General features: G+C 71.7%; 54 protein-coding genes and 2 pseudogenes. 36 read left to right on the top strand and 20 right to left on the bottom strand.

From position 1 onward, the window contains the following. Positions 1-348: 348 nt before the first annotated feature. The 3 genes from ACWCP2_RS29545 to ACWCP2_RS29535 all read left to right on the top strand — a co-directional run bounded on the left by ACWCP2_RS29545 (position 349) and on the right by ACWCP2_RS29535 (position 2,777). A complete protein-coding gene (locus ACWCP2_RS29545) occupies positions 349-1,269 on the top strand; it encodes an NAD-dependent epimerase/dehydratase family protein (RefSeq protein WP_450911610.1) in 921 nt (306 codons plus the stop codon). 6 nt (positions 1,270-1,275) lie between these two features. After that, complete coding sequence (sigJ, locus tag ACWCP2_RS29540; protein ID WP_450911609.1) at positions 1,276-2,208, top strand: RNA polymerase sigma factor SigJ; 933 nt, start codon at positions 1,276-1,278, stop codon at positions 2,206-2,208. A gap of 62 nt (positions 2,209-2,270) precedes the next feature. After that, positions 2,271-2,777, top strand: coding sequence for a DinB family protein (locus tag ACWCP2_RS29535; protein WP_450911608.1), 507 nt, complete (start codon positions 2,271-2,273; stop codon positions 2,775-2,777). 16 nt (positions 2,778-2,793) lie between these two features. On the opposite strand, the gene ACWCP2_RS29530 is transcribed toward ACWCP2_RS29535, so the two are convergent. The 3 genes from ACWCP2_RS29530 to ACWCP2_RS29520 form a co-directional block, all read right to left on the bottom strand. Next, complete coding sequence (locus ACWCP2_RS29530; RefSeq protein ID WP_450911607.1) at positions 2,794-3,345, bottom strand: flavoprotein; 552 nt, start codon at positions 3,343-3,345, stop codon at positions 2,794-2,796. A gap of 165 nt (positions 3,346-3,510) precedes the next feature. Continuing rightward, positions 3,511-3,750: a hypothetical protein gene (locus ACWCP2_RS29525; protein ID WP_450911606.1), complete on the bottom strand. Its 240-nt coding sequence runs from the start codon at positions 3,748-3,750 to the stop codon at positions 3,511-3,513. Then, positions 3,747-4,622, bottom strand: coding sequence for an alpha/beta fold hydrolase (locus tag ACWCP2_RS29520; protein ID WP_450911605.1), 876 nt, complete (start codon positions 4,620-4,622; stop codon positions 3,747-3,749). Before ACWCP2_RS29520 ends, ACWCP2_RS29525 begins: the two co-directional genes overlap by 4 nt. Positions 4,623-4,741: 119 nt before the next feature. Here ACWCP2_RS29520 and ACWCP2_RS29515 point away from each other — a divergent pair, with 119 nt between their 5' ends. The 3 genes from ACWCP2_RS29515 to ACWCP2_RS29505 all read left to right on the top strand — a co-directional run bounded on the left by ACWCP2_RS29515 (position 4,742) and on the right by ACWCP2_RS29505 (position 6,873). Continuing rightward, positions 4,742-4,945 carry a DUF4287 domain-containing protein gene (locus ACWCP2_RS29515; protein WP_450911604.1) on the top strand — a complete coding sequence of 68 codons (204 nt, stop codon included), beginning with the start codon at positions 4,742-4,744 and terminating at the stop codon, positions 4,943-4,945. A 106-nt stretch (positions 4,946-5,051) separates the two neighbouring features. Further along, positions 5,052-5,915, top strand: coding sequence for an NmrA family NAD(P)-binding protein (locus tag ACWCP2_RS29510; RefSeq protein ID WP_450911603.1), 864 nt, complete (start codon positions 5,052-5,054; stop codon positions 5,913-5,915). Between the two features lie 13 nt (positions 5,916-5,928). Further along, positions 5,929-6,873, top strand: coding sequence for an AraC family transcriptional regulator (locus ACWCP2_RS29505; RefSeq protein WP_450911602.1), 945 nt, complete (start codon positions 5,929-5,931; stop codon positions 6,871-6,873). A 40-nt stretch (positions 6,874-6,913) separates the two neighbouring features. Here the strand turns inward: ACWCP2_RS29505 and ACWCP2_RS29500 are convergent. Beyond that, positions 6,914-7,406: pseudogene (locus tag ACWCP2_RS29500) on the bottom strand (GNAT family N-acetyltransferase). Positions 7,407-7,593: 187 nt separating this feature from the next. Between ACWCP2_RS29500 and ACWCP2_RS29495 the strand changes: the two are divergent. Beyond that, positions 7,594-8,166 (top strand): anthrone oxygenase family protein, encoded by a 573-nt coding sequence (locus ACWCP2_RS29495; RefSeq protein WP_450911601.1) that lies wholly within the window; start codon positions 7,594-7,596, stop codon positions 8,164-8,166. Positions 8,167-8,212: 46 nt separating this feature from the next. Here the strand turns inward: ACWCP2_RS29495 and ACWCP2_RS29490 are convergent, their stop codons facing one another. Next, positions 8,213-8,698: an anthrone oxygenase family protein gene (locus ACWCP2_RS29490; protein ID WP_450911600.1), complete on the bottom strand. Its 486-nt coding sequence runs from the start codon at positions 8,696-8,698 to the stop codon at positions 8,213-8,215. 242 nt (positions 8,699-8,940) lie between these two features. Here ACWCP2_RS29490 and gdhA point away from each other — a divergent pair, with 242 nt between their 5' ends. After that, entirely contained in the window at positions 8,941-10,305 is a 1,365-nt protein-coding gene (gdhA, locus tag ACWCP2_RS29485) for an NADP-specific glutamate dehydrogenase (RefSeq protein ID WP_450911599.1), read from the top strand. 238 nt (positions 10,306-10,543) lie between these two features. Beyond that, on the top strand, positions 10,544-11,899 hold the full coding sequence (locus ACWCP2_RS29480; protein ID WP_450911598.1) for an AMP-binding protein: 1,356 nt from the start codon (positions 10,544-10,546) through the stop codon (positions 11,897-11,899). Positions 11,900-11,950: 51 nt separating this feature from the next. Here the strand turns inward: ACWCP2_RS29480 and ACWCP2_RS29475 are convergent, their stop codons facing one another. After that, on the bottom strand, positions 11,951-12,367 hold the full coding sequence (locus tag ACWCP2_RS29475) for a MarR family transcriptional regulator (protein ID WP_450911619.1): 417 nt from the start codon (positions 12,365-12,367) through the stop codon (positions 11,951-11,953). A 189-nt stretch (positions 12,368-12,556) separates the two neighbouring features. Between ACWCP2_RS29475 and ACWCP2_RS29470 the strand changes: the two genes are divergently transcribed. Next, positions 12,557-13,363, top strand: a complete 807-nt coding sequence (locus ACWCP2_RS29470; protein ID WP_450911597.1) for an alpha/beta fold hydrolase — start codon at positions 12,557-12,559, stop codon at positions 13,361-13,363. Between the two features lie 53 nt (positions 13,364-13,416). Further along, positions 13,417-14,313 (top strand): DMT family transporter, encoded by an 897-nt coding sequence (locus ACWCP2_RS29465; protein ID WP_450911596.1) that lies wholly within the window; start codon positions 13,417-13,419, stop codon positions 14,311-14,313. A gap of 68 nt (positions 14,314-14,381) precedes the next feature. Here the strand turns inward: ACWCP2_RS29465 and ACWCP2_RS29460 are convergent, their stop codons facing one another. From ACWCP2_RS29460 to ACWCP2_RS29445, 4 genes and pseudogenes are all read right to left on the bottom strand, one after another. After that, the gene (locus ACWCP2_RS29460) at positions 14,382-14,921 is read right to left on the bottom strand and encodes a GNAT family N-acetyltransferase (protein WP_450911595.1); all 540 of its coding nucleotides are present in this window, start codon (positions 14,919-14,921) and stop codon (positions 14,382-14,384) included. Continuing rightward, positions 14,918-15,355, bottom strand: coding sequence for a GNAT family N-acetyltransferase (locus tag ACWCP2_RS29455; RefSeq protein ID WP_450911618.1), 438 nt, complete (start codon positions 15,353-15,355; stop codon positions 14,918-14,920). Before ACWCP2_RS29455 ends, ACWCP2_RS29460 begins: the two co-directional genes overlap by 4 nt. Positions 15,356-15,379: 24 nt before the next feature. Next, a pseudogene (locus tag ACWCP2_RS29450) lies at positions 15,380-16,093 on the bottom strand (alpha/beta fold hydrolase); the annotation flags it as partial. Positions 16,094-16,102: 9 nt separating this feature from the next. Further along, the gene (locus ACWCP2_RS29445; protein WP_450911617.1) at positions 16,103-17,242 is read right to left on the bottom strand and encodes an endonuclease/exonuclease/phosphatase family protein; all 1,140 of its coding nucleotides are present in this window, start codon (positions 17,240-17,242) and stop codon (positions 16,103-16,105) included. Positions 17,243-18,280: 1,038 nt separating this feature from the next. Between ACWCP2_RS29445 and ACWCP2_RS29440 the strand changes: the two genes are divergently transcribed. After that, positions 18,281-19,399 carry an ABC transporter substrate-binding protein gene (locus tag ACWCP2_RS29440; RefSeq protein WP_450911594.1) on the top strand — a complete coding sequence of 373 codons (1,119 nt, stop codon included), beginning with the start codon at positions 18,281-18,283 and terminating at the stop codon, positions 19,397-19,399. 18 nt (positions 19,400-19,417) lie between these two features. Here the strand turns inward: ACWCP2_RS29440 and ACWCP2_RS29435 are convergent, their stop codons facing one another. The 4 genes from ACWCP2_RS29435 to ACWCP2_RS29420 form a co-directional block, all read right to left on the bottom strand. Beyond that, positions 19,418-20,365: an NAD-dependent epimerase/dehydratase family protein gene (locus ACWCP2_RS29435; protein ID WP_450911593.1), complete on the bottom strand. Its 948-nt coding sequence runs from the start codon at positions 20,363-20,365 to the stop codon at positions 19,418-19,420. 130 nt (positions 20,366-20,495) lie between these two features. After that, positions 20,496-21,260: an SDR family NAD(P)-dependent oxidoreductase gene (locus ACWCP2_RS29430; protein WP_450911592.1), complete on the bottom strand. Its 765-nt coding sequence runs from the start codon at positions 21,258-21,260 to the stop codon at positions 20,496-20,498. Positions 21,261-21,317: 57 nt separating this feature from the next. Continuing rightward, on the bottom strand, positions 21,318-22,580 hold the full coding sequence (locus ACWCP2_RS29425; RefSeq protein ID WP_450911591.1) for a cytochrome P450 family protein: 1,263 nt from the start codon (positions 22,578-22,580) through the stop codon (positions 21,318-21,320). Between the two features lie 149 nt (positions 22,581-22,729). Continuing rightward, positions 22,730-23,674: a ScbA/BarX family gamma-butyrolactone biosynthesis protein gene (locus ACWCP2_RS29420; RefSeq protein ID WP_450911590.1), complete on the bottom strand. Its 945-nt coding sequence runs from the start codon at positions 23,672-23,674 to the stop codon at positions 22,730-22,732. A gap of 167 nt (positions 23,675-23,841) precedes the next feature. Here ACWCP2_RS29420 and ACWCP2_RS29415 point away from each other — a divergent pair, with 167 nt between their 5' ends. The 18 genes from ACWCP2_RS29415 (at position 23,842) to aroA (ending at position 44,585) form a co-directional block, all read left to right on the top strand. After that, positions 23,842-24,537: a ScbR family autoregulator-binding transcription factor gene (locus ACWCP2_RS29415; protein WP_450911589.1), complete on the top strand. Its 696-nt coding sequence runs from the start codon at positions 23,842-23,844 to the stop codon at positions 24,535-24,537. A 222-nt stretch (positions 24,538-24,759) separates the two neighbouring features. Continuing rightward, entirely contained in the window at positions 24,760-26,373 is a 1,614-nt protein-coding gene (locus ACWCP2_RS29410; protein ID WP_450911588.1) for a class I adenylate-forming enzyme family protein, read from the top strand. Beyond that, the gene (locus ACWCP2_RS29405; RefSeq protein WP_450911587.1) at positions 26,370-26,753 is read left to right on the top strand and encodes a hypothetical protein; all 384 of its coding nucleotides are present in this window, start codon (positions 26,370-26,372) and stop codon (positions 26,751-26,753) included. Before ACWCP2_RS29410 ends, ACWCP2_RS29405 begins: the two co-directional genes overlap by 4 nt. Before the next feature lie 196 nt (positions 26,754-26,949). Beyond that, complete coding sequence (locus ACWCP2_RS29400) at positions 26,950-27,228, top strand: LysR family transcriptional regulator (protein WP_327309990.1); 279 nt, start codon at positions 26,950-26,952, stop codon at positions 27,226-27,228. 341 nt (positions 27,229-27,569) lie between these two features. Continuing rightward, positions 27,570-29,108, top strand: coding sequence for a 4-hydroxyphenylacetate 3-hydroxylase family protein (locus tag ACWCP2_RS29395; protein ID WP_450911586.1), 1,539 nt, complete (start codon positions 27,570-27,572; stop codon positions 29,106-29,108). An 80-nt stretch (positions 29,109-29,188) separates the two neighbouring features. Continuing rightward, entirely contained in the window at positions 29,189-29,686 is a 498-nt protein-coding gene (locus ACWCP2_RS29390; protein ID WP_266914258.1) for a flavin reductase family protein, read from the top strand. 1 nt (position 29,687) lies between these two features. Continuing rightward, positions 29,688-30,731: a hypothetical protein gene (locus tag ACWCP2_RS29385; protein WP_450911585.1), complete on the top strand. Its 1,044-nt coding sequence runs from the start codon at positions 29,688-29,690 to the stop codon at positions 30,729-30,731. 173 nt (positions 30,732-30,904) lie between these two features. Next, positions 30,905-32,449 (top strand): FAD/NAD(P)-binding protein, encoded by a 1,545-nt coding sequence (locus ACWCP2_RS29380; RefSeq protein ID WP_389694234.1) that lies wholly within the window; start codon positions 30,905-30,907, stop codon positions 32,447-32,449. A 106-nt stretch (positions 32,450-32,555) separates the two neighbouring features. Continuing rightward, positions 32,556-33,368 carry a class II aldolase/adducin family protein gene (locus tag ACWCP2_RS29375; RefSeq protein WP_214948962.1) on the top strand — a complete coding sequence of 271 codons (813 nt, stop codon included), beginning with the start codon at positions 32,556-32,558 and terminating at the stop codon, positions 33,366-33,368. 65 nt (positions 33,369-33,433) lie between these two features. Next, complete coding sequence (locus tag ACWCP2_RS29370; RefSeq protein ID WP_450911584.1) at positions 33,434-34,081, top strand: NAD(P)-dependent oxidoreductase; 648 nt, start codon at positions 33,434-33,436, stop codon at positions 34,079-34,081. A gap of 29 nt (positions 34,082-34,110) precedes the next feature. Beyond that, positions 34,111-35,388, top strand: coding sequence for a multidrug effflux MFS transporter (locus tag ACWCP2_RS29365; protein WP_450911583.1), 1,278 nt, complete (start codon positions 34,111-34,113; stop codon positions 35,386-35,388). 157 nt (positions 35,389-35,545) lie between these two features. Beyond that, positions 35,546-36,937, top strand: a complete 1,392-nt coding sequence (locus tag ACWCP2_RS29360) for a class II 3-deoxy-7-phosphoheptulonate synthase (protein WP_450911582.1) — start codon at positions 35,546-35,548, stop codon at positions 36,935-36,937. A gap of 102 nt (positions 36,938-37,039) precedes the next feature. Then, positions 37,040-37,417 carry a chorismate mutase gene (aroH, locus tag ACWCP2_RS29355; protein WP_389694244.1) on the top strand — a complete coding sequence of 126 codons (378 nt, stop codon included), beginning with the start codon at positions 37,040-37,042 and terminating at the stop codon, positions 37,415-37,417. After that, positions 37,417-38,541: a prephenate dehydrogenase gene (locus ACWCP2_RS29350; protein ID WP_450911616.1), complete on the top strand. Its 1,125-nt coding sequence runs from the start codon at positions 37,417-37,419 to the stop codon at positions 38,539-38,541. Before aroH ends, ACWCP2_RS29350 begins: the two co-directional genes overlap by 1 nt. A gap of 129 nt (positions 38,542-38,670) precedes the next feature. Continuing rightward, the gene (gene aroC, locus ACWCP2_RS29345; protein ID WP_450911581.1) at positions 38,671-39,858 is read left to right on the top strand and encodes a chorismate synthase; all 1,188 of its coding nucleotides are present in this window, start codon (positions 38,671-38,673) and stop codon (positions 39,856-39,858) included. Then, positions 39,855-40,949 carry a 3-dehydroquinate synthase gene (aroB, locus tag ACWCP2_RS29340; RefSeq protein WP_450911580.1) on the top strand — a complete coding sequence of 365 codons (1,095 nt, stop codon included), beginning with the start codon at positions 39,855-39,857 and terminating at the stop codon, positions 40,947-40,949. Before aroC ends, aroB begins: the two co-directional genes overlap by 4 nt. Positions 40,950-41,154: 205 nt before the next feature. Continuing rightward, entirely contained in the window at positions 41,155-43,308 is a 2,154-nt protein-coding gene (gene tkt, locus ACWCP2_RS29335) for a transketolase (protein WP_450911579.1), read from the top strand. Further along, a complete protein-coding gene (aroA, locus tag ACWCP2_RS29330) occupies positions 43,305-44,585 on the top strand; it encodes a 3-phosphoshikimate 1-carboxyvinyltransferase (protein WP_450911578.1) in 1,281 nt (426 codons plus the stop codon). The genes tkt and aroA overlap by 4 nt, the downstream gene beginning before the upstream one ends. Before the next feature lie 57 nt (positions 44,586-44,642). Here aroA and ACWCP2_RS29325 read toward each other — a convergent pair whose 3' ends face one another. Beyond that, a complete protein-coding gene (locus tag ACWCP2_RS29325) occupies positions 44,643-45,215 on the bottom strand; it encodes a dihydrofolate reductase family protein (RefSeq protein WP_450911577.1) in 573 nt (190 codons plus the stop codon). A 137-nt stretch (positions 45,216-45,352) separates the two neighbouring features. On the opposite strand from ACWCP2_RS29325, the gene ACWCP2_RS29320 reads away from it, so the two are divergent. The 3 genes from ACWCP2_RS29320 (at position 45,353) to ACWCP2_RS29310 (ending at position 46,776) form a co-directional block, all read left to right on the top strand. Continuing rightward, positions 45,353-45,763 (top strand): VOC family protein, encoded by a 411-nt coding sequence (locus tag ACWCP2_RS29320; RefSeq protein ID WP_450911576.1) that lies wholly within the window; start codon positions 45,353-45,355, stop codon positions 45,761-45,763. A gap of 113 nt (positions 45,764-45,876) precedes the next feature. Further along, positions 45,877-46,290: a VOC family protein gene (locus ACWCP2_RS29315; protein ID WP_450911575.1), complete on the top strand. Its 414-nt coding sequence runs from the start codon at positions 45,877-45,879 to the stop codon at positions 46,288-46,290. Positions 46,291-46,341: 51 nt separating this feature from the next. Then, positions 46,342-46,776 carry a YdeI/OmpD-associated family protein gene (locus tag ACWCP2_RS29310; RefSeq protein WP_450911574.1) on the top strand — a complete coding sequence of 145 codons (435 nt, stop codon included), beginning with the start codon at positions 46,342-46,344 and terminating at the stop codon, positions 46,774-46,776. A gap of 90 nt (positions 46,777-46,866) precedes the next feature. Here ACWCP2_RS29310 and ACWCP2_RS29305 read toward each other — a convergent pair whose 3' ends face one another. The 5 genes from ACWCP2_RS29305 to gap form a co-directional block, all read right to left on the bottom strand. After that, positions 46,867-47,277, bottom strand: coding sequence for a hypothetical protein (locus ACWCP2_RS29305; RefSeq protein ID WP_450911573.1), 411 nt, complete (start codon positions 47,275-47,277; stop codon positions 46,867-46,869). After that, on the bottom strand, positions 47,271-47,846 hold the full coding sequence (locus ACWCP2_RS29300; RefSeq protein ID WP_450911572.1) for a replication/maintenance protein RepL: 576 nt from the start codon (positions 47,844-47,846) through the stop codon (positions 47,271-47,273). Before ACWCP2_RS29300 ends, ACWCP2_RS29305 begins: the two co-directional genes overlap by 7 nt. An 868-nt stretch (positions 47,847-48,714) precedes the next feature. Beyond that, positions 48,715-49,797 carry a histidinol-phosphate transaminase gene (hisC, locus tag ACWCP2_RS29295; RefSeq protein ID WP_450911571.1) on the bottom strand — a complete coding sequence of 361 codons (1,083 nt, stop codon included), beginning with the start codon at positions 49,795-49,797 and terminating at the stop codon, positions 48,715-48,717. A gap of 159 nt (positions 49,798-49,956) precedes the next feature. Continuing rightward, positions 49,957-50,871: a pyridoxamine 5'-phosphate oxidase family protein gene (locus tag ACWCP2_RS29290; protein ID WP_450911570.1), complete on the bottom strand. Its 915-nt coding sequence runs from the start codon at positions 50,869-50,871 to the stop codon at positions 49,957-49,959. 81 nt (positions 50,872-50,952) lie between these two features. Next, positions 50,953-51,960 (bottom strand): type I glyceraldehyde-3-phosphate dehydrogenase, encoded by a 1,008-nt coding sequence (gene gap / locus ACWCP2_RS29285; RefSeq protein ID WP_450911569.1) that lies wholly within the window; start codon positions 51,958-51,960, stop codon positions 50,953-50,955. A 266-nt stretch (positions 51,961-52,226) separates the two neighbouring features. On the opposite strand from gap, the gene ACWCP2_RS29280 reads away from it, so the two are divergent. From ACWCP2_RS29280 to ACWCP2_RS29270, 3 genes are all read left to right on the top strand, one after another. Beyond that, a complete protein-coding gene (locus ACWCP2_RS29280; protein ID WP_450911568.1) occupies positions 52,227-53,195 on the top strand; it encodes a helix-turn-helix domain-containing protein in 969 nt (322 codons plus the stop codon). A 92-nt stretch (positions 53,196-53,287) separates the two neighbouring features. Next, positions 53,288-54,118: a class I SAM-dependent methyltransferase gene (locus tag ACWCP2_RS29275; protein WP_450911567.1), complete on the top strand. Its 831-nt coding sequence runs from the start codon at positions 53,288-53,290 to the stop codon at positions 54,116-54,118. Then, positions 54,115-55,770: an AMP-binding protein gene (locus tag ACWCP2_RS29270; RefSeq protein WP_450911566.1), complete on the top strand. Its 1,656-nt coding sequence runs from the start codon at positions 54,115-54,117 to the stop codon at positions 55,768-55,770. The genes ACWCP2_RS29275 and ACWCP2_RS29270 overlap by 4 nt, the downstream gene beginning before the upstream one ends. Positions 55,771-55,878 lie beyond the last annotated feature (108 nt).

The raw sequence follows: 55,878 nt of genomic DNA, 5'->3' as shown, positions 1-55,878 counted from the left end.
GGGGGTTGGTGGAGGGGCAGGGCATTAACGGCGTTAACGCCTGGGCTGTGCCGAGGGTTGGTGGAGGGGTGGGGTATTAACGGCGTTAACGCCTGGGCTGTGCCGAGGGTTGGTGGAGGGGTGGGGTATTAACGGCGTTAACGCCTGGGCTGTGTCGGGGTGGTGGTGAGGCCGGGGATTGGCGGCGTTGACGTCTGGGCTGTGCTGGGCTTGGCGGTGGCGTGGGGGGTATTAACGGCGTTAACGCCGGGGTGTGTGGCTCAGGTCACTTTGGGTCGTGTCACGTTCCGGGGCGCTCGTCTGTCCCATGGACGACACCGCGTGGAGCGAGCGACGAGGGAGACGGCCATGAAGGTTCTGCTGGCGGGTGCGAGTGGGGTTCTGGGGCAGCGGGCGGTACGGGCGCTGCGTGCTGCCGGGCATGAGGTGGCCGGGCTCGGGCGGGGTGCCGGGATGGATGTCAGGGCCGATCTGCTCGATCGTGAGGGGCTGCTGCGCGCCGTGGACGGGCTCGGCTTCGACGTGGTGGTGCACGCGGCCACGGCGCTGTCGGGGAAGGCCATGGCCCGGCACCAAGACATGGCGGGGACGAACGCGCTGCGCACCGAGGGGACCGCCAACCTGCTGGCCGCCGCGCGGGAGACCGGGGCGCGGCGGTTCGTCGTGGAGTCGATGATGTTCGGCTACGGGTACGGGGACCACGGCGGGGCCGTGCTCGGCGAGGACGACGGGTTCGGGCCGCAGGGGGCGAACGTCTGGCTGGAGCGGCACGTGGGCGCGATGCGGACCAAGGAGGAACTGGCCTTCACCGCCGACGGGATCGAGGGGGTGAGCCTGCGCTTCGGGCTGTTCTACGGGGCCGGTGTGACGGACGTCCACGTGGTGCCGATGCTGCGCAAGCGCGCCCTGCCCGTGGTGGCGGCCAAGGGCAGGGCGTTGAGCTGGGTCGACGTGGCCGACGCGGCGAACGCCGTCGTTGCCGGCGTGGAGTCGGGGCGGCCCGGGCACGCCTACAACATCGTCGACGACGAGCCGCTGGGATGGGACGCGCACATGCGGGCGGTCGCCGCGGCCTTCGGGGCGCCCGCGCCGATGACCGTACCGCTGTGGGTGCTGAAGCCGGCGCCGCTCGCGCACACCATCATGGGGACGGATCTGCGACTGTCGAACATCAAGGCGAAGCGCGAGTTGGGCTGGGCGCCCGCGTACGGGAGCGGCGATGCTGGGGTGCGGGCGCTTGCGGGAGCGCGGGGCGCGGCGGCAGCATGATCGTTCGTGAGCACTGCTGCGTACCTTCCGGAAGCCTCCGCCGATGCCCTCGGTCCCTTCGCCGCCCATCGGCGGCTGCTGTTCGACGTCGCCTACCGGATGCTCGGGAGTGTCGTCGACGCCGAGGACGTGGTCCAGGACACTTGGCTGGGCTGGGAGCGCGCGGACCGGTCTGCCGTCCTCAACCCGAAGGCCTATCTGGTGCGCACGGTCACCAACCTGTCCTTGAACCGGCTCACTTCCGCCCGCGCCACCCGTGAGACCTACATCGGGCCGTGGCTGCCCGAGCCGCTGCTGACCGGGACCCTGCCGACCGTGCCCGACGGCGCGGAGGGGGTGGAGACGGCCGAGACGGTATCGACCGCGCTGCTGGTGGTGCTGGAGAGCCTGAGTCCGCTGGAGCGCGCCGTGTTCGTGCTCCGGGAGGTGTTCGGGTACTCGTACGCGGAGTTGGCGACGGTACTGGACCGGGCGGAAGGGACCGTACGGCAGACCGGGCACCGGGCACGGGCCCATGTGCAGGCCCGGCGGACGCGGTTCGCCAGCGAGCCGGCGCAACGGGGCGAGGTGACCCGGCGGTTCCTGGAAGCCTGTGCGGGCGGGGACCTGAACGCGGTCATGGAACTGCTCGCCCCCGAGGTGACGGCCTGGTCGGACGGCGGCGGGAAGGTCACGGCGGCCCGGCGGCCGCTGCACGGGGCCGACCACGTGGCGCGCTGGCTGCTGGGGATGCTCGCCAAGCCTGCGCTGCGGGCGGTGACCCTTGAGTCCGCGCGGGTGAACGGGGAGGAGTCGGTGGTGTTCGTGTACGGGGGATCCGCGCGTGCGGCGCTGACCTACGACCTGGACGCGGTGCACGGGCGGGTCGTGAACCTGCGGTTGCAGGTGAACCCGGAGAAGGTGGCGGGGCTGGCCGGTTGGGGGCGGGCGGGGGAGTGAGGGCCAGTCCGGGATGTGAAATCGCCGTGCGGGGAGCGCCGTAGGGCTGTGATCATCATCCGATGATCGATGAGCAGCGGACCCGGCCCGTGCTGGTGGGCGACGAACGAGCCACCCTCACCAGCGTTCTCCAGTGGCAGCGGGACACCCTGATGCTGAAGTGCGCGGGCCTGTCGGACGAGCAGCTGCGGCGCAGGGCGGTGGCTCCGTCGGGGCTGAGCCTGCTCGGGCTGGTACGGCATCTCGCGGAGGTCGAGCGGGGCTGGTTCCGCAACGTCGTGGGCGGCGAGGACGTGCGCGGGTACTTCCCGAAGAACGAGGCGGGGGAGTGGACCGAGTTCCACGTGGACGAAGCCGATGTCGCAGGGTCGTTCAAGATCTGGGAGGACACCTGTGCGCGCTCCCGGGCGATCGTGGACGCGGCCGGGTCCCTGGACGTGACCGGTTCCCACGAAGGGCAGACGTACTCCCTGCACTACGTACTGACCCACATGATCGAGGAGTACGCCCGGCACAACGGGCACGCGGACCTGCTGCGCGAGGCGATCGACGGGACCACCGGGGAGTAGCGGAGCCCGGGCCGGGCTACGCGGCGGATGCCGTGGCGCGGTCCACCTCGGCCAGGGCCGCCGCCCAGGGGAAGTGCGCCGGGGCGTCCGGGCCCGCGGGGCCGGGGGTGAAACCGCCCTCGCCGAAGAGGACCGCGGCGCCGGCGCCGCGCAGGACGGCAAGGGACTGGTCGAACTGCGGGTGGGCGGCAAGGGCGGCGTTCGCGCAGGGCATGGTGACGACGGGGGTCCCCTTGCCGATGGCCTCGGCGGCGACCCCGACGACGAACCGGTCGGTCAGGCCGAGGGCCCAGGCGTTGACGGAGTTGAACGTGGCCGGGGCGAAGAGCAGGGCATCGGCCGTCGGCCAGACGTCGGGTTCGCCGGGCAGTTTGTACTGCCAGCGCACGGGGTGGCCGGTGAGCGCGGCGAGACCGTCGAGGCTGTTGGACAGCCAGTGGGCGGCGGTTGGGGTGAGGCCGAGGCAGACGTCCCAGCCCCGGGACTGGGCGTCCTCGATGACATGGGCCACGTCGAAGACGGGCGGGGCGGCGGAGCAGAGCAGGTAGAGGGTCTTCGTCGTGGTCATACCGCAATGTGATCATATTGCTCGACCTGCGGTTGACCCAGGTCGCGGCGGCTCGTGGGCCGTGTGACCGGAGTCGTGTCCGGCCCCCCCCGGATCTCCCGGACCCCCGGCCCCGGACCCCGGGACCGGGTTCGGGGACGCGAGGGCCCGGGGTGAGCGTGCGGGTCAGCCGTTGGAGACGGTCTGCCGGGCGTCGCCCGAGGTGAACGCGTTGAACGCGCCGGAGAAGTCGGTCAGGTCGTCGCCGGCCTGGCCGGGCACCAGGCCGGCGATGTCCTGGGGGGCGTCCGCGACGGTGCTGGTGACGGCGTCGGCGAGCGGGGGCTCGGCGGCCATGGCGGGGGCGGTGACGGCGAGGGCGGCGGTACCGGCGAGCAGGGCCGTGGTGACGATGCGCTTGATCATGTCCTGGTGAACGACGTGGCCGGACGGGGGTCACCCGGGCCACCCGGTTGCCGGAACTCCGTGAGGAACGCGGACAGCAGGGCGTGCACGACGGCGGGGCGGTCCAGGTGGACGTCGTGGCCGGAGCCCGGGACCGAGACCGCCGTCGTCGGGGTGGACGGGTCGGCGGAGTCGAGCATCCGGACGGACTCCTCCGGCGGCACGATGCCCTTCTCCCCGATGACCACCAGGGTGGGACACCGGACCGCCTGCCACTGCGGCCACCAGGCGCGGGTGCTGTTCTCGGCGATGGCCCCGACCATCACCGAGCGCTCGAAGCGCGGGTACCAGCCGTCCTCGCGCTGCTCCAGACCGGCTGCCCAGGCCTCGCCGTTCAGCCCCTGACCGGTGAGGAAGGTGCGCGCCTCGGCGAGGGTGGGGAACGGGACCGGCCAGGAGTCCAGCCAGTCGCCCATCTCCTGCGGGGTGCCCGGGTCCGCCCGGGCGGGGCCGGCATCGACCAGCACGAGGCCCCGTACGAGGTCCGGGTGGGCGGCGGCGGTGAGCATCGCGGTGTGGCCGCCGAGCGACTGGCCCACCAGCACCGGGCGGTGCACGCCGAGCTGCTCGCAGACGGCCAGCACGTCGGCCACGTACGCGGCGCGGGAGACGTCGGCGGGGCGGCGCTCGCTGGCTCCGTGACCGCGCTGGTCCACCACCACCACGCGGTGGTGCGGGGCCAGGTGCGCGGCGACGGCGTCCCATTCGCCCGCGTGGCCCGCGAGGCCGTGGAGGAGGACGACGGGGGGAGCGGAGGCGGGCTGGTGGGTGTTCCAGTCACGGCACGTCAGACGGACGCCGGCTCGGGTGACGGTGCGCTCGGTCCACATCATGCGAAGATCATCCGACATTTTTTCGCGGTGGTCCGATGAGTTTTCGCGGGGGATCCGGTCCCTCTTTCGTACGCCGCACCGTGCCCCCAGAAGGCACCGGAAGAAAAGGATCGATCGTCATGAGCGAGCCGGTGAAGGGTCCCGCCAGCTACTTCCCGTCCATCGAGAAGAAGTACGGCCGTCCGGTCGCGGAGTGGCAGGAGCTCATCCGCGCCTCGCCGCTGACCAAGCACATGGAACTCGTCGGCTGGCTCAAGACCGAGCACGGGCTCGGGCACGGGCACGCCAACGCGCTCGTGAAGCACACGCTCAGCGAGCAGTAGCGGGAGCCGCCCGGAGGGGGCAACCGGCCCGGCCGTGGACGCAGGCGTATGTGGTTGAGCTTCTCGGCGATGTTCCGTCTCAGGTCCAGGGAGTTGACTGGTCCCCATGACGAAGACGACGCAGCACACGCAGCACACGCAGCACACGCAGAACGACACCGGCCTCCGCACGCTGGTCATCGGCGGCACGGGCAAGACGGGCCGGCGCGTGGCCGAGAAGCTCACCGCCCTGGGCCGTCCGGTCCGCATCGGCTCGCGCTCCGGTGAGCCGGCTTTCGACTGGAACGAGCCCGGAAGCTGGGGACCCGCCCTGGAGGGCGTCGACCGGGCCTACGTCGCGTACTACCCGGACCTCGGCTTCCCCGGCGCCACCGAGCAGGTCGGAGCCTTCGCCCGGGCGGCGGTCGCCGCCGGGGTGCGCCGGCTGGTGCTGCTCTCGGGGCGCGGCGAGGAATCGGCGCAGCGGAGCGAGGACGCGCTGAAGGAGTCCGGGGCCGACTGGACGGTGGTGCGCGCCGCCTGGTTCAACCAGAACTTCGACGAGAGCTTCTTCCTGGAGCCGGTGCTCGCAGGCGAGATCGCCCTGCCGACGGCCGACGCCGTCGAGCCGTTCGTCGACGTGGAGGACATCGCCGACGTGGTCGTCGCCGCGCTGACCGAGGACGGCCGGCACGTGGGGCGCACGTACGAGCTCTCCGGCCCGCGGCTGCTCAGCTTCTCCGATGTCGCGGCCGAGCTGTCGAAGGCGACCGGGCGCGAGATCGCGTACGTCCCGGTCTCGGACGGGGCCTACCGGGCGGTGCTGCGCGAGAACGGGCTGCCGGATGAGTTCGCGGACCTGTTCACGCTGATCCTGGACGGGCGCAACGCGCACCTCGTGGACGGGGTCGAGGAAGTGCTGGGCCGCAAGCCGCGGGACTTCTCGGACTTCGCGCGGGAGGCGGCGGCCCGCGGGGTCTGGGACGTGTAGGGAGAATGGGCCGATGGATACGCTGACGGCTCTGCTCGAAGGCCCCAAGGCCAAATCGGCCTTCCTCATCAAGTGCGTGTTCAACCCGCCCTGGTCGGTCCGGATCGAGGACCGGGCCCCGCTGTCGGTGATGACGATGGTGCACGGATCGGCGTGGCTGCTGCCCGACGACGCTGATCCGGTGCTCGTCGCGCCGGGTCAGGCGGCGCTGGTGCGGGGGCCGGTTCCGTACACCATCGCCGACAGCGCGGACACGCCCCTGCAGATCAGGGTGGGTCCGGACCAGCGGTGCACCAGGATCGACGGCGGGGAGGATGTGTCCGACTCGATGGCCCTCGGGGTACGGACGTGGGGTGCGGCGGAGGGGTCGGTGGTGATGCTGAGCGGCACCTACCAGGACCCGGGCGAGGTCGGCAGCCGGCTGCTCACCGCTCTTCCGCGGGTACTGGTCGGCCCGGTGGACCCCTCGCTGGTCGGGCTGCTGGGTGGGGAGATCTCCCGGTCGGAGCCGGCCCAGGAGGTCGTTCTGAACCGGCTCCTGGACCTGCTGCTGATCGGCATCGTACGCGGCTGGCTCGCGGAGCGCGGCGGCGCCGAGAACGACCCGGTCACCGGGCCGGCGCTGCGGCTGCTGCACGAAAACCCCGCCCACGGCTGGACCGTGGAGTCGCTGGCCCGCGAAGTCGGCGTCTCGCGGGCCGCGCTCGCCCGCCGTTTCACGGAGCTGGTCGGCGAGCCGCCGATGGCCTATCTGACGGGCTGGCGGCTGGCGCTGGCGGCGGACCTGCTGTGCGACCCGTCCACGACGCTCGCCTCGGCCGCCCATCAGGTGGGCTACAGCTCGGCGTTCGCGCTCTCGACCGCCTTCAAGCGGGTACGGGGGGTCAGCCCGCGGGAGTACCGGGCGGGGGCCGGGGGCGGGGTGGGGTTCGGGGTGGCGGCCGCGGCCGCGGGTTAGGGGGCCCGGCGCCAGCACCGGGGCAGGGTCAGGGTCAGGGTCAGGGGCAGGGGGTCCCGAGGTCCAGGACGGCCACTGTTTCGCCGTCGCTCCGTTCGCCCGTCGGGCGGAACCCGAGGGAGAGGTAGAAGGGTTCGGGGGTGCCGGGGCCCAGGTGCCAGGTGACGTACGCCTGGGAGGCGCCCCGGCGGCGGAGTTCGTCGGCGACCGCCTCGACCGCGAAGCGGCCGTAGCCCTTGGAACTGGTGGGCTGCGGAGATGTTGAGGCGCCAGAGACCGGAGCGGATGTCGCCGGGGTCCTCGGCCGGGTTCCAGGCGATGCCGAGGAAGGCCATCACGAAGCCGACGACCTCGTCACCGTCGACGATCGCCCGGGGCCAGGCCGTCTCACCGTGGACGTAGGCCTCCGCCAGTGACTTCACGACCGGTGAGACGAGGTGCTCCTGGTCGGGACGGACCGACAGCGCGCAGACGGCGGCGAGGTTCTCGGGGGTGACCGGGGCGAGACGGAGGGCCGTGGCGCGTGTACTCATCCGTGCAGCTTACGTGTGCGTTACATGTGAGTAGGCGGGGGCTGTGCGGCACTGAGGATTCACTGGCCGGATGGCGCGGGCGGATGGCACGATCGGCACGGTCAACAACCGTTGGGGGGCGGTGGGATCCCCCGCGTTCTGCAGATTTCGACGTACACCGACATCGACACCGACACGGATACAACGGATGCATACGGGGGCACAGCTGATGGGATCCAACGGCACCAGACTCTCCACCGCACTGCTCGGCCTGTCGACCGTACTGGTCGGCCTGATGGCGGGGCTCTTCTTCGCCTTCGACGTCTCGGTGATGCCGGGACTGGCGAAGACCGACGACCGTACGTACGTGACGGCGATGCAGAGCTTCAACGCCGTCATCGACGGGAATCCGCTCTTCGGGACGGTCTTCGTCGTCGCGCTGCTCGCCGCCTTCGCCGCGGCGTTCGTCGAGGCGCGGGCCGGGCGCCGTACGGTCGCGCTGTGGGCCTCGCTGGCCGCGGCGGCGTACCTCGTCGTGCTCGTCGTCACCTTCGTGGTCAACATCCCGCTCAACAATGAACTCGCCGACTTGGGTGACGCCGCGAAGTTGACCGACTTCTCGGTCGTCGCGAAGTTCAAGGGCACCTGGGAGACGGCGAACATCGTGCGGACCCTGCTCTGCACGGCGGCGCTGACCGCCCTGGGGCGGGCGCTCGTCCTGTACGGGCGGGCGACGGGGGCGGCTGGGGCGACGGGGCGGGGGGCCGGCGCCGGGATCTGAGGCCGGGCAGCCGAGGGGCCGGGAGCCGAGGGGCGGGGCCGCTTCTTCAGGCCGCCAGGAGGGCCCAGGACTGGCAGGTCAGGGCGGCCGTGCACAGGGCGGTACGCCAGCGGTTGGCGGGTACCCACTTCTTCTCGAAGGCCGCGCGTACGGAGGCCGGGTCCGCGATCCGCTCGGCGGGGCCGGCCGCCTCCAGGGCGTTGTTGAGCGGGATGTTCACCCGGCCGGTGACCGCGACGGCGAGCACGTAGAGAACGAGGGCGCCCGCCAGTGCGGGGACCGCTGCGTGCTCGCCACCGGGCAGGTGCAGGGCCAGTGCGAGGGCGGTGAACAGGAGCGCGCCCAGGAACGCCAGCATGAACCAGCCGTTGATGATCGAGGTGTTCACGCGCTGCATCACCGAGATGAGGGTCCGGTCGTCGGAGCGCTTCAGAGCCGGCATCACCGAGACGTCGAAGGCGAAGAACAGGCCCGCCATCAGGCCCGTGGTGAGCGTCGCGGCGACGAGGGCGGCGACCCGTGCGATGTCCATATGGCCTGTCTATGTCCTGCGCCTTGTTTCTGTCCATGGTGGAGCGAAGATCGAGTCCGCCATGGTGGAGTGGGCGCTGAGAAGAGCAGGCCGGAAAGGCTCGTGGCCCTGGTCGGCGGGCGGGGTACCCTCCCGCTGGAGACTGTTTTCGGATAATGATTTCCGCCATGTGGAAATTCGGTCCGGAGCTTCGAGCCGCATCTCGGGGCCGGTCCCCACATCGAGACCTGGAGGAACAGACCGTGACGGACCCCAAGGACCCGCAGGGCCGGCTGGACGCTCTGCGCGCCGACATCGAGCGCCGCAACCCCGCTCAGCCCGAGTTCCACCAGGCCGTACGGGAGGTCCTGGACAGCCTGGCCCCCGTGTTCGCGGCGCGTCCCGAGTACGCGGAGCCGGCCGTGGCCCTGCTGGAGCGGATCGTCGAGCCGGAGCGGCAGATCATCTTCCGGGTGCCGTGGACCGATGACCGCGGTCGCGTCCACGTCAACCGTGGCTACCGCGTCGAATTCAACAGCGCGCTCGGCCCGTACAAGGGCGGCCTGCGCTTTCACCCGTCGGTGGACATCGGCGTGGTGAAGTTCCTCGGCTTCGAGCAGATCTTCAAGAACGCGCTGACGGGCCTCGGCATCGGCGGCGGCAAGGGCGGCAGCGACTTCGACCCCCACGGGCGGTCGGACGCGGAGGTCATGCGCTTCTGTCAGTCGTTCATGACCGAGCTCTACCGGCACATCGGCGAGCACACCGATGTGCCGGCCGGTGACATCGGTGTGGGCGGGCGTGAGATCGGCTACCTGTTCGGGCAGTACCGGCGCATCACCAACCGCTGGGAGGCCGGCGTCCTGACCGGCAAGGGCCAGGGCTGGGGCGGCTCGCTGATCCGTCCGGAGGCCACGGGCTACGGCAGCGTGCTGTTCGCCGCCGAGATGCTGGCGGTCAAGGGACTGTCGCTCGACGGGCTGACGGCCGTCGTCTCCGGCTCGGGCAACGTGGCGCTGTACACGATCGAGAAGCTGCAGCAGCTGGGTGCGAACCCGCTGACGGCGTCCGACTCGCAGGGCTACGTGGTGGACGAGAAGGGCATCGACCTCGCGCTGCTGAAGCAGATCAAGGAGGTCGAGCGCGGGCGCGTGAGCGAGTACGCGCAGCGGCGCGGGCCGTCGGCGCGGTTCGTACCGGGCGGCCGCGTGTGGGACGTGGCGGCGGAGGTCGCCTTCCCGTCGGCCACGCAGAACGAGCTGACCGCCGATGACGCGAGGACGCTGATCGCGAACGGCGTCAAGGCGGTGTCGGAGGGCGCGAACATGCCGACCACGCCGGAGGCCGTGCACCTGCTGCAGGCGGCCGGGGTGTCCTTCGGGCCCGGCAAGGCGGCGAACGCGGGCGGGGTCGCGGTCAGTGCGCTGGAGATGGCGCAGAACGCGGGGCGCACGGCGTGGAGCGCGGAGCGGGTCGAGTCGGAACTGGCGGGGATCATGCGGGACATCCACGCGGTGTCGTACGCGACCGCCGAGCGGTACGGCTCCGCCGGGGACTATGTGGTCGGGGCGAACATCGCCGGGTTCGAGCGGGTGGCGGACGCGATGCTGGCGCAGGGGCTGATCTGACGCGCTGAGGCAGGGGTGGGGCGGGTACGGGTACGGGGCGCCGGTCGTGGGTGGTGCTGCGTGAGGTCTTCCCCGGCCCGCCCCTTCCTCCGTTCCCCGGGCTCCGCCCGGGACCCGTCGGGGGACCGGGCAGAGCCCGGGGAACGGTGCCCGGACCCTGGGCCCCGCGCCCCGATGGGGGTCGGGGGCGGTCGTAGGGTGGGGCGGTTGGATGTGATCGGACTCCGTAGGGGGATCAGTGCTGACCGCGCTCACCGGGGTGTATGGAGACCGGCCCGATGCCCTGCGGGTGGCCGGGCGTGAGGCCTCCTACGAGGACCTGCTCGGCGCGGCCCGGGCCGTGGCTGCCGATGTCGCCGGGGCGCCCGCCCTCGCCGTGACCGCGACGGCCTCGCTGGAGACCGTCGCCGCCGTCGTCGGCGGGCTGCTGGCCGGGGTGCCCTTCGTACCGCTGCCGCCCGATGCGGGGCCCGCCGAGCGGGAGCACATCCTGCGGGATTCCGGTGCCGTGCTCGTCGACGTGGACTTCGCACGGCGTGGCGGGGGTGGTGCCGGGGCCGCCGGGGCCGGGGGTGCGGTCGAGCCCGGGCGGGCGGCGCTGGTTCTCTACACCTCAGGGACCACCGGTCCGCCCAAGGGGGTCGTTCTCACCGCCGAGGCGGTGGCCGCCGATCTCGATGCCCTCGCCGAGGCATGGCAGTGGAGCGCCGAGGACACCCTCGTGCACGGGCTGCCGCTGTTCCACGTGCACGGCCTCGTGCTCGGGGTGCTCGGGGCCCTGCGCACCGGCAGCCGTCTCGTGCACACCGGGCGGCCCACACCCGAGGCCTACGCGGAGGCCGGAGGCAGCCTGTACTTCGGGGTGCCGACCGTGTGGTCCCGTATCGCGGGGTCGCCGGCGGCGGCCGCCGCGCTGGGCGGGGCCCGGTTGCTGGTCTCCGGCAGTGCCGCGCTGCCCGCGCCGGTCTTCCGGGACCTGGAACGGCTGACCGGGCTGCGGCCCGTGGAGCGGTACGGGATGACCGAGACGCTAATCACCGTGAGCGGGCGCGCGGGCGGGGAGGTGCGGCCCGGTACGGTCGGCACCCCGCTCCGGGGCATCCGTACGCGGATCGCGGCGGAGCCGGGCGCGGAGATCGGCGAGCTCCAGCTCACCGGGCCGACGCTGTTCTCCGGGTACCTGGGCCGGCCCGAGGCCACGGCCGGCGCCTATACCGAGGACGGGTGGTTCCGTACGGGCGACATCGCGGCCGTCGACGAGGCCGACGGGGTCCACCGGATCGTGGGCCGGGCCTCCATCGACATGATCAAGTCGGGCGGTTACCGGATCGGCGCCGGCGAGATCGAGAACGCGCTGCTGGACCACCCCAAGGTGAGCGAGGCCGCGGTGGTGGGGCTGCCGGACGCGGATCTCGGGCAGCGGATCGTGGCCTTCGTGGTGGCCGAGGGGGTCACCGGTCCGGAACTGACGGACTTCGTCGCGGCGCACCTGTCGGTGCACAAGCGGCCGCGCGAGGTGCGGTTCGTGGCGGCGATTCCGCGCAACGCGATGGGCAAGCCGCAGAAGAAGCTGCTGGTGCAGGGCGACCTCTGACGGTAGGTACGTGCTCCCCCGGTTGCCTCCGTGGCCCCCGGTCAGGGCGGGTCAGCGGGTGTCGCGGGGCACCAGGTGGCGGGCCAGGACCTCCAGGGCCCGGGTCAGCTCCGGCAGTTGTTGCGCTTCGGTCTCGCCGAGGGCGCGGGCGAGGGCTTCCTCGACCTTGGAAGCACCGGCGGCGCGTACGGCGGCCACGCGCGGGGAGGTTCCGGGGGACTGGCGGACCAGTGTCCGGCGGCGGTCGGCCGGGTCGGGCGAGGTCTGGACCGAGCCGGCCTCGCGCAGGCGGGCGACGGCGCCGGAGACCTGGCTCTGCGGGAGGCCCGTGCGCTGGGCGGTCTCGCCGACCGTGGTGTCGGGGTGCGCGGCGATGTCGCCGGCCACGATCACGACGGAGCGGGTGCCGCCGGCGTACTGCCCCGGGCCGCCGGGGGGCTCGGGCAGGGCCTCCTCGCCGAGCTTCATCAAGGCGCGGCCCAGCAGGAAGAGTTCGATTCCGTCCACGGGAGCACGGTACATCGGAATCCGCCGGCCCATCGAAGAAGATGCATCTTTTTTGATCCATCACTCTTGATGTATCCGATTCGATGGGTTACGGTGATTGCAGAGAGTGACGGACTGGGGGTCCGGAGCCGATAGCGAGGAGTTGTTGTCATGAGTGCTGTACTCCACCATCAACTGCAGGGCTCCGGCCCGATGCTGCTCATCGCGCAGAGCGGGGAGGGGGACGCGGACCGCACCGTGGATCTCGTTCCGCATCTCACCGATGCCTTCACCGTGCTGACCTACGACCGCCGCGGACTCTCGCGCAGCCGGCCGGTGGAGCCCGGCCGGGCGGCGTCGCTCGCCGAGCACGCCGAAGACGTGCAACGGCTGTTGGAGACCGTCACCGACGAACCGGTGCTGATGCTCGGCTGCAGTCTGGGGGCCGTCATCGGCCTGCACCTGGCCGTTCGGCACCCGGAGCAGGTCAGCACCCTCATCGCGCACGAGCCGGTGGCCCCGCGACTGCTGCCCGCCGGCGAGAGGGCCCGGCACGAAGCGGAACTGGAGGAACTGCAGGGGATCTACCGCGCGGGCGGACTCGAAGCCGTGTTTCCGGAGATGGCCCGGGTCCTCGGGATAGACCTCGCGCGGCGCGACGCAGAGGCCGGCTTGACCCCGCAGCCCCTGGACGAGCGCCGGCGGGCCAACTTCGGCTACTTCATCGAGCACGACTTCACGGCGATCGTCGAGGACACCCTCGACATGGACGCCCTCACCCGGACCCCGACGCGGATCATCCCGGCGCTGGGCTCCACGACCCCGTCCACCGTCTTCGACCAGCGGTGCGCGACGGAACTCGCGGCCCTCCTGGACACGGAGATACGAGTCTTCCCGGGCGGCCACAACGGCAACACCACACACCCCCGCGGCTATGCGGAACGGCTGCGGGAGCTGCTGGCCCCGGCCGCAGGGTAGGGGCTCGGGAAAAGGGCGACGGGCCTTTCGGGCGGGGCAGGTAGCTTGCTCGCATGGACAAGACGTCTGATCAGGTCAAGACCGACCGGTGGGCCCTGATAGCCGCCGGAGTGACCGTCGTGCTGTGGGCCTCCGCGTTCGTTTCCATCCGCTCGGCGGCCGCGCACTTCGGGCCCGGAGCCCTCGCGTTCGGACGCTTGCTGACAGCCTCGGTCGCACTCGGGCTGGTGCTGGTCATCAAGCGGGTGCCGCCACCGCCGAAGCAGGCGTGGCCCGGGATCCTCATCTCCGGGGTGCTCTGGTTCGGGCTCTACATGGTGACGCTGAACTGGGGCGAGCAGCTCGTGGACGCCGGCACCGCGGCCATGATCGTCAACATCGGCCCGATCGTGATCGCCCTGCTCAGCGGCTGGCTGCTGAAGGAGGGATTCCCGCCCATGCTGTTGGCGGGCATGGCGGTCTCGTTCGCCGGGGCGGTGCTGGTCGGCCTGTCCACCTCGAACGGCGGGTCCGCGTCGGTGGGAGGTGTCCTGCTCTGCCTGGTCGCCGCGCTCACGTACGGGGCCGGAGTGGTCGCGCAGAAGCCGGCGCTGGCGTACGCGAGCCCGATCCAGGTGACCACGTACGGCTGCTTCGTCGGCACGGCCGTCACCCTGCCCTTCGTCGGGCAGCTCGTCGACCAGCTTCCCGGGGCTCCGCTCGGCGCCGTCCTGAACATGATCTACCTGGGGCTCTTCCCGACCGCACTCGCCTTCACCACCTGGTCGTTCGCGCTGTCGCGGACCACCGCGGGGAAGATGGGCGCGACCACCTACGCGGTGCCCGCCGTCGTGGTGCTCATCGCCTGGATCGCCCTCGACGAGGTCCCGGCCGCGCTGACCCTGCTCGGTGGTGCGGTCTGCCTGGCCGGGGTCGCCGTCTCACGGAAGCGCAGGAGCCCGCGAGGGTAGAGGGCGCAGGTGGAGAGGGCCGCGGCTGGGGCCGCAGGTGCGGGGGCCTCAAGTCTGGGGCGTTCGGCTCAGGGCGTCGGCTGGTGCCAGTTCGCGTCCACGTAGCCGAGGGCGCGGTTCATGGCGATGGCCGGGGCGTTCGCGGGGTGGTGGATCGTGCGGATGACGGGGGCTCCGTGGGCGTCGGCGAAGGCGATGCCGAGGGTCTTCATGGCGAGGGAGAGGCCGCGGCCGCGGTGGGCGGCCCGGACACCGGTCATCTCGTTGAAGGCGAAGCCGTCGGAGAGATGGAGGGAGGTTGCCGCCATACCGGCCCAGGCGCCGTCCTGGTCCCGGGCGACGATGATGCCGGCCGGGTCGTAGGAGGGCACCGCGAAGCGCAGGCGGGTGTATGCCGCGTAGGAGTGGAACCTGCCTCGCTCGGGGATGTCGGCCGAGCACTCCTTGTTCAGCTCGTAGAGGCTGCGGCGTTCGTCCTCCGCGTCGCCGAGCTGGGCGAGCGTCGTGAAGCTGAAGCCCGCGGCGCGGCACCGGTCGACGTACGGCGTGAACCGGGCGGAGTCGAAGGTGCGGACGGTGAGTTCGAGGCGGACCCAGTGGCCGCTCAAGCGAGGCGCAGATCTACGAAAGGCACGGTGTCCCCAGGGAGGACGTAGCGGTCGAATTCGATGAAGCCCGCCCGGCGAGCGAAGCTCAGGCCTTCCGGGTTGGACGCGAGGACCACGGTCTCGATCACCTCGGCGCCGAGGGCCCGTGCCTGGGCGAGCGCGTAGGTGTACAGCTCCCGGCCGAAGCCCCGTCCCTGGTACGGCGGCAGGACGCGCGCGATCACGGTGGCGGTCGTGGAGCCGGCGGCAGGGGGCCGGACCGTGGTGCATCCGACGAGGGTGTCGCCCAGGTGGGCGACGTGCAGGACATGGCGGGCGGAGCGCTCGTGTACGTCGTTCAGGGAGAGGAGAGCCGTGGGGATGACCGTGTTGTGGACGTGCTGCCAGTCTCGCAGGGAGGCTTCGGAGGCGGCGTCCACCGGGTGGATACGCAGGCCCGGAGCCGGCGGCGGGGCGTCCTGAGCCGCGGCGTCGAGGAGGACGGCGGCCAGGGCGGACGGGGCGGAGAACATCGGCCAGTGGCCCGTGTCCAGGGTGACCGACCGCCAGTCCGGGCCGGTGGACAGGAACCGCGCCAGGTCGGGGCGGGGGGCGGCCCTGCCGCCGCCCAGTAGGCACGTCACGTAGGTGGCGGGGAGCTCGGTGAGGGGGTGGGTCAGCACGGCCGGTTCGGTGAGCGTGGCGCCCGGGTGCGGGGTCGCGCCGGCGACGATGCGGGTGATCTGTTCTTCGGTGAGGCCCTGGTCCGCGTAGTCGGCGGCTTGCGGGGGCGGCCAGAAGCCGTCGTTCGCGGCGAGGGCGGCCTCTACGGAGGCGGAGCGGCCGTCGCTGCGGGCGGAGAGGAAGGACGCGTTGTGGACCGGGATGTCGGCGTCGACGAAGACCACCCGGTTGAGGCGGCCGCCGATGCGCTCGGCGGCTTGGCCGACCGGGATGCCGGAGTAACCGTGGCCCACGAGGACCACATCGCGCAGACCGAGTGCGTCGATGGCCTCGACTATGTCCGTGACGTGCGTCTGCTGGCCGGCCGTGGCGCCCTGCTTGTCCGCGAGGCCGGACAGGGTCAGTGCGTGGACGTCGTGGTCGGCGCCCGCGGTGCGGAGTGCGGCGGCCACCTCGTCCCAGGCCGTTGCTCCGAGCCAGGCGCCTGCTACCAGTACGAAGTCGGTCATGAACGTACGTTAATCGAACTCGATGTCGGCGCTGAGGGGCAGGTGGTCGCTGGGGGTGGCGGGGAGCGTACGGACGCGGGTGATGGTGCCCGAGCGGACCAGGATCTGGTCGATCCGGGCCAGGGGGAAGGCCGCGGGCCAGGTGAAGGCGAAGCCGGGGGCGGGGCTGGGATTGGGGCTGGGGTTGGGGCTGGGGTTGGGGGTTCGCTTCGGTGTCAGGGCGGTGCGGACGGGGGCCAGACCGCGGTCGTCGGCGGTGCTGTTGAGGTCCCCGAGCAGGACGACGCGGTCGGCGGGTTCCGCGGCGAGGACGGCGCCGAGCAGCACGGCGCTCTCGTCGCGCCGGGCGGAGCCGAAGCCGGAGGTGCCGAGGCGCAGGGAGGGGAGGTGGACGACGTAGACGGCGACGGGACCGCTGGGGGTGGCGGCGGTGGCGCGCAGGGCGCGGTTCCAGTGCGGGTCGCTGGTGAGGGCCGACGGCCGGATGTCGACGGGGCGGACGTCGGTGAGCGGGTACGCCGACCAGAGGCCGACCGTGCCGTGGGTGGCGTGGTGGGGATAGCCGGCCGCGAGGGTGGCGGTGAAGGCAGTGACCGCGGCGGGGGTGAGCTCCTCGACGGCGATGAGGGCGGGGTGCGGGGCGGCGAGGGCAGTGGCCGTTCGGGAGGGGTTCGGGTTCTCGTCGCTGATGTTGTGCTGGACGGCGGTGAGGGTGGGGTGGGTTGAGGGGGTGTTGGACGTGGATGTGGACGTGGGGGTGGGGGTGGGGGTCTGAGGGAGGAGGTTGCCGAACTGGCCCAGCCAGGCGGCGGTGGGGAGGAGGAGGGCCAGGGCGATGGCGGCGGAGCGGCGTCGGATGGCCAGCGCCAGGAGGAGCGGCACGGCCAGGCCGAGCCAGGGCAGGAACGCTTCCAGGAAGCTGCCGAGGTGGCCGGGGGTGTTGGGGACGAGGGAGGGTCGGGTCAGGAGTGCGGTGAGGAGTGCGGAGGCGAGGACGGGGAGGGATGCGCTGACGGCCGCTGGCCAGGTGAGTTGGCGGGGGCGGGCGCCGGGTGGCCGGCGGGGGAGGACGTGGTGGGCGGGGGTCCCGTGGGCGGGGGCCCCGTGGGTGGGGAGGCCTTGGGTGGGGGCCCTGTCGGTGGGGGCCATGTGGGTGGGGAGGCCGTGGGTGGGGGCCCTGTCGGTGGGGGCCTTGTGGGTGGGGAGCTGGTGGTCGGGGAGGCGGTGGGTGGGGGTCCCGTCGGTGGGGAGCCGGTGGGTGGCGAGGCGCTGGGCGGGGGCTTCGTGGGCGGGGGCCCCGTTGGTGGGGAGGCCGTGGGTGGGGAGCTGGTGGTCGGGGAGGCGGTGGGTGGGGAGCTGGTGGTTGGGGAGGCGGTGGGTGGGGAGCTGGTGGTTGGGGAGGCGGTGGGTGGGGGTGGGAGGTGGGCTGGAGGCTGGGTTGGGGGGCGGGTTGGGGGTTGGGCCCGAGTTCGGCTGGGTCATGGGGCCGTTGCTGCCTGTTCCGTTTGGGGTGGGGGTGTTGAGGGTGCGGCTGGTACGACGACGTCGGGGGTGGGGAGTCGGTTCCCGCGGGGCGGGGAGTCCGGAGGAGACCGCGTGGACGGGAGCTGGGGGGCGTCGGGTCTGCTTGGGGTCCTGCGGGGGTTTTGCCCCTACCCCGCCCCTTCCCGAAGCCGGGGCTCCGCCCCGGACCCCGTGGGAGTGGGCGGTCGCCCCCGGGGTTTGGCTGGCGTGGGCGGCTGGGGCCGGTGAGGTGGTTTGGGGGTGGGGGTGTGGCGTGGGTTCGGCTGGTGGCGACGGTCGCCGCCGCTCCATGAAGGCCCGTAGGGAAGAGAGAAGCAGCGGGTTCGCCGCCGTCGCGTCGACCGACAGTGCGAACAGGTCGCACTTCGTGGTCGGCCGCTCCGCTTGCTTGCGCCACCGGGAGGGCCGCGGTGCCTCCCGGATGGACACCAGGTCTCCTGCTTGGGGACGGTGGGGCGGGGTGGGGCTGTGCCCTGGGATCGGCCGGTGTTGGGCGGCTGGGGGCGGTGGGGTTGGGGTGCGTGGTTTGGGGGTGGGTGGTTTGGGGGTGGGCTGTGCCCCGGTTGGTTGGGGGATGTAAGCGGTTGCTTTGGGGGGTGGGGGTGGGTCCAATGGGCGTGGTGATCATGTGGTGTCGGCTTGGGAGTGGGGGAGTAGAGCACTGTGAACTACTCGGCATTGCCGTCCGTCGGTGGGGTGGGTGTGCGGGTGGGGGCCCTTGTGCCGTTGACGCGGCCCGGGTGGGTTGACGCGGGGCGGCAGTTGCTTGCGGGGCTCGAGCTGGCCGTGGACGAGGTCAACCGTGGAGGTGGGATCGGGGGTCGGGTGTTGGAGCTCGTGGTCCGGGACACCGCGGCCGATCCGGAGCGGGCCGCGGAGGCCGTGGAGGAACTCGCCGGGCTGGGTGTGGCCGCCGTGGTGGGGGAGTACCACAGCGTTGTTGCCCGGGCCGCCGCCGCCCGGGCCGATGCCCTCGGGATGCCGTACCTGTGTTCCTCCGCGGTGCTCGACGCGCTCACCGACGAGTCGACGGAGTGGGTCGCGCGGCTGGCTCCGGCGCAGTCCCACGGGTGGCGGACGTACGCGGACTTCCTGCTCGGGGCGGGGCACCGCCGGATCGCGGTGGCGATGCAGACGAGCGTCTACTGGGCCTCCGGGACCCGCATTCTGCGGGAGCGGTTCGCCGCCCGTGGGGGCAGCGTCGTGGAGATCGACGTGCGGGGGAGCGGTGAGGTCGGGGAGCTGTGCGACGCGGTTGCAGCGGAGGGGGTCACTGCGGTTCTTCTGCTCGTGGGGTATCCGGAGCCGGCGGCGGCGATCGTGCGGGCCGTACGGGGTGACCGGCGGCTGGGGGAGGTGCTGATCGGAGCTCCGGCGGGGCAGCCGGAGTTCGCCGGATGGGCCGAGGCGCTGGGTGAGGACGGCGCCGGGATCCCGTTCCTGCGCTACCTGCCCGAGCACCTCGGGCAGGTGGGGGAGCGGGTGGGGAAGGAGCTCCGCGAGCGGCTGGGGGAGGAGCCCTCGTTCGTGGCGTTCGAGGGCTGGGACAGCGTCACCGTCCTCGCGGAGGTGTTCCGTTCGTACGGTACGGACCGGGCCGCCGTCGCCGCAGCATGGCCGCGGGTGGAGGTCGAGGGCAGCCGTGGGCCGATCCGGTTCTCCCGGACGCCGGGGATCGGTGTCTGGCAGTGGGTCTGGGCACCTGTTCGGGTGGTTCAGCGGGATCCGGTGGCGGACGGTACCGGTGGATTTCGGATTGTCCATGGTGAGGGGGGTGGGTGATCCGGGCGGGTGCCGGGTTCAGGCGCGGGACAGGTGGGTGCGGTACCAGGGGGCGGCTGAAGGGAGCAGGGCGAGCGGCGTGGGTGTGGGGCGCAGGCCGGTGAGCTGCCAGATGGTGTCGGCGCGCTGGTAGTAGTCGCGGGCCAGCAGGGAGAACTGCCGTTCCGTCACCCGGCCCGGGTGTGCGCGGAGTTGTTCGACGCAGCGGTCCCACGGCCAGTCCTCCCGTACGGAGGGCAGGATCCGCTCGGCGGCGAGGGCCGACATGAGGTCGGCGCTGGTCACCGCGGCGGGGTGGCTCGCGTGGTGGACCCCGCCCACGGCGGGGCCCGGGGCCGTGGCCAGGGTGTCGATCAGGCGGGCGAGTTCGCCGACGTCGATCACGGACAGCAGGGCGCGGCCGCCGTCCCAGCTGGCCGGCACCCGGTCGATCAGCTCGGCCAGGGCCGGGACCACCCAGCGGTCACCGGCGCCCAGCACCAGGCCCGGACGCAGGACGGTCCCGCCGGCGGCCAGCACCGGGGCCTCCGCCGCGAGCCGGCTGCGGCTCGCGGGGGACACCGGGTCCGGGGCCAGCTCGTCGACCTCGATCCCGCGGTGCGGGAGGTTCCCGTACACCGCGGCCGTGGACAGGTGGACGATCCGGCCCACCCCCGCCCGCACGGCCTCGGCGAGGAGGGCCGCGCCGCCCAGGACGTTGACGGTGTGGCAGCGTTCCTCGTCCCGCCCGATGTAGGAGGCCAGGTTCACCAGGGCGTCCGCGCCCTCGCAGGCCCCGCGCAGCGAGCCGGGGTCGCCCAGGTCGGCACGGACCCACTCCACGCCTTCGCGCGCCGCACCGGGGGTGCGGGCGAGGGCCCGCACCAGGATGCCGGGACGGCGGGCCAGGGCGTCCAGTGCGGCCGAGCCGATGAAACCGGTGGCCCCCGTCAGGACGATCACCCTGGGTCTTTCAGATGTCTGCATGAGCGCGATTTTATCGGCGCGGGGTGGGTCCGGCCGGGTGCTCCGAAGTGCTCGTACAGCTCTTTGCCTGCGCGTTGCCACAGGGTTCCGCCGAGTTCCCCCGCGTTCCGGTTGCGCGGCCGGACAACGGTCAGCGGGCGGTCCAGCCGCCGTCCACCGGGACGGTCGCACCGACCACGAAGGACGCCTGGTCGCTGAGCAGCCAGGCGGCGGCCTGCGCGATCTCGCGCGGGTCCGCCGTACGCGGCAGTGGGGCCCTGGTGTGCAGTTGCTCCTCCAGGCCCGGGTTCAGGTCGAACCACTGGCCCATCATCTCGCTGCGGGTGGTGCCCGGGGCGACTGCGTTGACCCGGACGCCCTGGGCGGCGTACTCGGCGGCCGCCTTCGTCAGGCCGATGACGGCGTGCTTCGACGCGATGTACGCGGCGGACGCCGGGGTGCCGACCAGTCCCGCGACGCTGCTGTTGTTCACGATGGCCCCGCCGCCCGGCAGCATCGCGGCGATCTCGTACTTCATGCAGTTCCATGTGCCGCGGACGTTGGTGGCCATGACGGCCTCGAACTCCGCGTCCTCGGTGAGGTGCAGCGGCGCGGGCACGGTGCCCAGGCCGGCGTTGTTGAAGGCGGCGTCCAGGCCCCCGAAGAGCCGCACCGCCTTGGCCACGGCCGCCTCGACCTCCTCGGCGCGGGCCACGTCGGTGACCGCGTAGGCGGCGGTGAAACCCTGGTCCGTCAGCTCGCGCGTGAGCGCGGCCAGTTGCTCCTCGCGCCGGGCGGTGAGGAGCACCGAGGCCCCGTTCTCGCAGAACACCCGGGCGGCGGCCGCCCCGATGCCGCTGCTCGCGCCGGTGATCAGGGCGCGCCTGCCCACGAGGAGGCCGGTCTTTTCCGTCATGGTGACTCTTCCGTCTGCCGGGTTCCGGTGGATCCTTCAGCAAAGGTCGCCCCGGCACTATTGGCTGAAAATTGCCTCATTGCGCGAGCTGGACCGGCCCAGAATCACGGGAACCGTGCGGTGGCCGTTGGAAACGAACGAGAACTTCGGCCGGAGTTCATCGGCCGGTGCGGCCAGGGCGAGGTCGGGAAACCGCTCGAAGAGCGCCGACAGCGCGATGGCGACCTCCATCCGGGCCAGGTTCACGCCGAGGCAGTGGTGGGCTCCGTACCCGAACGACACGTGATCGGCCCGGGTGTCGCGGGTGATGTCGAAGAGGTCCGCCCCGGCCCCGTGGTGGAGGGGGTCGCGGCCCGCTCCCGCGAAGCAGATGACGATCGCGTCGCCCCGCGGGATGCGCACGTCGTCGTCGATCTCGATGGTCTCCACGGCGTAGCGCAGGATGCTGTGCGCGCCGGGCGGGTCCACGCGCAGGGATTCGTCGATCACGTCGTCCCACGAGGCCTTGCCGTCCCGTACGAGTGCGAGCTGGTCGGGATGCGTGAGGAGGGAGACGACCGCGTTGTCTATGAGGTTCACCGTGGTCTCGTAGCCGGCGGTGAAGAGGAGGATGAGATTGTCGAGGAGTTCCTTCTCGCTCATTTCCGCCGTGCCCGAGTCGCGTGCGGAGATGAGGCCCGATGTCAGGTCGTCGGCGGGATTTTCTCTCTTGTGCGCCACGACTTCGTTGAGGATCTCGTACATGGCTGTGCCATTGGCCATCGCGTCCTCGGGGGTGATCGAGGTGGCGAAGAATCCGTCGATGATCTTCTGCAGCGGGCCGCGTGCGGAATGCGGAATTCCGAACAGCTCGCAGACCACGGCGTGCGGCAGTACGTGGGCGAATTCCTCGCGGAGGTCCACGGGCACGTGTGCGGGGGCCCGTTCCAGGCGGTCCAGCAGCCCGGCGGCGATTTCCTCGACCCGGGGCCGCAGGGCCGCCACGCGGCGCATGGTGAACTCCCCCGCCACGGGCCTGCGCAGACGTGCGTGCTCCTCGCCGTAGGCGGTGACCATGTTCTGCACCGAGACCCAGATGGCCAGCGGCCACTCCTGGTCGACTTCCCCGTCGATCCACGCCGGCCAGTGCCGGTAGGCGTCCTTCGATACCCGGGGATCGGTGAGCAGGCGCTTCACGAGTGCGTAGTCCGTGACGGACCACGCCTCCACTCCACCGGGGAGCACGATCCGCACGGCCCGGCCAAGGGAGCGTATTTCCTTGATCTCTCCGTGAATGTCCTGGCCGAGCGGATCGATGACGAACGGGCACTGCCTGCTCACAGGAGTATCCCTCCTACAACTGCTGGTGACGGTGAGTCCGATGACGTCACAGGCTGACACGCCTACGACCTTCCCGCCACTTTGCGCATGGGTGTCTCGGCCAGCGGATCGCAGGGAACCGATGCCCATTTCGTTCGAAAGTGAGGTGATCAGGAGGAAACGGTAATTGCTTCCAGGTGGGCGTCGAATACCCGCTGGCCGCTCTGATGACCGGTCACGCTCAGGGAGAGGGTGCCGTCACCGTTCAGGACCATCGGCTGCGCCTGGATGAGACAGGGGGAGTGGAACTCCACGTACCGCTCGAAGCTCAGGCTGAGCGCGACGGGGTACAGCCGGGCGGTGCCGGCGACGGCGAACGCGGCCTGGTGGGTGGCCTCGAGGAGGACCATGCCGGGGACGTGGTCGTTCTTGTGGGCGAACAGCGTGGTGTTCGTGGTGTGCGGCCGCAGGGTCCAGCACCGGGGATCCATGGTGGGAGCCAGCAGGACATGGCTCGGATCGGTGCGCAGGACGAGGGAGGGGTGCACCGGTTCGGGTACGGGCAGGACCGGCCGGGCGTCCGCGTACTCGCCCCGCATCCGGCGGTAGGCGCCGGGAGAGGTGCACGTCATGCGGCCGTCGCCGGTGGCGATGACGCGGCCGCTCTGGATCACGTCCATGTGGCACACCATGCCGGAGAAGCGGGTGCCGCGGCGGTTGACGTCCGTGCAGGTGACGTCGATGTGCATGGGGGATTCGTCGTCCGCCAGCAGCAGCTCGGGATCGATCCGGTACTGGAGGTCGGACATCAGGAACTGGTGCCCGAGGGGGACGTTGTACTCGGCGTGCGAGAGCAGGATGCCGGTCTGGCGGATGGCCTCCGCGATGACGGCGGGCGAACGGAAACCGTGCAGGCCGGTATGGAACGGATGGTTTTCAGGCCAACGCACGGTGACGTCGAATCGGTCGGGAGCAGTGCGTTCCCAAGCCGAGAGGAACACCTCGGAAGTGTCTGGACGGTGCACAAGCCAGTTGGGTACGGCCGGAGGCCTTGCATCTGAGACCCCGACCGACGGTCTTTGGGCGTTTTCGTTCGCATACGACGTGATTAACATGAATTCCCCTCCGTACTTCGAGGCAGATTCGAGCCACCCGTGGTAGGTCTCGGTTCGCCGCAAGATACGTGCTGCCTGGTATAATTTGCAACGGCTGTTTTCGGTGACATGCTCATACCCCCGAGGAGGTGCAACAGTTGGCCACCAGCAGCGTGGAAGGAGCGAGGGTGTCTCAGAGGGAGACTTCTCGGCGCACCCGGCAACTCATCGTCGAGGCCGCCGGCGCCGTGTTCGCAGAGAAGGGCTTCAACGGAGCCACGATCGCGGACGTCTACCAGCGGCTCGGGCTGACCAAGGGTGCCTTTTACTACTACTTCAAGGGCAAGGAAGAGCTGGCCCAGGCCGTTCTGGCCAGCCAGATCGACACGGTCGGCTTCCCGCTCGTACCGCGGAGCACGCGTCTGCAGGAGCTGATCGACAAGGGCATGCTCTTCGCCGTTCAGATCCGCAGCGATCCGGTCGTGCAGGGCAGCCTGAGGCTGTCCCTGGAGCGCGGCAGCCACCACGAGCACCGGCTGCGCCCCTACCAGGACTGGCTCGACCACAACCGGTTCGCGCTGGGCGAGGCCCGGGCGTGCGGCGAGCTCCACGCGCACGTGGACCTGGACGCGGTCGCCAACCTGTTCGTCGGCGCCTTCACCGGAGTGCAGGTGCTCTCGGAGGTGATGGCCGACTGGGAGGACCTGGAAGTACGGGTGTCCGTGCTGCTCAGGCACATCATGCCGATCATCGCCCTGCCGACGGTGCTGGCCGAGCTCGACATGGCCCCCGGCCGCGCCGAGCGGGTCATGGCCGACCTGGAGAAGCACCTCAGGGAGCGGGCCGAGGCCGAACTCGTCGCGCCGGCCCAGCTCCAGGCCTAGCCGGCCCCGCGGCCGGGCGTCCTGTGGACGGCCCGATGTCGCCGCCTCACCTCCGCCGGGCGTCCTCGACGCCCGGCGGAGGTGTTTCCGCAACCGTTTCGGCGCCCCGGACGGCGACATCAGATCTTCCGATGAGCGGTTGCCTACCTTCATGCAGGTTTGTTTCCATGGGCGCGGCCCCGAGCCACATACGAGGCTCTTGACCGACCACGGAGAACCCACATGATCAAGCTCGATGACATCCGCCGGCACGCGGCGGGCGGCGTGACGCGGGATGCCTTGGTCGACGGCCAGGTGCGGTTGACCTGGGGCCAGTTCGCCGAGACCGTGGAGCGGACGGCGGCCGGACTCACCGAGCACCTGCCCCAAGAGGGCGCGGTCCGGGCGGTCTTCCTCGCCGGGAACAGCTGGCAGCTCACCGTCGCGATGAGTGCCTGCGCCACCCTCGGCGTCTCCTGCACCGGACTCGACCCGCAGAGCGGCACGGACGATCTGGGCCAGGTGCTCTCCTGGCTGGAGCCGTCCGTGGTCTTCGTGACCTCGGAGCACCACGCCACCCTCGACCAGCTCGTGTGGCCCAGCGGGCCGCAGGCCGTGCACGTCCTCCTGGACGGGATCACGGCTCCCGGCGCCCCGGCCGCCCCCGGCAAGCACGAGGCGCTCAACTTCGACCTGCTGACCTCGGCCGAACCCCTGCGCACCCTGCCGGCGCCCCGGCCCTACGAGTCCTTCGCGGTCAGTGCGCGCAGCGAGGGCCCCTCCCGCCTGGCCGTGCGCCGCACCCCCTCCGAAGGCCGTCACCTGGTCGACCTCGTGGACGAGTTCGGGCTCAACCGGGACGACGTCCACCTGGCCTGCGCCCCGCCGACCGAGCCCACCGCCCTCGCGCTGGCCCGCACGATGCTCGGCATCGGCGCCACCGTCGTCCTCGCGGACGGAGCCGGCCCCGAGACCCTGACCTCGCTGCTCGTCGCCGAGCGGGTCAGCACCGGCGTGATCACCCCCTCCGCCCTGCACGGGCTGCTCGGACTGCCGGAGACGGCCGAGCCCTCGCCGCGCACCCGCCACCTGCGGTTCCTCCTCACCCCCGGCGCCCACCTGGGCCGCTGGACCGTGAACACGGCCTGGGAGCGGCTCGGCCCGGTCCTGCACACCGCGCTCGGCAGCGCGGAGACCGGGCTGACCGCCGTCATGGGCCCCGAGGAGCTGCTGGTCTCGCCGCCGCGCACGGGCCACACCACGCTCGGCACCACCGTCGCCGTCCTCGGCGAGGACGGCCGGCCGGTGCGGCAGGGCGAGAGCGGGCGCCTGGCCTTCGCGGGCCACCAGGTCATGGACGGGTACCTCGACGGCGAGACCGAGACCGTCGAACTGGACCTCGGCTGGGGCGCGGAGCGCTTCCTGGTCACCGACGACTCCGGGTACGTGGACGAGACCGGCCGGCTGCTGGTGACCGGGCGCGTCACCGACGTGCCCGTGGTGGTCCGCGATTCCGCGGTCGACACCGAGCTGTTCCGGCTGGAGTCGGACCTGCTCAACCTGCCGTGCCTGCGCGACACCGCCGTCATGCGGGTCAGCAGCCCGGTGCTGGGCGACGCGATCGTGGTCCCCTTCATCGCCGTGGCGGTCGGCCGCGAGGCCACCGGGTACCAGGCGCTCAGCGCCGCCTGCGCCCGCCGGGTCCCCTCACTGCCCGCGCACGTCATCGCCGTCGACACCATCCCGTACAGCCCGACGGGCCGGATCCGCACCGGGGACCTGCTCGACGCGGTGCTGCCCATCATCACTCTGAACCTGCAGCTTGAGCAGTCGATGCAACAGGAGATGTCCGCGTGAACCTGCCCTCCTTCGACGACCAGAGCTACGACGAGGTGCTGGTGGAGGACTTCGAGGCGGCCTTCTTCGCACTCGAACTCGAACTCCTCGACCTGCCCTGCGTCCAGGACATCGCGGTGATGCGCACCCGGCTCCCCGAGGTGGGGGAGACGCTGGTGGTGGCCTTCGTACCGCTCCTGGAGGAGGACCAGGAGGCCGGCGGGCGCCAGGCCGCGCTGGCCGCCTGCGAGCGGCGCATGCCGTGGGTGCTCTCGCACGCGGTGGCCGTCGACGCGATCCCGCGCGCGGCCGACGGATCCGCGCGCACGGGCGTCCTGATCGACCGTCTGCTCCCGCAGATCGCCCGGGACCTCCTCTCGCCGATGGAGATGTCCGACTAGTCCACTCCGCCCAACCCGCTGTCAACCACGAAGCAGCGGCTGACCTGTGGCCATGCCCTCCCTGCGGGCATGGCCACAGGTATGTCCGGGGTGAGTTGGTGAAGATATGGGGGAAACCTCGTACTGCAGTTATACCTGCACCGTGGTATGTTTCTAGCCTCCGAGGCCCTGAGTCTCGCAGAAGGGAGCCCCTGCCGTGCAGTTCCAGCAGTTACGCTCGTTCCGTGAAGTAGCCGCCGAGATGAGCTTCACTCGAGCCGCTCGCAACCTCCACTACTCGCAGCCCAGCGTCACCGCCCACATCAAGAACCTCGAGGACTACATCGGGGCCGAGCTGTTCCACCGCGCCGGCGGCCGGGTCCAGCTCACCGAGGCGGGCATGCGACTGCTGCCGCACGTGGAGAAGATCATTCTGATAGCCGAGGCCGCCTGTATCGACGCGGCGTCCGCCAGCCACACCCGTCCCGCCGCCTGACCAGCCGCCGGACATCCTTTGCAATTCTTTTTCATTCGGCCCGGCCGTGTATCCGAATTCCTTGGATCAAGGCCGGGCCGAAATTGTTTCCGGGCATCCGGAATTCACGATTCCGCAATATCGGAAAGCGTGGACCGATCTTTCTTTCTGACGTCAACAAGGTTTCTCCGGCTCGTAGTTGACGTACCGCCTCGAACGTGTTGGCGCCAGGGTTGGCGTAGATGGGCAATTGTCCGTGCGCGGCCCCGCAAGAGCTGATCGGCGGCCGAGCCTACGCTCGGGGCAATCGAACTGTGCGTCCGGCAGCGGTCGCGTGTATTACCCCTGGAGAGGACACCAAAATGGGTCAGGTCCCGATAGTGGATCCGTCGGCCGACGAGGCTCCGAACGACCTCATGACGGGCGACTCCTACCTGGAGAGCCTGCGTGACGGCCGCCAGGTCTTCGTGGACGGCGAGCTCGTCAAGGACGTGACGACGCACCCGGCCTTCGCCATGGCCGCGCGGTCCACCGCGCACCTCTACGACGCGCTCCACCACCCGGACACCAAGGACCTGATGACGACGGTCGACCGGTACACGGGGTACCGCGTCCACCGCTTCTTCACCCCGGCGCACTCGGGCGAGGACCTCATCAAGGCCCGCGACGCCATCGAGCACTGGGCCCGCCTGAGCTACGGCTTCATGAACCGCACGCCCGACTACAAGGCGTCGTTCATGGCCGGCCTGGCCGTCACCCACGACTTCTACGAGCCCTTCGGCGACAACGCCCGCGCCTGGTACGAGAAGTACGCCCGCCAGGGCCTCTCGATCAGCCACGCGATCGTCAACCCGCCCGTCGACCGCAACAAGTCGGCGCACGAGATCCGCGACGTCTACCTGAAGGTCGTCGAGGAGCGCGAGGACGGCATCGTCGTCGAGGGCGCCAAGCTCATGGCCACCGCCTCGGCGCTGAGCAACGTCGCCTTCGTCGGCCAGATCCACCTGGCCAACCTCGAAAAGGGCAAGGCCGAGGACATGGCGCTGGCCTTCCTGGCCCCGCTGAACACCCCCGGCATGAAGGTCGTCTGCCGCACCTCCTACGAGTCCAAGGCCACCAGCCCGTTCGACAACCCGCTCTCCAGCCGGTTCGACGAGAACGACGCGGTGCTGGTCTTCGACAAGGCGTTCATCCCGTGGGAGAACGTCCTGATCTACCGGGACACCGAGAAGATCCACCAGTACTTCCCGCGCTCCGGCCTGCTCTCCCGCGGCTTCTTCCAGGGCGCGATCCGCATGTCGGTCAAGCTGGAGTTCATGGCGGGCGTCCTCGACCGGGGCACCCGCATCAACGGCACCGACGGGTTCCGCGGCGTCCAGGCCGGTCTCGGCGAGCTGCTCGCCTGGCGCCACCAGACCTGGGCCGTCACCACCGCCATGGCCTTGGACCCGGAGGCCGGCCCGGCCGGCACCGTCCTGCCGCGCATGGACTACTCGGCCGGCTACCGGGCGCTCGCGCCGCTCAGCTGGGAGCGCACGCACCGCTTCTTCGAGGAGCACCTCGCGGGCGCGCTGCTGATGACCCCCTCCAGCGCCAAGGACCTGCAGAACCCCGAACTGCGCCCGCTGCTCGACCGCTACTACCGCGGCACCGGCGCCACCGCCGAGGAGCGCACCAAGCTCTTCAAGCTGGCCTGGGACGCGATCGGCACCGAGTTCGGCGCCCGCCACGAGCTGTACGAGCTCAACTACGCCGGCGGTCCCGACCAGGTGCGCCTCGACACCCTCAACTGGTCGCGCGGCGCCGGTCTGCTCGACAGCTACGGCGACCTCGTCCAGAAGGCCCTGGACGACTACGACCTCGACGGCTGGACCCGCGGCCGCTGGGCCCAGGACAACTGACCGTCAAGCCCGCGTACGGACGGGTGCCCGCGGCCACCGCGCCGCGCGCACCCGTCCGCGCCCAGCAGAGAGGCCCGGCCATGAACCACGACCTGCGCGATGTGATGCGTTCCTTCGCCACGGGGGTCTGCGTCGTCAGCACCTACACCGACCAGGACGGCGTGCGCACCCACAACGCGATCACCGTCAACTCGCTCACCTCCGTCTCCCTGGAACCGCCGCTGGTGTCGCTGAGCTTCCGTCACGACTCGGAGTTCTTCGCCGAACTGCTGCGGACCGGCGTCGTCGGGATCTCGATCCTCGGCGCCGAGGGCGAGTCCACCGCCCGCGCGTTCGCGCGCCGCCGGCCCGAGCGCGACCAGGCGCTGACCGAGGTGGCCGGGGCACCGGGTGAGGCCACCGGGACGCTCCTGTTCGACGCGGCGGCCTGGATGGAGTGCAGCCTGCGCGACCACGTGGTGGCCGGAGACCACGTGATGGTCATCGGCGAAGTCGTCGCCATGGGTGCCCGTGAGACCCAGACCCCCCTGATCTTCCTTCAGGGCGGATTCCACAGATTCGAATTGGAACAGGTGTGAAGTGCGCGCGAAGAAGCTGTTGAGCTGGCGGGTGTCCCTCGGAGCGGCCCTGGCCATATCGGCCCTGACCCTGCTGGTCCTGCCCGGTGACCCGGCCCAGGCCACGGACACCACCGCGGAGGCCGCGGCGCGTGCGTCCGGCACGGTGAGCGTCTGCCTGGTGACGCGGGACGCCCCGACCCGCGAGCGGACCGTCGCGGTCGCGCCGTGGGCCGCGCAGGTGCTGCTCACCGAGACGCTGTCCTACCCGGGGCCCTGTGCCTCGTACGGCGCCCCGAGCCCGCTCGGCAACGGCACGGTGCGCACGTACGCGCAGATCAACGGCACCACCCCGCAGACCGTCGGCTTCGTCTTCCCCAAGAACACGCTGACCGGCCTGCCGACGACCATGACCGACGGCCACCACTGCTACGACATGGACGGCAACGGCACGGTCAACGAGCACACGGAGTGCGTCGGCGGCCACGAGCGGCCGCTGGAGCTCCCCTCGCAGCTGACCTCGCTGCCCGGGATGCCGCTCAAGTGGGCCCTGCTGAACTACAACCCGATGGGCCACGGGCCGGAGCACATCTACGACACCCCGCACTTCGACTTCCACTTCTACACGCAGTCCAAGGCTGAGCGCGACGCGATCCGCAGCGGCCCCTGCGGCCTGGCGATCAACTGCGACGACTACGCGACGGCCATCGAGCCGATCCCCCCGCAGTACCTGCCGGCGGACTACGTGAACAACAACGTGGCCGAGGCGGCCATGGGCAACCACCTGGTCGACATGAACTCGCCCGAGTGGCACTCCACCGCCTTCACCCAGACCTTCATCTACGGCGCCTACGACGCCAAGATCAGCTTCCTCGAGCCGATGATCACGAAGGCCTGGTTCGAGGGCATAGCCAACGGGGTCAACCCGAGCCGCTGCTGGCCCATCAAGCAGCCGCAGCAGTGGCAGATCGCGGGCTGGTACCCGCAGGAGTACTGCATCGACTACCGCGCCAACCGCGGGGACTACACCGTCTCGATGAAGAACTTCAAGAAATCCGCCGCCTGAGTCCCCAAGACCCAAGCCATTGGCCGACCGGTTCCACCCCCGCCGCACCGGGGGTGGCCGGCGGCTCCCACTGAATCCCCGGAGTAGGCGAGGAAAGGGCCACCGTGATCGCGGACAGCAAGGCCGGCGCACGACGACCCCGCGCCTTCCACGAATTGATAGGTGACTGACACATGTCCCGTGGATTCTCGATCGGTATCGTCGGAGGAGGCGCGGCTGCAGTCTGCTTGATCGACGCGTTGTCGCGAACACAAAGCGAACCGGGCAGCCTCACGGTCTTCGAACCGTCACCGCACCTGTGGCGGGGGCGTGCCTACCAGGTCGACACCGAGACCCTCAAGGTCAACGCGACCCCCGACGACATGTCCGTGCGCGCCGGCGACCTCCAGCACTTCGAGCACTGGCTGGAGACGCGGGACAAGGTCATAGGGGTCCGCACCGGAGTCGACCGCTGGTCGGGGAGCCGCTTCGCCCCCCGCACCGTGTACGGCGAGTACCTGGAGCAGACGGCCTACGCCGCGCTCGGTGAACTGCGCCGCCAGGGCTGGCGGGTCGACCTCGTCGGCGAGGGGGTCACCTCCGCGAGCCGCGCCGCCAACCGGGTGCTGCTGCGCACCGGCAACGGCCGGGCCCGCGCCTTCGACTACGCCATCCTGTGCGTCGGCGGCGACAGCCCCAAGGACGTCTACGGTCTGGGCGACACCCCCGGCTTCGTCGGCGACCCGTACCCGATCGTCAACAAGCTGGCCGACGTGGGCGAGCGGGAGCACGTCGCGATCATCGGCAGCGGCCTGACCGCCATCGACATCATCCTGTCGCTGGCCGCGCAGGGCCACCAGGGCAAGATCAGCCTGCTGTCCCGGCGCGGTGTCCTGCCCGGCGTACGGCAGAAGGCGGTCCCCTTCGAGCTGCGGCACTTCACCCCGCACCGGATGGAGGAGCTGGCCGCGATCCACCCCGAGGTCACCCTCGAGGACATCGCCACCATCATGCGGGCCGAGTTCCGCGACGTGGGCGCCGACCTCGACGCCGTGGTCTCGGAGATCATCCGAGTCGACCTGGAGGACCCGGTCGACCGGCTGCGCCGGCAGATCGAAGAGGTCGACTCCCCCCACATGGGCCTGCGCATCCTGCAGCGAGCCGTCCCCGAGACCGGCCCCGACGTCTGGCCGATGCTGCGCGAACAGGACAAGGTCCAGCTGCTGCGCGCCCACTACCGCACGATCATGAGCCTGTGCTGCCCCATGCCGCCCGGCAGCGCCGGAGTCCTCCTCGACCTCGTCGAGGCGGACAAGCTGGAGATCGTCGCCGGCCTGCAGAACATCACCCCGAACCCCGAGGCCGGCTTCGACGTCGTCACCGCCGAGGGACACGACTTCACGGCCGACCGCGTCATCAGCGCGGTCAACGCCTCCGAGGGGCGCATCCCCACCAGCGCCGCGCCCCTGGTCACCTCGCTCATGCGCAGCCGCGTCGCCAGCCGGCACCCCCACGGCGGCCTGCACATAGCGCGTCCGACCAGCCAGCTGACCACCAACGGCCGGCCCGACCCGCGCCTGTACGGGCTCGGGAACATCGCCGCCGGCTCGCTCTTCTTCACCTTCGGAATCCCCTCCCTGGTCGACCGCAGCCAGGACATCGTCGGCGCGATCCTGCAGCACGCCGAGACCGTCACGGCCGCGACCCAGGAGAACGAGGACGTCCTGCTCACGGTCTAGCCGCCGGCGGGGCCCGCCCCGCTCGCGGCCGGGCCGCCGCCCGCACCCGTACCCCTGCCGACACCGGAAAACGACCCGGAGATTCCGGAGATGAGGACCCCCGAGCATGAGCGTCACCGAGACCGACCGGCCCGCCTACCTGGCGGACACGCACACCGGCCTGCCGATCCCGAGCGAGCCGGTCTTCGCCACCCACGAGGAGACGCGCCGCCACCGCAAGCAGCGGCTCGCCGCCGCGCTGAGGCTGTTCGGCAAGTACGGCTTCGGTGAGGGCATCTCGGGCCACATCTCGGTCCGCGACCCGGAGCACGAGGACCGGTTCTGGGTGAACCCCTTCGGTGTCTCCTTCAACCTGGTCCGCGTCGCCGACCTTATCTGCGTGGACTCGGCGGGCAATGTCGTAGAGGGTAAGCACCGGGTCAACCCCAGTGCGTTCGTCATCCATTCGGCCATCCACGAGATGCAGCCGGGTGCCACGGCGGCCGCCCACGGCCACACCGCGCACTCCCGCGCGCTGGGCGCCCTGGGCCGCCTGCTGGACCCCATCGACCAGGAATCGGCGGCCTTCTACAACCGCCAGGTCCTCTACGAGGAGTACGAGGGCCCCTCCGTCTCGGCCGAACTCGGCCGCGACATCGCGGAGAAGCTGGGCGACAACCGCGCGATCCTGCTGCGCCACCACGGCCTGATAACCGTCGGCGGATCGCTCGACGAGGCCGTGCACTGGTTCTTCACCTACGACAGCTGCGCCCAGGTGCAGCTGCTCGCCAGGGCCGCGGGCACGCCCAAGAGCTTCACCCATGAGCAGGCCGTCGCCGCTGGGGACGGCTTCGGCAACGAGCAGCTGGGCTGGTTCAGCTTCCAGCTGCTCTGGGACGAGATCATCCGCGAGCAGCCCGACTTCCTCGAAGAGGACTAGCCCGCGGTACGTCTCCTCGTCCGGCACCACCCCCGAAGAATCACCGAGGAAGAAGAGGCACCACCATGAACATCCTGCTTTTCGGAGCCAGCGGGCACATCGGCAGTGCCATCGCCGGCGAACTGCTCTCCCGCGGGCACTCCGTCACCGGCGTGACCCGCACCGGCGAGATCGCGGGCAACAGCCACGAAGGCCTGAAGGTGATCGCCGGTGACGCCACCAGCGCGGACACCGTGGCCGAACTGTCCGCGGCGGGCTACGACGCCGTGGCCTCGGCCGTCGGCCCCAAGCTCGGCGTCGACGACGACCACAAGATCATCGTCGGTGCGGCCAACGCGCTGATCGAGGGCCTCACCCGCAGCGGCGTACGCCGTGTCGTGGTCCTCGGCGGCGCCGGCAGCCTGGAGGTCTCCCCGGGCGTCAAGGTCATCGACAACCCGAACTTCCCGGCCATGTGGAAGCAGAACGCCCTCGCCCAGAGCGAGGCGCTCGCCCTCTACCGCCAGGCAGGCTCCCTGGACTGGACGTTCATCTCCCCGGCCGCCCAGATCGAGCCCGGTCCGCGGACCGGGACCTATCGCGTCGGCGGTGAGCAGCTCCTGGTGGACGCCGAAGGCAAGAGCCAGATCAGCATCGCTGACTACGCGGTCGCCTTCGCGGACGAACTGGAGCGCGGCGACGCGATCCAGGCCCGCATCACCGTCGCCTACTGATTCCGCGTCCCCCGGAGGGGATCAGAAACATGACTTCATCCGCCACACCGAAGAGCGCCGGCATCGTCCGGTTCGCCATCATCCTCGGTGCACTCACCGCTCTCGGCCCCCTGGCCAACGACGCCTACATGCCGGGCCTTCCGCAGATCGCCGAGGACCTGAACACCAGCGCCTCGGCGGCCCAGCTCAGCCTCACCGCCTGCCTGCTCGGCCTCGGCATCGGCCAGCTCATCGCCGGACCGGTCAGTGACGCGCTCGGCCGCCGCCGTCCGCTCATCGCCGGTCTGGCGCTGTTCGCCGTCACCGCCCTGCTGTGCGCCTTCGCCCCCAACATCTGGACGCTGGTCGGGCTGCGCGCCCTCCAGGGTCTCGGCGGCGCCACCGGCATCGTCATCGCCTCCGCGGTCGTGCGCGACCGGCACACCGGGCCCGCCGCGGCCCGGTTCTTCGCGATGCTGATGCTCATCACCGGCATCGCGCCGATCCTGGCCCCGATCCTCGGCGGCCAGCTGATGCTCGTCACCTCGTGGAAGGGCATCTTCGTCGCCCTCGCCATCATCGGCGCGCTGATGCTCCTCGGCGTCGCCGGCGCCCTGCCCGAGACGCACCCCGCCGAACGGCGCGTGCGCGGCGGCCTCAAGGCCACCGGCCCGATCTTCCGCCGGCTGCTCGGTGACAAGGTGTTCGTCGGCTACAACCTGGCCTGCGGCTTCGCCTTCGCCGCGATGTTCGCGTACATCTCCGGCTCGACCTTCGTGCTCCAGTCCATCCACGGGATGTCCCCGCAGGGCTACAGCGTCGTCTTCGGCGTCAACGCCCTCGGCCTGGTCATCGCCGCGCAGGTCAGCGGCCGCATCGTGCACAAGACCGGCCCGCGCGCCCTGCTCGCCACCGGTCTGGCCGTCTCCGCGGTCGGCGGCCTCGGGCTGCTGGCCGTCGTCCTCACCGACGCCGGTCTGGCCCCGCTGCTCGTGGCGCTCTTCCTGGTCGTCTCCAGCGTCGGCCTCGTCCTGCCGAACTCCTTCGCCCTGGCCCTCCAGGACCACGGCGACGTGGCCGGTTCTGCCGCCGCGCTGCTGGGCCTGTCCCAGCACCTGATCGGTGCGGCCGTGGTCCCGCTCGTCGGCCTCGCCGGCGAGGACAGCGCGGTTCCGATGGGCATCGTCATCGCCGTGCTCGGCGTCGGCGGTCTGCTCTTCTTCGGCCTGACCAAGGGCCACAAGGCCGCCGGCGAGGACGCCGGGGCCCAGGAGCCGGCGGACCAGGCGTCCCCGGCCCGGACCTCCGAGGTCCACGAGCCGGTCTAGGCACCAGGCGAGACAGGCTCCTGCAACGGATTGCCCTCCGGGGGTCCGTACGGCCGCACCACCGTACGGACCCCCGGCACCCGGGGCCGCCATCCCGGGCGGCGACAGGCCCACACCTCTTCCCTTTCCCACCGAAACCGATCGAGGCACAGCCACCATGACCCTCGCCACGCACGCCACGGCCGTCGACTCCTGGCGGCTGCTGCCCGCCGCCCAGCAGCCGTCCTACCCCGACCCGGTCGCCCTGCGCTCCGCGCTCGACGACCTCGCCTCCTTCCCGCCCCTGGTCTTCGCCGGCGAGTGCGACCGGCTGCGCGACCGGCTCGCCGACGTCGCCCGGGGCGAGGCCTTCGTCCTGCAGGGCGGGGACTGCGCCGAGACCTTCGACGCCGTCAGCTCCGACCAGGTACGCGACAAGGTGCGGACCCTGCTCCAGATGGCCGCCGTCCTCACCTACGCGAGTTCCGTGCCCGTGGTGAAGATCGGCCGGATCGCCGGGCAGTACTCCAAGCCCCGCTCCAAGCCCACCGAGATCCGCGACGGCGTCGAACTGCCCGTCTACCGCGGCGACTCCGTCAACGGCCTCGCCTTCACGCCCGAGTCCCGCACCCCGGACCCGGAGCGCCTCAAGCGGATGTACCACTCCTCCGCCGCCACCCTGAACCTCGTACGGGCCTTCACCACCGGCGGGTACGCCGACCTGCGCCAGGTCCACGAGTGGAACCGCGACTTCGTCGCCGCCTCCCCGGTCGGTGAGCGCTACGAGCGCCTCGCCGGGGACATCGACGACGCCCTGACCTTCCTCGCCGCCTGCGGCGCCGACCCGGCCGCCGTCCACTCCTCGGAGATCTTCGCCAGCCACGAGGCGCTGCTCCTGGACTACGAGGCCGCGCTCACCCGCGTCGACGCCCGTACCGGCCGGCTGTACGACGTCTCCGGCCACATGATCTGGATCGGCGAGCGCACCCGCCAGCTCGACGGCGCCCACGTCGAGTTCGCCTCCACGGTGCAGAACCCCATCGGAGTCAAGCTCGGCCCCACGACCTCCGCCGACGAGGCCCTGCGCCTCATCGACAAGCTGGACCCGGAGCGCGAGCCCGGCCGCCTCACCTTCATCACCCGGATGGGCGCCCGCAACATCCGCGAGATCCTCCCCGAGCTGATCGGCAAGGTCACCGCCGAGGGCGCGCGCCCCGCGTGGATCTGCGACCCGATGCACGGCAACACCTTCGAGGCGCCCAGCGGCCACAAGACCCGGCACTTCGACGACGTGCTCGACGAGGTCACCGGCTTCTTCGAGGTCCACCGCGCGCTCGGCACCCACCCCGGCGGCATCCACATCGAGCTGACCGGCGACGACGTCACCGAATGCGTCGGAGGCGGCGCCGAGGTCCGGCTCACCGACCTCGGGCAGCGCTACGAGTCGGCGTGCGACCCGCGCCTGAACCGCAAGCAGTCGCTGGACCTGGCCTTCCGCGTCGCCGAGCTGTACCGCGACCGCCAGGCCGCCGGCGCGGCCCGCCGCGAAGCCGTACCGGCCGCCGCCTGATCCCGAGAGGCCGATCGAGCGACCGAGCGACCGACCGACCGAGCGACCGATCGAGCGAGCGACCGATCGACGTACCGTCCTGAAGCAAAAAGGGAGAAGCCCATGTCCGTGCGTGCCCTGCGCGGTGCCATCCAGCTGGAAGTCGACGAGCGGGGCCACCTGCTGGACGGGGTCCGAACGCTGTTCCAGGAGATGCTCGCCGCCAACGGGCTCGACCAGGAGGAACTGGTCAGCCTGTTCTTCACGGCGACCCCCGACCTGGTCAGCGAGTTCCCGGCGGTCGCCGCCCGCGAACTGGGCGTGACCGACGTGCCGATGATGTGCGCGCAGGAACTGGACATCGCCGGGGCCCTGCCCCGGGTCGTGCGGATCCTCGCGTACGCCGAGACGGAACTGTCCAAGCGCGAGATCAAGCACGTCTACCTGGGCGGTGCGGCCGCCCTGCGCCGGGACCTGGTCACCGCCGGGGATCCCAGATGATCCGCTCCGCCGCGGTGGTGGGGACGGGCCTCATCGGAACCTCCATCGCACTGGCCCTGTCCCGCCGCGGGGTGGCCGTCCACCTCATCGACGAGAACGATTCGGCCGCCCGCACCGCCGCCTCGCTCGGCGCCGGCACCGTCGGCGCCCCGAAGACCACCGTGGACCTGGCCGTACTGGCCGTCCCGCCGGCCCAGGTCGGCACCGTGCTCGCCGCCCAGCAGAGGCTGGGCCTGGCCCGCTCGTACACCGACGTCGCCAGCGTCAAGACCGAACCGGAGATCGGGGTCCTCGCCGCCGGCGCCGACCCCGTCACCTTCATCGGCGGACACCCCATGGCCGGCCGGGAACGCTCCGGCCCGCTCGCCGCCTGCGCCACCCTCTTCGAGGGCCGTTCCTGGGTGCTGACCCCCACGGCCCACACCAGCCGCGACGCGCTCAACATGGCGCTCATGATGGTCTCCCTGTGCGGGGCCGTGCCCGTGGTCATGGACAGCGACGTCCACGACCGGGCCGTGGCCCGCGTCTCCCACACCCCCCACGTGGTGGCCTCGCTGATGGCCGCCCGCCTCCAGCACCTCCCGGAGGACGCCTGCCGGCTGGCAGGGCAGGGACTGCGCGACGTGACCCGGATCGCCGGGGGCGACCCCCGGCTGTGGAGCGACATCCTGGAGTCCAACGCCACCGCCGTCGCCGACGTGCTGACCGAACTCGCCGAAGACCTCCAGGTCACCGTGGCCGCCCTGCGGGGCCTGGCCACCGACGACGCCGACGAACGCGCCCAGGGCACCACGCTCCTGGCCGACCTCCTCGGCCGCGGCATCAGCGGCCGCGACCGCATCCCCGGCAAGCACGGGCACCCGGTGCCCGCCTGCGCGCCGGTCCGCGTCCTCATCGGGGACCAGCCCGGCGAACTCGCCCGGCTCCTGGCGACCGCCGCCGAACTCGGCGTCAACATCGAGGACATGACCATCGACCACTCGCCCGGCGACGAGAGCGGCCTGGTCGAGCTGATGGTCGCCCGCGGCACCGCCGTCACCATGGCCCAGGGCCTGATGGGCGCGGGCTGGCGGGTCCAGCGGATGGGGCCGATCGAGGCCGCGCCGGTGGCCGTCGGCGTGTGACACCGCGCCCGCCGCAGATCCCCGTACGACTCCTCCGCCTCCCCCCTCTACGGGGATCCGGCCGCCCCACCGGCCGGGTCCGACCGCCCACCACGCCGGCCCACCGGGCCGCATGACAGAGGATCACCCTTGAGCACTTTGCGATGGCTCACCGCGGGCGAATCGCACGGCCCCGCCCTCACCGCCGTCCTCGAAGGCCTGCCCGCCGGCGTGGAGATCTCCACCAAGGCTGTCGCCGACTCCCTCGCCCGGCGCCGCCTCGGCCACGGCCGGGGCGCGCGGATGGCCTTCGAGCGGGACGAGGTGACCTTCCTCGGCGGGGTCCGCCACGGACTCACCCAGGGCGGACCGGTGTCGATCCAGGTCGGCAACACCGAATGGCCCAAGTGGCAGACGGTGATGGCCGCCGACGGCGTGGACCCGGAGGTGCTGGCCGGGCGGGCGCGCAACGCCCCGCTCTCGCGCCCCCGCCCCGGCCACGCCGACCTCGCCGGGATGCAGAAGTACGGATTCGACGACGCCCGCCCCGTCCTGGAGCGGGCCAGCGCCCGCGAGACGGCCGCCCGGGTCGCCGTCGGCGAGGTCGCCCGGGCCTTCCTGCAGCAGGCGTACGGGATCACGATCGTCAGCCACGTCGTCTCCCTCGGCGCGGCCACCGCACCCGAGGGCGTGGTCCCGGGCCCCGGCGACACCGAACGCGTCGACGCCGACCCGGTGCGCTGCCTGGACCCGGAGGCCTCCGCCGCGATGGTCGCCGAGGTCGACCGGGCCCACGAGAACGGCGACACCCTCGGCGGGGTCGTCGAGGTGCTCGCGTACGGACTTCCGCCGGGCCTGGGCAGCTACGTCCACGGCGACCGCCGCGTCGACTCCCGGCTGGCGGCCGCCCTCATGGGCATCCAGGCCATCAAGGGCGTCGAGTTCGGCGACGGCTTCGGCCTCGCCAAGGTCCCCGGCTCGCTCGCCCACGACGAGATCGAACGGGACGAGCAGGGCGCCGTCCGCCGCCGCACCGCCCGCTCCGGCGGGGTCGAGGGCGGGATGACCACCGGAGAACCGCTGCGCGTGCGCGCCGCCATGAAGCCCATCGCCACCGTGCCGCGGGCCCTGGCCACCATCGACGTCGCCACCGGCGAGCCGGCCGTCGCCCACCACCAGCGCTCCGACGTCTGCGCGGTGCCCGCCGCGGCCGTCGTGGCCGAGGCCATGACGGCGCTGGTCCTCGCGCACGCCGCGCTCGAGAAGTTCGGCGGGGACTCCCTCGCCGAAACCGCCCGCAACCACCGGGGTTACGTCGAGAACCTGGCCGTCCGGTGAGCGCCCCGACGCTGAACACGCCGGCCCTCACCGGGAGCACCAGGATCCCGATCGGGGGCGAACGGCCCTACGAGGCCGTCGTGGGGCGCGGGCTGACCGGCGAGACCGGTCGCGTCCTGGGCTCCGGACCGCTGCGGGTGGCCGTCGTGTACCCCCGGACCGTGCTGGCCACGGCCCGGCGGATCGCGCGGGAGCTCACCGACGAGGGCCGCATCGTGGTCTCCCTCGAAGTGCCCGACGGCGAGGCCGGCAAGGACATGACCGTGGTGGTGGGCCTGTGGCGGGCCCTCGCCGATGCCGGGTTCACCCGCTCGGACGCCGTCGTGGCCGTCGGCGGCGGAGCCACCACCGACCTCGCCGGGTTCGCCGCCGCCGGCTGGCTGCGCGGCGTACGGCTGGTCCTGGTGCCGACCACGCTGCTCGGCATGGTCGACGCCGCCATCGGCGGGAAGACCGCCGTCAACCTGCCCCAGGGCAAGAACCTGGTCGGCGCCTTCCACCCGCCCGCCGGGGTGCTGTGCGACCTGGACCTGCTGGACACCCTGCCGCACGCCGACTACGTCAGCGGCCTCGCCGAGGTCATCAAGGCCGGGTTCATCGCCGACCCGGAGATCCTGCGCCTCGTCGAGGAGGACCCGGCCGGCGTCGCCGTCCACACCCGCGAGCTCGTGGAGCGCGCCATCCGCGTCAAGGCGGAGGTGGTCACCGAGGACTTCCGGGAGGACGGCCGCCGCGAACACCTCAACTACGGGCACACCCTGGGCCACGCCATCGAGCGGGTCGCCGGCTACCGGGTCCGGCACGGCCACGCGGTGGCCGCCGGCATGGTCTTCGCCGCCGAACTCGCCCGGCTCGACGGCCGGCTGTCCGCCGCCGACGCGGAACGCCACCGCTCCCTGCTCGGCGCCGCCGGGCTGCCCACCGCGCACGACGGGGCCTGGGCCCCGCTGCGCGAGGCGATGGGCATCGACAAGAAGACCCGGGGCAACCGGCTGCGGTTCGTCGTGCTCGACGCCATCGGCCGCCCCGCCCTGTTCACCGCCCCCGACGAGGACCTGCTCCGGGCCGCCTACGAACGGATCTCCCGGTGAAGCGGGCCCCCGTCCGCTACGCCCGTGCCCGCGCGGTCCGGCGGGCCCGCGCGGTCCGCCACGGCGGAGTGGTCCGCCCCGCGGGGCGGGGCGGCGGGGGCGCAGCAGCCGAACGCACCGCAGGCCCCGTACGAGAAGAAGTGGCGGGACCCGCGGGACCCGCACGCACACCCGTATCCGAATCCCCCGAACAGGAAGGCCCGTCATGACCGTCGCCACCGCCCCGCAGGGCACCGTGCCCGCCCTGCTCTGGGGGGACGCCGACCGCCGGGCCGTCGAGGTCGCCCGTGCGCTGACCGTCGACGCGGTCGAGGCGGCCGGACACGGACACCCCGGCACCGCCATGAGCCTCGCACCGGCCGCCTACCTGCTCTTCCAGCGGCTGCTGCGCCATGACCCGGCCGACCCGGGCTGGGCCGGCCGCGACCGGTTCGTGCTTTCCTGCGGCCACGCCAGCCTGACCCTGTACACGCAGCTCTACCTGTCGGGCTACGGGCTCACCCTCGACGACCTCAAGGGCCTGCGCACCGAGGGCAGTCTGACCCCCGCGCACCCCGAGTACGGGCACACCCCGGGCGTGGAGACCACCACCGGCCCCCTCGGCCAGGGCCTCGCCAACGCGGTGGGCATGGCCATGGCGGCCCGCCGCGAGCGCGGACTGTTCGACCCCGAGGCCGCCCCCGGCACCTCCCCCTTCGACCACACGGTGTGGGCCATCGCCTCCGAGGGGGACCTGGAGGAGGGCGTCGCCCACGAGGCCAGCTCGCTGGCCGGGCACCAGCGCCTGGGCAACCTCGTCGTCCTCTACGACGAGAACCGCATCTCCATCGAGGACGACCGGCGGATCGCGCACTCCGAGGACACCCTCGCCCGCTACCGGGCGTACGGCTGGCACGTGCAGGAGGTCGACTGGACGGCCACGGGCGACTACGTCGAGGACGTGGCGGCCCTGCACCGGGCGCTGGTCACCGCCCGGGAGACCACCGACCGGCCCTCCCTCGTATCGCTGCGCACCATCATCGGCTGGCCCGCGCCGAAGAAGCGGGGCACCGGCGGCATCCACGGATCCGCCCTCGGCGCCGAGGAGGCCGCCGCCGCCAAGGCCGCGATGGGCCTCGACCCCTCGCTCTCCTTCCAGGTTCCCGCCGAGGTCCTGGCCCACGCCCGCAAGGTCGCCGACCGCGGGGCCGAAGCCCACCGCCAGTGGGACAAGACCCTCGCCGACTGGCGCGCCCTCGACCCCGCGCGCGCCGAGCTCTTCGACCGGCTCTCCGAACGCCGGCTGCCCGAAGGCTGGCAGGACGGCCTGCCCGTCTTCCCCGGCGGCGGCCAGATCGCCACCCGCAAGGCCTCCGGGGAGGTGCTGAACGCGCTCGCCTCCGTCCTGCCCGAACTGTGGGGCGGCTCCGCCGACCTCGCCGAGTCCAACCTCACCACCATGAAGGGGGAGCCCTCCTTCGTCCCCGAGGAGCTGGCGACCGAGGCCTACGCCGGCCACCGGTACGGGCGCACCCTGCACTTCGGCATCCGCGAGCACGCCATGGGCGCCATCCTCAACGGCATCGCCCTGCACGGCGGGACCCGCCCCTACGGCGGCACCTTCCTCGTGTTCTCCGACTACATGCGCCCCGCGGTCCGTCTCGCGGCCATGATGAAACTGCCCGTCACCTACGTCTGGACGCACGACTCCATCGGGCTCGGCGAGGACGGTCCCACCCACCAGCCGGTCGAACACCTCTGGTCGCTGCGCGCCATCCCCGGCCTGGACGTGGTCCGGCCCGCCGACGCCAACGAGACCGTCGTCGCCTGGCGCACCATCCTGGAGAACGACGACCGCCCGGCGGGCCTGTGCCTGTCCCGGCAGAACCTGCCCGTGCTGGAGCGCACCCAGGAGAGCGGGCTGTCCCCCGCCGAGGGCGCCGCACGCGGCGGCTACGTCCTGGCCGAGGCCGACGGCGGCCGCCCCGAGGCCATCCTCATCGCCACCGGCAGCGAGGTGCCCATCGCGCTCGACGCCCGCCGCATCCTCCAGGAAGGGGGCCTCGCCACCCGCGTCGTGTCCATGCCCTGCCTGGAGTGGTTCCAGGCGCAGGAGGAGGCCTACCGCGAGGAGGTGCTCCCCGCCGAGGTGGCCGCCCGGGTATCCGTCGAGGCCGGGTCCAGCCTCGGTTGGTACGCTCTCGTCGGCGCGGCCGGCACCTCCCTGGGCATCGACTCCTTCGGCGCCTCCGCTCCGTACCAATCCCTGTACGAACTGCACGGCCTGACGGCGCCGAAGGTCGCCGCGGCCGCCCGCGCGAGCGTCGAGCGCGCGCAGCGGGCCCTGCAGAGGTCCGAGAGAAAGGCCGCCGTCCGATGAGCGCCGCCACCGCCGTACTGGAAGCCCGGATCCCCGGCTCCAAGAGCATCACCAACCGGGCGCTGCTCCTCGCGGCCGCCGCCCCCGGCCGCAGCCGCCTCGGCGCGCCCCTGGTCAGCGACGACACCCTCGCCTTCCGGGCCGCGCTGACGGACCTGGGCACCGGGGTGCGCGACATCGGCGACAGCGGCTACGGGTACGGGGACGGCTCCGGCTACGGCGACGGCTCCGGCGAGGTCTGGGAGGTGACCGGGCGCGGCACCGGGCCGATCGGCCCCGGCCGGGTCTGGTGCGCCGACGCCGGCACCGCGGCGCGCTTCCTGCCGCCCTTCGCGGCGACCGGGCGCGGGGAGATCGCCTTCGACGGCTCCGACCAGCTGCGGGCGCGCCCGCTGGGGCCGCTGCTGGAGGCGCTCACCGGGCTCGGGGCGAAGGTGCGCGGTACGGGGCTGCCCTTCACGCTCACCGCGCGGGGGCTGGCCGGCGGCCGCATCGAGCTGGACTCCGGGCTCAGCAGCCAGTACCTCTCCGGGCTGCTGATGGCCGCCCCGCTGATGGGCGGGCCGCTCACGGTGGACGTGCCGCGGCTGGTCAGCCGTCCGTACGTGGACATGACCCTGGCGCTGATGCGGCGGTTCGGCGCGCGGGTCGAGGAGGAGGGCAGCGCGATCACGGTCCACCCGGGCGGCTACCGCCCCGCCGACCTCGACATCGAGCCGGACGCCTCGACCGCCTCCTACTTCTTCGCGGCGGCCGCCGTCACCGGGCGCACCGTACGGGTCCGGGCGCTGGGCTCCGGCAGCCTGCAGGGCGACACCGCCTTCGTGGAGGTGCTGCGGCAGGCCGGGGCCGAGGTCACCCGGACCGCGGACTGGACCGAGGTCACGGGCGGCGGCGCGCTGCGCGGCGGCTTTACCGTCGACATGGGCGACATCTCCGACACCTTCATGACGATGGCCGCGATCGCCCCGCTCGCGGACGCCCCCATCACCATCACGGGCATCGCGCACGCCCGGCTGAAGGAGTCCGACCGGATCGCCGCCGTCGCGCAGAACCTCCGCGCGCTCGGCATCCGGGTGGAGGAGGGCCCGGACCGCATCACCGTCCACCCGGGCGTCCCCGCCCCGGCGACGATCGACTGCCGGCGCGACCACCGCATCGCCATGTCCTTCTCGGTCCTGGGCCTGCGCGCCGCCGGCATCACCCTCGACGACCCGGCCTGCGTGGCCAAGACCTTCCCCGGGTTCCACGAGGAGCTGCGCCGGCTGTTCGGCTGAGCCGCGCGGAGCGGCGCCCCCGTGGGGGCGCCGCTCCCGGGTCCGGGGCCGTGCGGGTCAGCGGACGACGTCGAAGACGTTCAGCTGCAGGCCGTTGGCGTAGGCCGCGTGCTCGACGAGCTTCAGCTTCTGCGCGTCCTTGTCCGCGGCGCTGAAGAGGCGCTTGCCCGCACCGAGCAGCAGCGGGAAGACGAGCAGGTGGTAACGGTCGATCAGGCCGGCGTCGGAGAGCGCACGGTTCAGGGTGGCACTGCCGTGCACGATGATCGGGCCGCCCTCGGTCTCCTTCAGCGCGGCGACCTCGTCGAGCGAGCGCAGGATCGTCGTGTCGCCCCAGTCCGGCACCAGGGCGTCCTCGGCGAGGGTGGTGGAGACGACGTACTTCGGCATCACCTTGTAGTCGGCGAACTCCTCCATCGCGGGCCACACCGGGCTGAACGCCTCGTAGCTGGTGCGGCCCAGCAGCATCGCGGAGGCCTCCTTCTGCTCCCGGCCCTTGATCTCGAACGCCTCGGGCAGGAACTCCGCGTGCTTGAAGGTCCAGCCCGAGTTCCGGTAGCCGGGCTCGCCGCCGGGGGCCTCCACGACGCCGTCCAGGGAGATGAGGGCGGAGCTGATCAGGGTGCGCATCGCGGGTCCTCGGTATCTCGTGGCGGGCCCTCGGGCGGCGCGCCTTGCACCATCTAAGACCGCGGCCCGCCGGGAAACTCATCGGCCCCCGCGAAACTTTTCGTGGTGCGGGGCAGGACACCCCCTAGCCTCTCGGCATGGACATCACCATTCACACGACGTCCCTTCCGCACGAGGACCCCGACGCGTCGCTCGCCTTCTACCGGGACGTACTCGGCTTCGAGGTCCGCAGCGATGCCGGGCGGGGCAGGATGCGCTGGATCACGGTCGGGCCGCCCGGTCAGCCGGGCACGTCGATCCTCCTGACGCCGGCCGCCTCCGATCCCGGCATCACCGAGGGCGAGCGCCGCACGATCACCGAGATGATGGCCAAGGGCACCTACGGCTGGATCCTGCTGGCCACCCCGGACCTCGACGCCGCGTTCGAGAAGGCGCGGGCCGGGGACGCCGAGGTCGTCCAGGAGCCGACCGAGCAGCCGTACGGGGTCCGCGACTGCGCGTTCCGCGACCCCGCGGGGAACCTGGTCCGCATCCAGCAGCTGCGCTGAGCAGCTCTGTGAACCGGTCAGGAATCGAGAAGCGCCGGCCCCGCCCCAGGCCCTAGCGTGATGGTCACGGCAAGCGCAACCGCCGCATCCGTTCACAGCGCGAGGAGCAGGACATGAAGGCGCACGTCAGCTCGATCCTTCTTGGTGTCCGGGACATGGACCGGGCCAAGCAGTTCTACACCGAGGGGCTCGGCTGGAAAGTCCAGAGCGACTTCGGCATCTCGGTGTTCTTCGCGTCGGACGGCGCCTCGCCGGTCGGCTTCTACAGCCGCGAGGGCCTGGCCGGACAGGTGGGCACGGACCACGAGGGCAGCGGTTTCAGCGGGCTGGTCCTGACCTACGTCGTCCGCAGCGAGACGCGGGTCGACGAGATCATGGCGGAGGCCGTGAAGGCCGGTGCCACGGTCCTCAAGCCCGCCGGCGCCCTGCCGTGGGGCGGCTACGGCGGCACCTTCGCCGACCCGGAGGGCTACATCTGGAGCCTCGGCTACAGCGACCAGGGAACCGACCAGCCCTACGCGGAGTAGCCGCGGCCCGCCCCGGACGGCCTTGACCAGCAGGACGAACAGGAGAAGCGCATGAAGTTCCGGTCCCACGTCGAGCCGCCCGAGCCCATGCGGGGCCTCGAAGTCCCGCCCGAGGTGGTGGCAGCGCTCGGCGGGGGCGCGCGGCCGCCGGTGACGATCACGGTCAACGGGCATTCCTGGCGGAGCCGGCTCGCCCTGCTGCGCGGCCGCCACCTGATCGGCCTCAGCCACGCCAACCGGCAGGCCGCGGGCGTCGAGATCGGCGAGGAGGTCGAGGTGGAACTGGAACTCGACACCGAGCCGCGCGTCGTGGCCGAGCCCGAGGACTTCGCCCGGGCCCTGGACGAGGACCCGGCCGCCCGGGCCGCGTACGACCACCTCATGGACAGCCGCAAGCGCGAGCACGTGCGCGCCATCGAGAGCGCGAAGAAGCCCGACACTCGCCTGCGGCGCATCGAGAAGGCCATCGCCACCCTGCGCGGCTGAGGGCCGTACGGCTGACGGCCGTGCGGCTGTAGCTCGGCTACTTCCGGTCGGCGGCGAAGTTCAACAGTGACCCGAAGGAGCGGCCGGGGGCTACGCGCCGCTGACAGCGCGGAGTTCTCGGTGCTGCCTCCTGGGGGGCGCGGTTTCGTAGCGGGGAGCCGACGGTTCGCCGAGGGTGCCGTTCGCGATGCTGCGGGCTGCTTCCCGTACCGCGGTCGCGAGGGCTTCTACGGTCTCGTAGCCCGCGATGTAGGGATGCAGGATGTAGGTGCGGTAGCTGTGCTCCGGGCGCAGAACGAGGTGCCGGCCGACCAGTGAGGCCATCGCGGTCGAAGCGGCGTTCTTGCCGAGGCCCACACGAGCCGCGAGCTCCTGCTGGGACATCCGGACCTCGCCACCGGGCTCCTGGAGATCGATCAGCGCGCTCAGAAGGTCTTGGGCGCCGCGGGAGAGCTCCAGCCTGTGGAGCATTCCGTGACCGAAGGTCGCCTGGATCAGCATGCCTCCCCCTCCTGGTCCTGACCGAGTGCCAACTGCGCGCCTCGTGGGGCGGGCGGAGCGTTGAGCAGGGGAAACGCGTTCTCCGGCGTCCCTTGCCGCAGCTTAGCCAGGATCTCCCGCTGACGGTCACCGTTGCCCATGAAGCCGATCAGGGGATTCACGAAGAGGACACCGGGACGGATCTTCTGGATCATGTGCCACTCCTCCAGGCGGCTGACGGCCCGGGTGACGTTGGCCCGCTCGACCCCCAGTCGTTCGGCGATCAGCTTGTGCGTCGCCTTGACCCAGCCCTCCTTCTGCTTGCCGATGCACCAGACCAGGACGGCGGACTGGATGGGCGACATGCCGTGTTGGGCGATGAGGACGGCGAGGACGTCGCTGAGGAACTCGTTGCTGACGGCGCTGAAGCCGGCCGTCCCGTACATCTCGTGAGGGGCACGCTGGGTCACCCGGACACTGACGTCCACCTGCTGGACCGGTCGGCCCCGCGGTGGCGTCCTCTCGATGAGCTCCGCGAACCTCTCGGTCAGCGTCTCCCTGAACTCCTCGCCGGTGGCGGAGACAGGCATGAGGGAAAGCTGCGAGCCGGACGCTCGGCGGATGGGCTGGGGGCGTGCCATGTGCGTGGGTTCCGTCCTCACGTACGGGGGAAGTCGTCACGCAGCCTAGTGGTTTGTCCCAGTGCACTGGGACAAAATCTTCCAGCCGATATGACTTTCGAGTGTCGGCACCGACACGCTTCCCGTACGCATTGTGGGCGCACCCCTCGCTGACCAGGGCATTCGCGCATTTCTCCCACTCGAATGGGAGAAAATTTCGTCGAGTGTGCTGCCCACTGACACATCTTCGTCTTCCGATGTGTCAGCCCTGACACATCGGCTTTGGCGAACTCGCAGGTCAGAGCACGGTTTTCGGAACCGCCCTCTTTTCCATAAGACAGCTGATGCCGGTGGGCACCTTGCGGACTCCACGGGTGGGCTGCGCCCTGCGCTGCGCTCCGGTGCTCGCTTCTTCGCTCCGGTCGGCCTTCCGGTGGCGGGCCGAGTGGGGTTGCGCGGGAGGCAAGCGGCACAGTGGCTGATGCCGTCTGTGGTGCGGAGTAGCACCCGTACGCCGGATGCGGGGTGCGGGCCGCACTGGGCGCACCTTCTGTGGCTGAGCTCGACACGTGCCCACGCTGGTCAACGTCCAGCTGCACAAGGAAAGGGACAGGCCGTGTCTTCCTCCGCATCGCCGAAGTGCTCCGCGTTCGCCGCCTGAACGGCCTGGCGGGAGATGTCGACGCCGAACCGCACACAGACCGTGGCTCGACGAGGTGGACAGAGTCGGCCCGGTCCGGTCTTCCGCCTGACCCCGACGATCGGGGCGGGGCGGGACCGGCCGGCTGCCGGGCTGAGGGTCATCGGCAGCTGAGCCTGTTGCTGTCGGCCGGCCTTGTCACTGCTCCCAGTGGGACGCCGTTTTCAGGAGGCGGTCGTTGGCGTCCGGGGAGCCGATGGTGATGCGGACGCCCTCGTCGCCGAAGGGGCGGACCATCAGGCCGGCCGCCTCGCAGGCGTCCGCGAAGTAGGAGGTGCGGGAGCCCAGGCGCAGCCAGACGAAGTTGGCGTGGCTGTCGGGGACTTCGTAGCCCTCCGCGCGCAGCGCGGCGCTGACGCGGTCGCGTTCCGCGACCAGGTCGGCCACGCGCTCGCGGAGTTCCTCCGTGGCGCGCAGCGAGGCCAGGGCGGCGGCCTGGGCGGGGCCGCTCACGCCGAGGGGGACGGAGCAGGCGCGCAGGGCGGCCGTGACCCGGGGGTGGGCCACGGCGTAGCCGACGCGGAGCGCGGCCAGTCCGTAGGCCTTGGAGAAGGTGCGCAGGACGGCGACGTTGGGGCGGTCCCGGTAGAGGTCGATGCCGTCGGGGACGTCCTCGGCGGGGTCGACGAACTCGCGGTAGGCCTCGTCGATGACGACCAGGACGTCGGAGGGGACGCGGTCGAGGAAGCGTTCCAGTTCGGCGCGGCGCACGGCGGTGCCGGTGGGGTTGTTCGGGTTGCAGACGAAGATCAGGCGGGTGCGGTCGGTGACCGCGTCGGCCAGGGCGTCCAGGTCGTGGGTCTCGTCGCGCAGCGGGACCTGGACGGAGGTGGCCCCGGCGGCCCAGGCCAGCAGCGGGTACGCCTCGAACGAGCGCCAGGCGAAGACGACCTCGTCGCCCGGGCCGGCGGCGGCGGCGACCAGGTGCTGCGTGATGCCGACCGAGCCGGTGCCCAGCACCAGGTGGTCGGCGGGCACGTCCAGGCGCGCGGAGAGTTCCGCGATGAGCTCGGCCGCGCCGGGGTCGGGGTAGCGGTTGAGCCGGCCCAGCCAGGTCTCGACCGCGGCGATCACGGAGGGGAGCGGCGGGTAGGGGTTCTCGTTCGAGGAGAGCTTGTCGACGAACTCGTCGCGGGCCGCGCGTCCCGGCACGTACGCGGGGAGCGTCGAGACGTCGGCGCGCAGCCGGGGGAGGGTCGTGTCCGGACCGGCATCGGGCATGGCGCAATCCTTACGTGTGGAGGCCTGGGAACGGGGAGGGTGCCGGGAGGGTGCCGGGCCGGGGGTACAACACCGTCCGGCCGCGCCGACGGGGGAGGCGGCACGGCCGGACGGTGACCAGGGGACCGGGGGAGGGGGACGGCGCGGGGCTGCGGGGGTTCAGCCCCGGGCCGGTGCCGGCGGGTTGTAGGGCGAGGGACCGCCGAACGCCCAGCGCAGCCGGGTCGCCCCGTCGATCTGCACCACACGCTCGATGTCGAACTCGCACATCCGCAGGGCTCCGGGCACGTCCGCCCGGTCCCCCTCGGCCCAGTTGATCCGGGCCTTGCCCGTGAGTTGCAGGGTGTGGCCGGACTCCCAGTCCAGGAAGAGCAGTCCGCAGTTCTCGTTGAGCTGCAGATTGCCCAAGGTCATGTAGAAGGAATTGCCGAAGTAGTCGGGCCATACGAGCCTGCGCGGTCCCGCCACCGTGACGAAACCGGGGTCGCCGCCCCGGTGCGAGGAGTCCGCGCCGTAGCCGTCGGCCTGACTGGCGATGAAGAAGGTGTCCGCCCCGGTGATCCACTTCTCCTGCTCGGGCGTCAGCGCGTCGCCGTCGCGGGTCTCCCGGTCCGCCGAGGCGGGCCCGTCCGCGACCGGGACCCGTACCTGGAGGTACTTGGGGCAGTTGCCCAGCACCTGCTCGGTACGGATGTGCAGCTGGTCCCCTTCGCGCCGCGCCACGCCGTTGATCCGGATCCGGGTCGTCGTGTGCGGTTCGAGGGCGAGCAGCCCGATGTCGGCCGTCTCCGCGAAGGCTTCGGCCAGCGGATCGCCCGGGACGGGCAGGGAGGAGAGCGTGATCGTGCGCCGGCTCGTGGGCAGGGCGAAGCCGGGGTCGCCCGTGACCAGCGAGGACCACATGGCGCCCGTGGCGTCGGCGCCGCCCAGGAAGAGCATGCGCTGGCGCATCAGGTACTGGTCGAAGCCGGGCTGGATCACGTCGTCGAACATCGGCGAGCCCCAGCCGGGACCGCCTTCGCCGGCCTGCTTCTGGACGGCCTGTTCACCCTCGTGATGGGGGGTCTTGATCACGGGAATCGGGAACCTCCGGTCGGGACGGGCGCCGCGGCCGACGGGGTCGCCGTCGGCGGGCGCCCGTCTACGGGGCGCCGGTCAGCGGGCGCCGATCAGCAGGGCGGTGTCCACGACACGGTTGGAGAAGCCCCACTCGTTGTCGTACCAGCCGACGATCTTGACCTGGCGGCCGTCGCCGATCACCTTGGTCAGGCCCGAGTCGAAGATGCACGACGCGGGGTCGGTGACGATGTCGCTGGAGACGATCGGCTCGTCGGTGTAGGTGAGGATGCCCGCGAGGGGCCCTTCGGCGGCCTTCGCGAAGATCTCGTTGACCTCCTCGACCGTGGTCGCGCGGCCGACGCGGACGGTGAGGTCGGTGGCCGAGCCCGTCGGGATCGGCACGCGCAGCGCGTACCCGTCGAGCTTGCCCTTGAGCTGGGGGAGGACCAGGCCGATCGCCTTGGCGGCGCCGGTGGTGGTCGGCACGGTGTTCGTCGCCGCCGAGCGGGCGCGGCGCAGGTCGCTGTGCGGACCGTCCTGGAGGTTCTGGTCCGCGGTGTAGGCGTGGACCGTGGTCATCAGGCCGTGCTCGATGCCGAGCGCGTCGTCGATGACCTTGGCCAGCGGGGCCAGGCAGTTGGTGGTGCACGAGGCGTTGGAGACGATGTCGTGCACGGCCGGGTCGTAGAGGTCGTCGTTGATGCCGAAGGCGATCGTCAGGTCCTCGTTCTTCGAGGGCGCGCTGATGATGACCTTGCGGGCACCGGCCTCCAGATGGGCGCGTGCCTTGTGCGCGTCGGTGAACACGCCGGTGGACTCGATGACCACGTCCACCTCCAGCTCGCCCCACGGGAGCTTGGCGGGGTCGCGCTCGGCGGTCACGCGGATGGTGCGCCCGTCGATGACGAGGTTGCCCTCGACCGCGCGGACGTCGTGGCCGAGCTTGCCGAGCGTGCTGTCGTACTTGAGCAGGTGGGCCAGCGTCGCGGCGTCGGTGAGGTCGTTGACGGCGACCACCTCCAGGCCGGTGCCCCGCTGAAGGGCGGCGCGGAAGAAGCTGCGGCCGATGCGGCCGAATCCGTTGATGCCGACCTTGATCGTCACGTGATACCCCTCGTTCGGAAACTACATCCATGACCGCACGTGAAGCCGCGTTGTCCGGCCAGTCCTCGTCTTTAACTGTACCGGCTGACCTGCTCGCTGGCTTGCGTAAATGCGCCTGTTCATGGCCTGTTTACGCACGAAAGCGGAGGTGGGGCCTCGCGCATTGGAACATCTGATGCTAGTCGAGTACGTGCATGCAGGTATGTTTTTATGGGCCTGCCTGTCACGATGACACGACGCTTCCCGGAGCGAGGAGAACGATGGACATGCTGCCCCTTCGCGGGCCGAGCACATCCGTGCCGGACCGCAGTCCACCGCTCGCCGCGCCCGCCCCGCCCGCCGCGCCCACCGCGGGGACGACGGCGCGGGTCATCCGAGCACACGGCGAGTCCGTGTACGGGACCACCGTCCGCCGCGAGTTCGGAGACGTCACCATCTCCCTGGTCACCGGGGAGGCCCACGAGGCCGTCCGCCCCGGCCGCCACATCCGCCCCGACCCCGCCGAGTCCCTGCGGGTGTTCCGGGCGCTGGCCGGCGAGATCCACGTCCACCAGGACGGGCGCCGAGGCCAGGCGAGCGGCCCGCAGATCATCTGCTGCGACACCAGCCGGCCGTACCGCCTGCTCCTGCCGCGGCCGTTCCACCTGGTCGAGGTCCAGCTGCCGCACCGGCACCTGGGCATGTCGGCCGGGGACACCGCGAAGCTCACCGCCACCGGCTGGTGCGGGCGGATGGGCGCCGGCGCCCTGCTCTCCCAGCTCCTCGCCGGGCTCCACGACCACGGCACCGAGATCCACTCCGCCGTGGACCGGGTCGGCGCCACCGTGGCGGGCCTGACCGCGGCCGTCCTCGCCGACCGGCTGCGCCACGTCGCCGCCGAGGACGAGGTGGCCCGGCACGACCTGATGCTGGGCATCCAGGCGTACATCCGCGCACGGCTCTCCGACCCCGACCTCACCCCGCAGGCGGTCGCCGAGCACCACAACATCTCGCTGCGCTACCTCCAGCGGATCTTCCAGGAGCACGGGACCAGCCCCGCCCGGTGGATCCGCGACGAACGCCTCGCCCGCTGCCGGTCGGAGCTGCGCGACCCGCGGCTCGAACACCTGCCCGTCGGGGTGATCGGCGAACGCTCCGGCCTCTACCAGGCCTCGCACTTCAGCCGGCTCTTCCGCGACCGGTACGGGCTCACCCCGCGCGGCTACCGGACCATGCGCGAGGCCGTGCCCACGTAGGGGACGCGGTCCGGGCCGGGCACCGGCGACCGACGAGCACCGACGCGCACCGCCGAGCACCGACGACCGACGAGCACTGACATCCGAGGAGGATGACGGATTTGACCGGCACGAGCTTCGAATTCCCCGGTGAGTACTACGAGATCATGCGGAAGGACTTCCGCAACCTCGACGCCGAGACGGAGTTCCTCGCGTCCCTGCTCCCCGAGGCGGGCACCGTGCTCGACCTGGGCTGCGGCACCGGCTCCAACCTGCGCGCCCTGCGCGAGCGCGGCCACCGCGGCACCGGCGTCGACCAGAGCGCCGCGTTCCTGGAGTACGCCCGCGCCGCCGGGGACGAGGGCATCTCCTACGTGGAGGCCCGCGCCGAGGAGTACCGCACCGACGAGCGCTACGACCTCGTGTACAGCCTCTTCATGACGCTGAACTACCTGGACCGCGGCCGGCTCCCGGCCGTGCTGCGCTCCGTGCGCGAGCTGCTGAACCCCGGCGGGCAGGTCGTCCTGGAGTTCGGCCACCTGCTGAACTTCGTCGACTCCTTCCAGCCCCACAGCGTCGGCCACCACCGCCGCGACGGGGTCCTCATCACCCGCCTCGCCCGCCAGTTCATCAACGCGCACGCCGCGAACTGGCGCAACGAGGAGACCCTGCTGGTCCGCACCGCGGACGGCACGGTCGCCATGTACGACAACTTCTTCGACCAGGCCGTCCTGACCGGGCCCGAGGTGCGCGAACTGCTGGCCGCGGCGGGACTGACCATCACGGCCGAGTACGGCGGTTTCCGCAAGGAGCCCGCGCCCTTCCACGGCCGGGGCCCGCTCGTCATCGTGGCCACCGCGACCGCCGCCCCCGCCGCCACCGCGTCGGGCACCGCGTCCGACACCGCGTCCGACACCGCTCAGCAAGAGGAGAACCAGGCATGACCGGCACCGGCATATCGCTGCTCGACGGCGGGCCCGCCCCCGAAACCGGCGTCGCGCACCTCGGCGCCGCCCTCGTCCGCGCCGTCGCCGAGAGCGACGGCCGCGGCGTGACGTACATCCGTGCCGACGGCACCGAGGTCCACCGGAGCTACGCCGAGCTGCTCGACGACGCCTCGCGCGTCCTGGCCGGACTGCGCGCCGCCGGCGCCGTCGCGGGCGAGAAGATCATCCTGCAGTCCGACGACGACGCCGACCTCCTCGCCGGCTTCTGGGGCTGCGTCCTCGGCGGGTTCCTGCCGCTGCCCGTCAGCGCCGACGCGGTCAACGGCCCCGGCCTGCTGGAGCGCGTCTGGGCCGGCTACGGCCGCCCCCGCGTGCTGACCGGCACCGGCCAGGAGCTCGCGCCCGGCGTCACCGCCGACTCCGCCTGGACCACCGCCCACCTGGGCGACGTCGCGGGCCTGCGCGCCGCCCACGAGCCGGACCTCGCCTGGCACGAGCCGGACGCCGTGGACCCGGCCGTCCTGCTGCTCACCTCCGGCAGCACCGGCGTGCCCAAGGCCGTCAGCCTCACCCACCGCAACATCCTCACGCGCAGCGCCGCCACCTCCCGCGTGAACAAGCTCGACGCGAACACCCGCACCTTCAACTGGATGCCGCTGGACCACATCGGCGGACTGATCATGTTCCACGCGCGCGACGTCTTCCTCGGCGCCGCCCAGGTCCACGCCAAGATCCAGTGGGTCCTCGAGGACCCGCTGCGCTGGCTCGACGCCGTCTCCACCCACCGGGCCGACACCACCTGGGCGCCGAACTTCGCCTTCGTGCTCGTCAACGACCAGGCCGACCGCTTCGAGGGCCGCGGCTGGGACCTGAGCCCGCTGCGCTACATCATGAACGGCGGCGAGGCCGTCCGCTCCGGCGTCGTCCGCCGCTTCCTTGACCTGCTGGCCCCCTACGGGCTGCCCGCCACCGCGATGTTCCCCGGCTGGGGCATGTCCGAGACCACCGCCGGCGTGGCCGACTGCCAGTTCACCGAGGCCGCCGCCGGCGACGACCGCTACGTGCCCGTCGGCCGTCCGCAGCCCGGCACCCGCATCCGGGTCGTCGACGAGCACGGCGCCCTCGTGCCGTGGGGCGTCACCGGCCGCCTCCAGGTCACCGGTTCCACCATCACCGCCGGGTACTACGACAACCCCGTGCAGAACCGGCAGTCCTTCACGGACGACGGCTGGTTCAAGACCGGCGACCTGGCGTACGTGGAGAACGGCATCCTCACCGTCACCGGCCGCACCGACGACGTCATCCAGCTCGGGGAGATCGCCTACCACGGCCACGAGATCGAGGCCGCCGTGGAGGAACTCGACTTCATCGAGCCCTCGTACACCGTCGCCTCCCTCGTCACCGCCGAGCCCGGCGGTCCCGAGGAGCTCGCGGTCTTCTTCAGCCCGCGCTCCGGCAGCATCACCGGGGAGCAGGGGGAGCGGATCCGCGAGCGCGTCCGCGAGCGGCTGGGCGTCGACGTACCGCACCTGCTGCCCGTCGACCGGTCCGAGATCCCCAAGACCGGCATCGGCAAGCTCCGCCGCGCCCAGCTCCGCAAGAGCTTCGAGGACGGCCTGGCCTCCGTACCGGCCGGCACCGCGGCCTGACCGTACGGATGGTGCGGTCCCGGTGCGCGTGCCGGACCAGGCCGTCGAGGGCCCGCTCGAACTCCTCGACGTTCGTGGTGCGGGAGTTGATGACGGCGGCGACGAGTT

It is taken from the genome of Streptomyces sp. NPDC002104 (assembly GCF_053593795.1).
Note: the sequence above shows the minus strand (reverse complement) of the source record. Positions and strands in the feature narration are given on the sequence as shown.

What these genes read in the sequence shown, in the direction of transcription:
- ACWCP2_RS29395 (WP_450911586.1), top strand. Translation starts at nt 27,570, where the DNA reads ATGGGTCAGGTCCCGATAGTGGATCCGTCGGCCGACGAGGCTCCGAAC.
- ACWCP2_RS29300 (WP_450911572.1), bottom strand. Translation starts at nt 47,846, where the DNA reads ATGCCTGTCTCCGCCACCGGCGAGGAGTTCAGGGAGACGCTGACCGAG.
- aroA (WP_450911578.1), top strand. Translation starts at nt 43,305, where the DNA reads ATGAGCGCCGCCACCGCCGTACTGGAAGCCCGGATCCCCGGCTCCAAG.
- ACWCP2_RS29470 (WP_450911597.1), top strand. Translation starts at nt 12,557, where the DNA reads ATGAGTGCTGTACTCCACCATCAACTGCAGGGCTCCGGCCCGATGCTG.
- ACWCP2_RS29390 (WP_266914258.1), top strand. Translation starts at nt 29,189, where the DNA reads ATGAACCACGACCTGCGCGATGTGATGCGTTCCTTCGCCACGGGGGTC.
- ACWCP2_RS29410 (WP_450911588.1), top strand. Translation starts at nt 24,760, where the DNA reads ATGATCAAGCTCGATGACATCCGCCGGCACGCGGCGGGCGGCGTGACG.
- ACWCP2_RS29275 (WP_450911567.1), top strand. Translation starts at nt 53,288, where the DNA reads ATGACGGATTTGACCGGCACGAGCTTCGAATTCCCCGGTGAGTACTAC.
- ACWCP2_RS29495 (WP_450911601.1), top strand. Translation starts at nt 7,594, where the DNA reads ATGCATACGGGGGCACAGCTGATGGGATCCAACGGCACCAGACTCTCC.
- ACWCP2_RS29535 (WP_450911608.1), top strand. Translation starts at nt 2,271, where the DNA reads ATGATCGATGAGCAGCGGACCCGGCCCGTGCTGGTGGGCGACGAACGA.
- ACWCP2_RS29520 (WP_450911605.1), bottom strand. Translation starts at nt 4,622, where the DNA reads ATGATGTGGACCGAGCGCACCGTCACCCGAGCCGGCGTCCGTCTGACG.
- tkt (WP_450911579.1), top strand. Translation starts at nt 41,155, where the DNA reads ATGACCGTCGCCACCGCCCCGCAGGGCACCGTGCCCGCCCTGCTCTGG.
- ACWCP2_RS29380 (WP_389694234.1), top strand. Translation starts at nt 30,905, where the DNA reads ATGTCCCGTGGATTCTCGATCGGTATCGTCGGAGGAGGCGCGGCTGCA.
- ACWCP2_RS29360 (WP_450911582.1), top strand. Translation starts at nt 35,546, where the DNA reads ATGACCCTCGCCACGCACGCCACGGCCGTCGACTCCTGGCGGCTGCTG.
- ACWCP2_RS29475 (WP_450911619.1), bottom strand. Translation starts at nt 12,367, where the DNA reads ATGAAGCTCGGCGAGGAGGCCCTGCCCGAGCCCCCCGGCGGCCCGGGG.
- ACWCP2_RS29305 (WP_450911573.1), bottom strand. Translation starts at nt 47,277, where the DNA reads ATGCTGATCCAGGCGACCTTCGGTCACGGAATGCTCCACAGGCTGGAG.
- ACWCP2_RS29545 (WP_450911610.1), top strand. Translation starts at nt 349, where the DNA reads ATGAAGGTTCTGCTGGCGGGTGCGAGTGGGGTTCTGGGGCAGCGGGCG.
- aroH (WP_389694244.1), top strand. Translation starts at nt 37,040, where the DNA reads ATGTCCGTGCGTGCCCTGCGCGGTGCCATCCAGCTGGAAGTCGACGAG.
- ACWCP2_RS29270 (WP_450911566.1), top strand. Translation starts at nt 54,115, where the DNA reads ATGACCGGCACCGGCATATCGCTGCTCGACGGCGGGCCCGCCCCCGAA.
- ACWCP2_RS29465 (WP_450911596.1), top strand. Translation starts at nt 13,417, where the DNA reads ATGGACAAGACGTCTGATCAGGTCAAGACCGACCGGTGGGCCCTGATA.
- hisC (WP_450911571.1), bottom strand. Translation starts at nt 49,797, where the DNA reads ATGCCCGATGCCGGTCCGGACACGACCCTCCCCCGGCTGCGCGCCGAC.
- ACWCP2_RS29525 (WP_450911606.1), bottom strand. Translation starts at nt 3,750, where the DNA reads ATGATCAAGCGCATCGTCACCACGGCCCTGCTCGCCGGTACCGCCGCC.
- ACWCP2_RS29420 (WP_450911590.1), bottom strand. Translation starts at nt 23,674, where the DNA reads ATGTTAATCACGTCGTATGCGAACGAAAACGCCCAAAGACCGTCGGTC.
- ACWCP2_RS29515 (WP_450911604.1), top strand. Translation starts at nt 4,742, where the DNA reads ATGAGCGAGCCGGTGAAGGGTCCCGCCAGCTACTTCCCGTCCATCGAG.
- ACWCP2_RS29370 (WP_450911584.1), top strand. Translation starts at nt 33,434, where the DNA reads ATGAACATCCTGCTTTTCGGAGCCAGCGGGCACATCGGCAGTGCCATC.
- ACWCP2_RS29510 (WP_450911603.1), top strand. Translation starts at nt 5,052, where the DNA reads ATGACGAAGACGACGCAGCACACGCAGCACACGCAGCACACGCAGAAC.
- ACWCP2_RS29320 (WP_450911576.1), top strand. Translation starts at nt 45,353, where the DNA reads ATGGACATCACCATTCACACGACGTCCCTTCCGCACGAGGACCCCGAC.
- ACWCP2_RS29310 (WP_450911574.1), top strand. Translation starts at nt 46,342, where the DNA reads ATGAAGTTCCGGTCCCACGTCGAGCCGCCCGAGCCCATGCGGGGCCTC.
- ACWCP2_RS29325 (WP_450911577.1), bottom strand. Translation starts at nt 45,215, where the DNA reads ATGCGCACCCTGATCAGCTCCGCCCTCATCTCCCTGGACGGCGTCGTG.
- ACWCP2_RS29435 (WP_450911593.1), bottom strand. Translation starts at nt 20,365, where the DNA reads ATGCAGACATCTGAAAGACCCAGGGTGATCGTCCTGACGGGGGCCACC.
- ACWCP2_RS29445 (WP_450911617.1), bottom strand. Translation starts at nt 17,242, where the DNA reads ATGGCCCCCACCGACAGGGCCCCCACCCAAGGCCTCCCCACCCACGGG.
- ACWCP2_RS29280 (WP_450911568.1), top strand. Translation starts at nt 52,227, where the DNA reads ATGCTGCCCCTTCGCGGGCCGAGCACATCCGTGCCGGACCGCAGTCCA.
- ACWCP2_RS29315 (WP_450911575.1), top strand. Translation starts at nt 45,877, where the DNA reads ATGAAGGCGCACGTCAGCTCGATCCTTCTTGGTGTCCGGGACATGGAC.
- ACWCP2_RS29430 (WP_450911592.1), bottom strand. Translation starts at nt 21,260, where the DNA reads ATGACGGAAAAGACCGGCCTCCTCGTGGGCAGGCGCGCCCTGATCACC.
- ACWCP2_RS29505 (WP_450911602.1), top strand. Translation starts at nt 5,929, where the DNA reads ATGGATACGCTGACGGCTCTGCTCGAAGGCCCCAAGGCCAAATCGGCC.
- ACWCP2_RS29530 (WP_450911607.1), bottom strand. Translation starts at nt 3,345, where the DNA reads ATGACCACGACGAAGACCCTCTACCTGCTCTGCTCCGCCGCCCCGCCC.
- ACWCP2_RS29365 (WP_450911583.1), top strand. Translation starts at nt 34,111, where the DNA reads ATGACTTCATCCGCCACACCGAAGAGCGCCGGCATCGTCCGGTTCGCC.
- ACWCP2_RS29375 (WP_214948962.1), top strand. Translation starts at nt 32,556, where the DNA reads ATGAGCGTCACCGAGACCGACCGGCCCGCCTACCTGGCGGACACGCAC.
- ACWCP2_RS29490 (WP_450911600.1), bottom strand. Translation starts at nt 8,698, where the DNA reads ATGGACATCGCACGGGTCGCCGCCCTCGTCGCCGCGACGCTCACCACG.